This window comes from Salmonella sp. 741265050_HSA, assembly GCF_046569445.1.
GTDB lineage: Bacteria > Pseudomonadota > Gammaproteobacteria > Enterobacterales > Enterobacteriaceae > Salmonella > Salmonella enterica.
The window spans coordinates 1-45,127 of record NZ_JBKFSV010000022.1; the positions used below are offsets into that span (position 1 = coordinate 1).

General features: G+C 52.0%; 40 protein-coding genes and 1 pseudogene. 21 read left to right on the forward strand and 20 right to left on the reverse strand.

What is annotated here, in order from left to right:
• Window positions 1-849: 849 nt before the first annotated feature.
• From ACLD4F_RS21020 to ACLD4F_RS21030, 3 genes are all read right to left on the reverse strand, one after another.
• On the reverse strand, window positions 850-1,071 hold the full coding sequence (locus ACLD4F_RS21020; protein WP_000825645.1) for a membrane protein: 222 nt from the start codon (window positions 1,069-1,071) through the stop codon (window positions 850-852).
• 237 nt (window positions 1,072-1,308) lie between these two features.
• Window positions 1,309-4,422, reverse strand: a complete 3,114-nt coding sequence (locus ACLD4F_RS21025) for an efflux RND transporter permease subunit (protein WP_001273283.1) — start codon at window positions 4,420-4,422, stop codon at window positions 1,309-1,311.
• Between the two features lie 11 nt (window positions 4,423-4,433).
• Entirely contained in the window at window positions 4,434-5,591 is a 1,158-nt protein-coding gene (locus ACLD4F_RS21030; protein WP_000160383.1) for an efflux RND transporter periplasmic adaptor subunit, read from the reverse strand.
• Between the two features lie 412 nt (window positions 5,592-6,003).
• On the opposite strand from ACLD4F_RS21030, the gene envR reads away from it, so the two are divergent.
• On the forward strand, window positions 6,004-6,666 hold the full coding sequence (gene envR / locus ACLD4F_RS21035) for an acrEF/envCD operon transcriptional regulator (RefSeq protein ID WP_001085725.1): 663 nt from the start codon (window positions 6,004-6,006) through the stop codon (window positions 6,664-6,666).
• 26 nt (window positions 6,667-6,692) lie between these two features.
• Here envR and ACLD4F_RS21040 read toward each other — a convergent pair whose 3' ends face one another.
• From ACLD4F_RS21040 to ACLD4F_RS21100, 13 genes are all read right to left on the reverse strand, one after another.
• A complete protein-coding gene (locus tag ACLD4F_RS21040; RefSeq protein WP_411011016.1) occupies window positions 6,693-8,768 on the reverse strand; it encodes a putative bifunctional diguanylate cyclase/phosphodiesterase in 2,076 nt (691 codons plus the stop codon).
• 150 nt (window positions 8,769-8,918) lie between these two features.
• On the reverse strand, window positions 8,919-9,083 hold the full coding sequence (locus tag ACLD4F_RS21045) for a DUF2556 family protein (protein ID WP_000620015.1): 165 nt from the start codon (window positions 9,081-9,083) through the stop codon (window positions 8,919-8,921).
• Window positions 9,084-9,165: 82 nt separating this feature from the next.
• Window positions 9,166-10,050, reverse strand: coding sequence for an adenine-specific DNA-methyltransferase (gene yhdJ, locus ACLD4F_RS21050; protein WP_411011017.1), 885 nt, complete (start codon window positions 10,048-10,050; stop codon window positions 9,166-9,168).
• 85 nt (window positions 10,051-10,135) lie between these two features.
• Window positions 10,136-10,432 (reverse strand): DNA-binding transcriptional regulator Fis, encoded by a 297-nt coding sequence (fis, locus tag ACLD4F_RS21055; RefSeq protein WP_000462905.1) that lies wholly within the window; start codon window positions 10,430-10,432, stop codon window positions 10,136-10,138.
• A 25-nt stretch (window positions 10,433-10,457) separates the two neighbouring features.
• Window positions 10,458-11,423: a tRNA dihydrouridine synthase DusB gene (gene dusB, locus ACLD4F_RS21060; protein WP_001219664.1), complete on the reverse strand. Its 966-nt coding sequence runs from the start codon at window positions 11,421-11,423 to the stop codon at window positions 10,458-10,460.
• A 661-nt stretch (window positions 11,424-12,084) separates the two neighbouring features.
• Window positions 12,085-12,966, reverse strand: a complete 882-nt coding sequence (gene prmA / locus ACLD4F_RS21065) for a 50S ribosomal protein L11 methyltransferase (protein WP_001145849.1) — start codon at window positions 12,964-12,966, stop codon at window positions 12,085-12,087.
• An 11-nt stretch (window positions 12,967-12,977) separates the two neighbouring features.
• On the reverse strand, window positions 12,978-14,429 hold the full coding sequence (panF, locus tag ACLD4F_RS21070; RefSeq protein WP_001175686.1) for a sodium/pantothenate symporter: 1,452 nt from the start codon (window positions 14,427-14,429) through the stop codon (window positions 12,978-12,980).
• Window positions 14,419-14,661 carry a YhdT family protein gene (locus ACLD4F_RS21075; RefSeq protein WP_000340018.1) on the reverse strand — a complete coding sequence of 81 codons (243 nt, stop codon included), beginning with the start codon at window positions 14,659-14,661 and terminating at the stop codon, window positions 14,419-14,421. Before ACLD4F_RS21075 ends, panF begins: the two co-directional genes overlap by 11 nt.
• A gap of 108 nt (window positions 14,662-14,769) precedes the next feature.
• Window positions 14,770-16,119 (reverse strand): acetyl-CoA carboxylase biotin carboxylase subunit, encoded by a 1,350-nt coding sequence (accC, locus tag ACLD4F_RS21080; protein WP_000884627.1) that lies wholly within the window; start codon window positions 16,117-16,119, stop codon window positions 14,770-14,772.
• 10 nt (window positions 16,120-16,129) lie between these two features.
• Complete coding sequence (accB, locus tag ACLD4F_RS21085) at window positions 16,130-16,600, reverse strand: acetyl-CoA carboxylase biotin carboxyl carrier protein (protein ID WP_000354626.1); 471 nt, start codon at window positions 16,598-16,600, stop codon at window positions 16,130-16,132.
• A 392-nt stretch (window positions 16,601-16,992) separates the two neighbouring features.
• On the reverse strand, window positions 16,993-17,592 hold the full coding sequence (gene msrQ, locus ACLD4F_RS21090) for a protein-methionine-sulfoxide reductase heme-binding subunit MsrQ (RefSeq protein WP_001240053.1): 600 nt from the start codon (window positions 17,590-17,592) through the stop codon (window positions 16,993-16,995).
• Window positions 17,593-18,597 (reverse strand): protein-methionine-sulfoxide reductase catalytic subunit MsrP, encoded by a 1,005-nt coding sequence (msrP, locus tag ACLD4F_RS21095; RefSeq protein ID WP_000723876.1) that lies wholly within the window; start codon window positions 18,595-18,597, stop codon window positions 17,593-17,595. It abuts the gene before it with no gap.
• Between the two features lie 112 nt (window positions 18,598-18,709).
• On the reverse strand, window positions 18,710-19,684 hold the full coding sequence (locus tag ACLD4F_RS21100; protein ID WP_411011018.1) for an MDR family oxidoreductase: 975 nt from the start codon (window positions 19,682-19,684) through the stop codon (window positions 18,710-18,712).
• 203 nt (window positions 19,685-19,887) lie between these two features.
• On the opposite strand from ACLD4F_RS21100, the gene csrD reads away from it, so the two are divergent.
• The 8 genes from csrD (at window position 19,888) to tldD (ending at window position 32,345) form a co-directional block, all read left to right on the forward strand.
• Window positions 19,888-21,828: an RNase E specificity factor CsrD gene (csrD, locus tag ACLD4F_RS21105; protein WP_001241381.1), complete on the forward strand. Its 1,941-nt coding sequence runs from the start codon at window positions 19,888-19,890 to the stop codon at window positions 21,826-21,828.
• Window positions 21,829-22,135: 307 nt separating this feature from the next.
• Window positions 22,136-23,179 (forward strand): rod shape-determining protein MreB, encoded by a 1,044-nt coding sequence (gene mreB / locus ACLD4F_RS21110; protein ID WP_000913396.1) that lies wholly within the window; start codon window positions 22,136-22,138, stop codon window positions 23,177-23,179.
• A 64-nt stretch (window positions 23,180-23,243) separates the two neighbouring features.
• A complete protein-coding gene (gene mreC, locus ACLD4F_RS21115) occupies window positions 23,244-24,296 on the forward strand; it encodes a rod shape-determining protein MreC (RefSeq protein ID WP_000802538.1) in 1,053 nt (350 codons plus the stop codon).
• A gap of 2 nt (window positions 24,297-24,298) precedes the next feature.
• On the forward strand, window positions 24,299-24,787 hold the full coding sequence (gene mreD / locus ACLD4F_RS21120) for a rod shape-determining protein MreD (protein ID WP_000179403.1): 489 nt from the start codon (window positions 24,299-24,301) through the stop codon (window positions 24,785-24,787).
• Between the two features lie 8 nt (window positions 24,788-24,795).
• Entirely contained in the window at window positions 24,796-25,389 is a 594-nt protein-coding gene (locus ACLD4F_RS21125) for a Maf family protein (protein ID WP_000210306.1), read from the forward strand.
• On the forward strand, window positions 25,379-26,848 hold the full coding sequence (rng, locus tag ACLD4F_RS21130; protein WP_000123188.1) for a ribonuclease G: 1,470 nt from the start codon (window positions 25,379-25,381) through the stop codon (window positions 26,846-26,848). Before ACLD4F_RS21125 ends, rng begins: the two co-directional genes overlap by 11 nt.
• Window positions 26,849-26,954: 106 nt before the next feature.
• Window positions 26,955-30,755, forward strand: coding sequence for an AsmA2 domain-containing protein YhdP (gene yhdP, locus ACLD4F_RS21135; RefSeq protein WP_411011019.1), 3,801 nt, complete (start codon window positions 26,955-26,957; stop codon window positions 30,753-30,755).
• Window positions 30,756-30,899: 144 nt separating this feature from the next.
• Window positions 30,900-32,345 (forward strand): metalloprotease TldD, encoded by a 1,446-nt coding sequence (tldD, locus tag ACLD4F_RS21140; RefSeq protein ID WP_411011020.1) that lies wholly within the window; start codon window positions 30,900-30,902, stop codon window positions 32,343-32,345.
• A 122-nt stretch (window positions 32,346-32,467) separates the two neighbouring features.
• On the opposite strand, the gene aaeR is transcribed toward tldD, so the two are convergent.
• A complete protein-coding gene (aaeR, locus tag ACLD4F_RS21145; protein ID WP_080108948.1) occupies window positions 32,468-33,397 on the reverse strand; it encodes an HTH-type transcriptional activator AaeR in 930 nt (309 codons plus the stop codon).
• Window positions 33,398-33,578: 181 nt separating this feature from the next.
• On the opposite strand from aaeR, the gene aaeX reads away from it, so the two are divergent.
• The 4 genes from aaeX to ACLD4F_RS21165 all read left to right on the forward strand — a co-directional run bounded on the left by aaeX (window position 33,579) and on the right by ACLD4F_RS21165 (window position 37,139).
• Window positions 33,579-33,782, forward strand: a complete 204-nt coding sequence (gene aaeX, locus ACLD4F_RS21150; RefSeq protein WP_000051840.1) for a p-hydroxybenzoic acid efflux pump operon protein AaeX — start codon at window positions 33,579-33,581, stop codon at window positions 33,780-33,782.
• A 7-nt stretch (window positions 33,783-33,789) separates the two neighbouring features.
• On the forward strand, window positions 33,790-34,722 hold the full coding sequence (aaeA, locus tag ACLD4F_RS21155) for a p-hydroxybenzoic acid efflux pump subunit AaeA (protein ID WP_000855134.1): 933 nt from the start codon (window positions 33,790-33,792) through the stop codon (window positions 34,720-34,722).
• Window positions 34,723-34,727: 5 nt separating this feature from the next.
• On the forward strand, window positions 34,728-36,695 hold the full coding sequence (gene aaeB / locus ACLD4F_RS21160) for a p-hydroxybenzoic acid efflux pump subunit AaeB (protein WP_000510913.1): 1,968 nt from the start codon (window positions 34,728-34,730) through the stop codon (window positions 36,693-36,695).
• Between the two features lie 171 nt (window positions 36,696-36,866).
• A complete protein-coding gene (locus tag ACLD4F_RS21165; protein WP_001103887.1) occupies window positions 36,867-37,139 on the forward strand; it encodes a hypothetical protein in 273 nt (90 codons plus the stop codon).
• 59 nt (window positions 37,140-37,198) lie between these two features.
• Here ACLD4F_RS21165 and yhcN-B read toward each other — a convergent pair whose 3' ends face one another.
• From yhcN-B to argR, 3 genes are all read right to left on the reverse strand, one after another.
• Entirely contained in the window at window positions 37,199-37,465 is a 267-nt protein-coding gene (gene yhcN-B, locus ACLD4F_RS21170; RefSeq protein ID WP_023201753.1) for a DUF1471 family stress response protein YhcN-B, read from the reverse strand.
• Between the two features lie 103 nt (window positions 37,466-37,568).
• Window positions 37,569-37,832, reverse strand: a complete 264-nt coding sequence (gene yhcN / locus ACLD4F_RS21175) for a peroxide/acid stress response protein YhcN (RefSeq protein WP_000695695.1) — start codon at window positions 37,830-37,832, stop codon at window positions 37,569-37,571.
• Window positions 37,833-38,196: 364 nt separating this feature from the next.
• The gene (argR, locus tag ACLD4F_RS21180; protein ID WP_001257852.1) at window positions 38,197-38,667 is read right to left on the reverse strand and encodes a transcriptional regulator ArgR; all 471 of its coding nucleotides are present in this window, start codon (window positions 38,665-38,667) and stop codon (window positions 38,197-38,199) included.
• A gap of 414 nt (window positions 38,668-39,081) precedes the next feature.
• Here argR and mdh point away from each other — a divergent pair, with 414 nt between their 5' ends.
• The 8 genes and pseudogenes from mdh to ACLD4F_RS21220 form a co-directional block, all read left to right on the forward strand.
• Complete coding sequence (mdh, locus tag ACLD4F_RS21185; protein ID WP_000861586.1) at window positions 39,082-40,020, forward strand: malate dehydrogenase; 939 nt, start codon at window positions 39,082-39,084, stop codon at window positions 40,018-40,020.
• A 119-nt stretch (window positions 40,021-40,139) separates the two neighbouring features.
• Window positions 40,140-40,769: a GntR family transcriptional regulator gene (locus tag ACLD4F_RS21190; protein WP_000723776.1), complete on the forward strand. Its 630-nt coding sequence runs from the start codon at window positions 40,140-40,142 to the stop codon at window positions 40,767-40,769.
• Window positions 40,756-41,421: a GntR family transcriptional regulator gene (locus ACLD4F_RS21195; RefSeq protein WP_061377027.1), complete on the forward strand. Its 666-nt coding sequence runs from the start codon at window positions 40,756-40,758 to the stop codon at window positions 41,419-41,421. Before ACLD4F_RS21190 ends, ACLD4F_RS21195 begins: the two co-directional genes overlap by 14 nt.
• Window positions 41,422-41,631: 210 nt before the next feature.
• Window positions 41,632-42,900: an SLC13 family permease gene (locus tag ACLD4F_RS21200; RefSeq protein ID WP_411011021.1), complete on the forward strand. Its 1,269-nt coding sequence runs from the start codon at window positions 41,632-41,634 to the stop codon at window positions 42,898-42,900.
• A 32-nt stretch (window positions 42,901-42,932) separates the two neighbouring features.
• Window positions 42,933-43,832, forward strand: coding sequence for a L(+)-tartrate dehydratase subunit alpha (gene ttdA / locus ACLD4F_RS21205; protein ID WP_000045349.1), 900 nt, complete (start codon window positions 42,933-42,935; stop codon window positions 43,830-43,832).
• Window positions 43,832-44,449, forward strand: a complete 618-nt coding sequence (ttdB, locus tag ACLD4F_RS21210) for a L(+)-tartrate dehydratase subunit beta (RefSeq protein ID WP_000162406.1) — start codon at window positions 43,832-43,834, stop codon at window positions 44,447-44,449. The genes ttdA and ttdB overlap by 1 nt, the downstream gene beginning before the upstream one ends.
• A 156-nt stretch (window positions 44,450-44,605) precedes the next feature.
• On the forward strand, window positions 44,606-44,848 hold the full coding sequence (locus ACLD4F_RS21215; protein WP_000180119.1) for an oxaloacetate decarboxylase subunit gamma: 243 nt from the start codon (window positions 44,606-44,608) through the stop codon (window positions 44,846-44,848).
• Window positions 44,849-44,864: 16 nt separating this feature from the next.
• A pseudogene (locus ACLD4F_RS21220) lies at window positions 44,865-45,127 on the forward strand (oxaloacetate decarboxylase); the annotation flags it as partial.

Below are 45,127 nucleotides of genomic sequence, written 5' to 3' on the forward strand. Positions count from 1 at the left end.
GTGAAACGCCGTAGCGCCGATGGTAGTGTGGGGTCTCCCCATGCGAGAGTAGGGAACTGCCAGACATCAAATAAAACAAAAGGCTCAGTCGAAAGACTGGGCCTTTTGTTTTTGTCTGTAGTCTGTCGGTGAGCGCTCTCCTGAGGAGGAGAAATCCGCCGGGAGCGGATTTGAACGTTGCGCAGCAACGGCACGGAGGGTGGCGGGCAGGACGCCCGCCATAAACTGCCAGACATCAAATAAAGCAAAGGGCCCAATCGAAAGACTGGGCCTTTTTGCATTTATCTCTCTATGGAAAAAGTTATCGGATAATGACGCCGACGCGTTTTAAACATCTTCGTAGAGTGGATAAAAACCGTTTTAGTCAACGTGATTTCCCGCCATATATCCGCCTGAACCATCGAATGTGAACCGTGCTGAAGTAGATGTACAAACGGCTTTTACTTACGCCTCTAATAAGCAATAGAGATATTCGCTGAGGACTAAGAATCTGGCCCATTAGGCTATTTTATTTGCCAGTTTGGCCCTGGGACAGTGCTCAAAATCCTCATGTATTACGTGTATGCTCCGGTTTATATCCAGACTGTCTGTAATAATTACGCCTAATGATCACGCTCTAAGTCTTACTGTATAAAGCCTGTTTGTAATGCGGCTTACGATGCTATCAAGCTACAATTTTGTCTGCATCGGACAAGGAATAGAATAAATACCATCGGGATGGGCGAGTAAGAAAAGAGAGCGTTTTATCGTGTTAACTTTCGGGGGATAGGCTGAATAGATTACGTCGCTGAGTATCCTTACGACCTTTATATTATTACTGAAAGCGCGGCATTGCCGCGCCTGCATGTATCATTTAGAAAGCGCAATGATACCCATCGTCAACCCTGCTACCGCCGCAGCGCCGCCAGCGATAGCGCCTGCTGTCTCCCAGTTATCCTGCGTTGTACCTTTCATACATGTATTGGTATGAACCAGCCGCCCTTGATCGTCATAAACCGGTACGCAGGGAGAATCATGTGCACAACCTGCCAATAAGGTGGTAAGCAATGCAACTGGAATTAGTCTTTTCATGGTGTTACCTCATTAATCAGCGTTTCGCGAAGTACAGCAACGTAAATGCTGGCTCTAACCGCTGCGAAAACGAGAGTTATTTTACCACCACAGAAAAAATGGCCGACATGAGGAATCATCTCAATTCATGTGAATTGTAAAAACTATGGAGAATGCAAAAGTAAGCGGAGAGGGGGGAATAGCGGAGATAAAGACGTACCGTTTAAAAAGGCGTCCGAAGACGCCTCTGTTTACCGGTTAATCATGATGGCGATTAAATCGGCGTTTTACAACAACGAAGAATACTGGCACGAAGAAGATAGCTAATAAGGTTGCGGTTAACATTCCCCCCATAACCCCTGTGCCTACTGCGTTCTGTGCCCCACTACCTGCGCCACGACTGATAACTAACGGCATTACCCCGAGAATAAAGGCCAGCGAGGTCATTAGAATAGGACGTAAACGCATACGGGATGCTTCCAGCGTCGCTTCAATCAATCCACGTCCTTCTTTCTCCATGAGATCTTTGGCGAACTCGACAATCAGGATGGCGTTTTTAGCAGAAAGGCCAATAGTGGTTAACAAGCCAACCTGGAAGTAAACGTCATTGTTCAGACCGCGCAATGACGCTGCAAGCAGAGCGCCAACCACACCGAGCGGTACGACCAGCATTACCGAGAACGGAATTGACCAGCTTTCATACAGAGCGGCAAGGCAGAGGAAAACGACAATGAGTGAGATTGCGTACAGCGCCGGTGCCTGGTTACCTGACAACCGTTCCTGATACGACATACCTGTCCAGTCATAGCCAATACCGTTTGGCAGCTGTGAAGCCAGGTTTTCCATTAACGACATTGCTTCACCGGTACTTCGTCCGGGTGCTGCTTCGCCGAGCAGTTCCATTGACGGCATCCCGTTATAGCGTTCCAGGCGTGGCGAACCATAAATCCACCGTGCTGAGCTAAAGGTAGAGAAGGGCACCATCTCGCCATTGGCGCTGCGTACATAAAGATTGTTGATATCTCCCGGCAGCATACGGAACTGAGCGTCAGCCTGAACGTATACTTTTTTCACTCGTCCGCGATCGATAAAGTCGTTAACGTAATAGCCGCCCAACGCCGCGGAGATGGTTTCGTTGATATCAGACAGCGAAACACCGAGCGCCTGCGCTTTTTCTTGATCGACATCCAGCTTGAACTGTGGCGTGTCTTCCAGCCCGTTCGGGCGTACGCGCACTAATAGATCAGGATGCTTCGCGACCATACCCAGGAGTTGATTACGCGCTTTCGTTAACGCATCGTGACCGAGCCCTCCCTGATCAATCAGTTCAAAGTCGAAACCTGTCGCGGTACCTAACTCGACAATTGCCGGCATGTTGAAGGGGAACACCAACCCGTCGCGAATCTGGCTGAAGGCGCGTGTCGCTCTGGCGATAACGGCTTCGACGCTATTTTCTTCACCGTTACGCTCTTCCCAGGGTTTAAGGCTGACAAATGCCATCCCTGAGTTTTGTCCCTGACCGCTAAAGCTAAAGCCGTTTACGGTAAACACGCTTTCGACGTTCGCTTTTTCATTATTCAGGTAGTAATGAGTGACTTGATCCAGCACTTTCTGCGTACGTTCTTGCGTAGCGCCAGAGGGGAGCTGAATCATGGTCAGGAATACCCCCTGATCTTCTTCCGGCAGGAAGGAGGTCGGGAGGCGTAAAAACAGAACCGCCATTCCGACTACAATAAGCAGATAGATAATGAGATAGCGACCCGTATTACGCACGATGCCGCTTACGCTGTTAGTATAGTGGTTAACGCTGTGGTCAAACCTGGTATTGAACCAGCCAAAGAAGCCGCTTTTTTTCTCGTGATGTTCAGCAGATACGGGTTTAAGCAGCGTAGCGCACAGTGCTGGCGTCAGAATCAACGCAACCAGAACGGATAGCGCCATTGCTGAAACAATAGTAATAGAGAACTGGCGATAAATTGCCCCGGTCGAACCGCCAAAAAAGGCCATCGGGATAAATACCGCAGACAGTACCATCGCGATACCAACCAGCGCTCCCTGAATCTGCGACATGGATTTTTCCGTCGCCTCTCGGGGAGAAAGGTTATCCTCCATCATTACACGTTCAACGTTTTCTACGACCACTATCGCATCGTCAACCAACAGTCCTATCGCCAGTACCATGCCGAACATCGTCAGGGTATTGATGGAATAGCCAAAGGCGGCGAGTACCGCAAAAGTGCCTAGCAACACGACAGGAACAGCGATGGTAGGAATCAGGGTTGCCCGGATATTCTGTAAGAACAGATACATTACCAGGAACACCAGAATAATCGCTTCAAACAGCGTTTTTACCACTTCGTGGATAGATATTTTTACGAAGGGCGTTGTGTCATAAGGATAAACCACCTTCATTCCCTGAGGGAAGAAAGGCTGCAGTTCCGCCAGTTTCGCTTTGATTGCGGTTGCGGTATCCAGCGCGTTAGCGCCGGTCGCCAGTTTAATACCGAGACCGGAGGCCGGTTTACCGTTAATGCGCGCTACAACGTTATAGTTTTCACCGCCAAGCTCAATACGCGCGACATCTTTGAGATGGACGACAGAACCGTCGGTATTGACACGCAACGTAACTTTGCCGAACTCTTCCGGATCTTTCAGACGCGTTTGGGCGATGATTGAGGCGTTAAGCTGCTGGCCCGGTAATGCTGGCGTGCCGCCCAGTTGGCCTGCCGCAATCTGGTCGTTCTGTACTTTTAACTGGTTGATGACGTCAACTGGCGTGAGCTGGTATTTATTTAGCAGATTCGCATCCAGCCAGATACGCATGGCGTACTGTGCGCCAAATAGCTGAACGTCGCCCACACCATTAAGACGGCTGATAGAATCCTTAATGTTAGAGGCGACATAGTCAGAGATGTCGTCCTGGGTAGTGTTCGGATTATCCGAGACGAACCCGGCGACCATCAAAAAGCTGCTGCTGGACTTTTCAACGCTAATCCCCTGCTGCTGGACTTCTTGCGGCAGTAAAGGCGTGGCGAGCTGCAATTTATTTTGCACCTGAACCTGCGCGATATCCGGATCGGTTCCGGACTGGAAGGTCAGGGTGATGGTCACGCTACCAGCAGAGTCGCTGGTAGAGGACATATACATCAGGTTATCGATACCGTTCATATTTTGTTCGATAACCTGAGTAACCGTATCCTGTACCGTCTGCGCATCCGCGCCAGGATAGGTTGCAGAAATAGAAACCGCTGGCGGCGCAATGGTTGGATACTGCGCAACGGGAAGTTGCATTATTGCCAGTGCGCCAGCCATCATCAGGATAATGGCCAGAACCCAGGCGAAAATAGGACGTCTAATAAAAAAGTTTGCCATGTACGGTTACCTTATTGCGCCGTTTTCGCTGCAGGAGCATCGGTAGTGGCTTTCACCTGGACGCCCGGTCGCGCTTTTTGTAAGCCGCTGACGATGACCTTATCGCCCGGTTTTAACCCTTCGCTGATGAGCCATTTATCGCCAATAGCCTGCGCCGCCACGACATTGCGGGCTTCGACCTGGCTTTTATCGTTAACCACCATCACCATTGCGTCGCCGCGCGGCGTGCGGGTTACGCCCTGCTGGGGGACAAGGATGGCATTGGGCTGGACGCCTTCATCAATGCGGGCGCGAACAAACATACCGGGAAGCAGACTGTGTTGCGGGTTAGGGAACACCGCCCTGAGCGTGATAGAGCCGGTGCTTTCATCTACGGTAACGTCGGAAAATTGCAGCGTGCCTTTAATCGGGTAGACCTGACCATTTTCCATTACCAGTTGAACCGTGCTACTGGCGCTGTCTTTATGCAGGTTACCTTGTTCGACGGATTGCTTGAGTCGCATAAAGTCGTTGCTTGATTGCGTCACGTCGACATAAATCGGATCGAGTTGTTGCACGGTAGCCAGTTCAGTTGACTGACCATTAGTCACCAGCGCGCCTTCAGTCACATTAGATTTTCCTATACGCCCGCTGATGGGTGAGGTTACTTTGGTATACGCAAGGTTAATACGCGCGCTTTCAACAGCGGCTTTTGCCGCCACAACGGCGGCATCGGCCTGGCGGGCGTCGGCAATCGCCTGATCATATTCCTGTTGGCTGATATATTTTGTGCCGACCAGTGGAACATAGCGTTTGACCGTCAGGTGCGCGATAGCCGCAGCCGCTTCGCTTTTAGCAAGTTCGCCTTTAGCGCTGTCATAATCGGCCTGATAAGTGGCAGGATCGATCTGATAAAGCGACTGCCCGGCCTCTACATCGCTACCTTCGGTGAAGTTTCTTTTAAGCACGATCCCGCTCACCTGGGGGCGAACCTCTGCAATGCGAAATGCGGACGTACGTCCGGGAAGTTCGGTCGTTACGGCTAGCGGCGCTGTTTCGACCACATGGACGGTGACTTGCGGCTCGCCGGCATGAGCCTGGGTATCTCCCTGGTCATTACAACCGGCCAGCAGCGCAGCAGAGAATATGATGAATGAGGGCAGGAGTGAAAACCTGGCATGTTTCGTCATTACTGTTCCTTAAAAAACCGAAAGCTCGTTATTCACCGGATAACGGTAAGGCGTTAACGCGCGAAAAATAGAATAGCAGTGGGGTATCCTACAAATTATTAGCTTGTGATGTAAGCAATACTTATTTTGGGATGGGGTTCACGGCACATAAAAGCAAAAAAAAGAACTATTCCCTGTCGTTTCATAATGTCCCGATTAGTAAAATCATGATGTTGAATAACATAATTAGAAATATATATTTTATATGAATATGTTTTATTAATTTATTTGTTTTTATTATTGATTTGGCGATATTGTGCGAAATAAAAATGGCTGTCTCTCGTCTGACTAAAAAGGACATGGTAAAGTTGTTTTTTGTGCTGAGTATTTTATCAGCGTATTTATCGTTTTTATGGTCCAGGATATCTTAATTATGGCGAAGAAAACGAAGGCGGATGCGCTTAAAACGCGGCAACACTTGATTGAAACCGCTATTGCACAGTTCGCTTTGCGCGGCGTTGCCAACACGACGCTGAATGATATCGCTGATGCCGCTGATGTCACGCGGGGCGCCATCTACTGGCACTTTGAGAATAAAACGCAGTTGTTTAATGAGGTTTGGTTACAGCAACCACCTTTACGCGAACTTATTCAGGATAGGCTTACGGGATGCTGGAATGATAATCCTTTACAGGATCTACGAGAGAAATTTATTGCAGCCTTACAATATATTGCGGCAGTGCCTCGTCAGCAGGCATTAATGCAGATTTTATATCATAAATGTGAATTCCATAATGGTATGATATCGGAACAGGCCATTCGGGAGAAGATGGGTTTCCATCATCAGTCTCTGCTTGAAGTATTACAGCGATGTATGGATAAAAAGCTGATCTCAGGCAGTCTTGATCTGGATGTCATATTAATTATTCTGCATGGTAGTTTTAGCGGAATAGTAAAGAACTGGTTAATGAATCCCACAAGTTATGATCTTTATAAGCAGGCGCCTGCATTAGTCGATAATGTATTAAAAATGCTAAGCCCGGATGGCAGTGTGAGGCAATTAATGCCAAATGAACAACAGGCGGAAGAAGCCTGAGATTATTTTGAGTTGATATTATATATTTACCTTGTGAATATATTGGCAGGGTCCCGAATATCGCGAGCAATTTCCTCTGCCGTACGCGGCTTGCCAAGCAGGAACCCCTGAAGCGTATGGCATCCTAACTGGGTCAAAAATTGTTGCTGCGTTTCATTTTCTACCCCTTCTGCCACAATTTGCAGATTTAACGCTTTCGCCAGCGCGACAATAGCCGCAACAATGGTCGCGCCGTCGCCTGCCTCGCTGAGTTCATGTACGAAAGCGCGATCAATTTTTAGTTCGCACGCCGGAAGACGTTTCAGATAGAGAAGGCTGGAATAGCCGGTGCCAAAGTCGTCAATAGAGGCCTTAACCCCCATTTCCGTTAATCTGGTGAGTATAGCGACGCTTTGCTCTGGCTTGTTCATCGCCGTGGTTTCGGTGATTTCCAGAATCAATAAATCGGGACGGATATTGTGTCGGGCCAGGCTCCGCGTAATGGTGTCCACAAGCCCGGGCTGCTCAAATTGTAAGGCGGACAGATTTACCGCCACTGACCATAAGGCGTATCCCTGTAAGTGCCACTCGCGGAGCTGTCGACACGCCTCGTCTATCACCCAGCTACCGATAGTGACGATAAGACCCGTTTTTTCCGCCAGCGGTAAAAACTGGTCAGGATTCAGTACGCCTTGTTTTGGATGATACCAGCGCAACAGGGCCTCAAATCCTACAATGGGGCCGGCAGGAGCCTGAAATTTAGGCTGATACACCAGCCTGAGCTCTTGTCTTTCCAGCGCCAGCCACAGGTCATTCATTAGCTGAAGTTGGGTTTGCGCCAGCATATTCATTGATGGCTGAAAGAAATGGTATCCGTTACGCCCCGTATGCTTCGTGTGGTACATTGCGGCATCGGCGTTGAACATCAGTTCCCGTTCGTTTTTTCCGTCCAGCGGATAGAGCGCTATTCCCACGCTAAGGGTGACGACCAGTTCATACAGATCTATCGTAAAGGGCGCATCTATCGAATGTACCAGCGCGCTGGCAAGGGAAGCCGCTTCGTCAGGCGCGCTGACTTCTGCAAGCAGCACAAATTCGTCGCCGCCAATCCGCGCCAGGGTAAACTGACCGCTCAGCGGTTGGTTCAGACGATGCGTGACCGCCACCAGTAGCTTATCGCCAATATCATGACCATAGGCGTCATTAACGGTTTTAAAGCCATCCAGATCCATAAACAGTAGCGCGAAAGACGTGTTTTCCCGATTCGCTTTGCTGATGGCCTGTTCCAGACGATCCTCAAGGAGTACCCGGTTTGGTAAACGGGTGAGCGTATCATGCAGCGCCAGCTGCGCCAGTTCCTGGTTCGCCTGCGCCAGTGAAGAGGCAAGTAGTGCGGTACGGGCCTGAAGCCGGGCGTCAAATAAAGAAACCAGCAGAGTAATGCCCAGGATAGTCAGCGCGACCACGCTGACAAGAACAGCCAGCCAGTTGCTATCGACGCCACGATGCTCCATCGGCCAGTTTTGGGGAAAGTGTGCGGCCTTCATACCGGCGTAATGCATGCCGGCGATAGCTATTCCCATTAATACCGCGGCGCCTGCTCGCCTCAGGGCGACATCTGTTCCCTCATTACGCAGGCGGAACGTGAGCCACAGCGCGCCGCAGGACGCCAGTAGCGCGATAATGATAGAGAGGGCAACCCACGCGCTATTCCAGACGATAATGGAAGCAAATTGCAGCGCCGCCATCCCGGTATAATGCATTGCGCTGATGCCCAGTCCCATCACCAGCGCGCCCGGTAGTAAACGGCGCAGGCGCAGTTTTTCAGCGCTAACCAGCCATAGCGCAAACAGGGAGGAGCCGATCGCGATCAGCATGGAGAGGCCGGTGAGGAACGGATCGAAGCGCATGTTCATCGCGTGATCCATCGCCAGCATCCCGACAAAATGCATCGCCCAAATACCGACGCCCAGCGCGAAGCCGCCGCCCATTAGCCATATTCTGGCGTTTGATCGGGCGCTTCCGGCTACGCGTCCGGCCATATTTAATGCGGTATAGGACGCAAAAATAGCGACAGCAAATGAAACCGCCACAAGGATGTGGTTGTACTCACTAACCGGCATGTATCATTAGCTCATTGGTTATGCAGGAAAAGAACAGGACGAGACAGTATCACCCCTTCTTTTATCCTCAACGTGTTTTAATTCCCTGTTTTTATAAGGGATAAAAGAAATCCGGGCGATAAATAATCATAGGTTAAATCGCCCGATTCGCTACTCCAGATCGGTACAATTGATCAATTTAAGAGGGTTAACCGAATCCATGTTTCGGCACTTATCCTGTTCAGTCGCCATCAATTCGATCCATTGCATCAAAAGCGCATCAAAAAGAAAAACGGAGACGGCAAAAACAACCAGCCACCAATACTTACGTATCATCGTCAAATCCTGTGTATTCATGCCCATGCGTGCTGGGAATATACATGAAATTTTGACGCTGAAAAGCGGACTTACAATGCTTTTACTTCTCTGAAGATAGCGCGTTTATCCCGACATTTCGCTGCTTTTTGGACAGGTTTTGTGTTTTTCTCTTTTTGACTTTTGCAAGTTCATTTTCTGAATAATGCGAAGTGACGCTCAATCTTCTGAGCCCCATTTTTACGTACTCATTATTGAGTTCAATACCGATAAACTTACGACCTGACGCCGCTGCGACAGCGCCTGTGGTGAAACTGCCCGCGAAAGGGTCCAATACGGTATCGCTCGGGTTAGAAGAGGCCAGTATGATCCGTTTTAACAGCGCGCTGGGTTTTTGCGTAGGATGGTTTTCATATTCATCCATCAGATAACGTACGCGAGGAAATGACCAGACGTTGCCCGGCACTTTTTTCTGATTGTATGGTTGGGGCGGGTTTTTTCGATAATCGATTAGCGCGCGCTTAGCGCCCGTCGTGGTTTCGACCAGAATCGCGTCACGGTTAAAGGTATAGCTTTTCGGGTTTTTTACCATCATCAGGATCGGTTCATACATAGAACCAAAGTATTTTTTCGCCTGCACCCCGGAACTATCATAGGACCAGACGATACGGCTTTTGATGGTAAAAAGCGTTCGGCATTTGAGATCGATATACGGCATATTTTCTGTGCTATTCATGATGTACATGGTGCCGTGTTTCTTCAGTACGCGGTGGCATTCATTAATGCATTCATACAGCCAGGCCAGAAAAGACGCTTCGTCCCAGGATTCCACCATACCGTCGAAATCTTTTCCGATATTGTAAGGCGGATCGGCAAAAATTAAGTCAATGCTTTCAGAAGGCAGTTTTTTAAGTTCTGTTAGCGCGTCACCGTGAATAATCTTCTTCGATTCATCGCCAAAGTACTGAGGTTCACATTCCGCTTTCATGACCAAATTCCATGTGATGCGTATAAAAAAGGCGCTTCCCCATGCCGAGTAGCGCCTTTTTAAACAAGCAGTTAGCTAATCGAAATTAGTTCATGCCGTATTTTTTTAATTTTTTACGCAGCGTACCACGGTTGATGCCCATCATCAGAGCAGCACGGGTCTGGTTACCACGGGTGTATTGCATCACCATGTCCAACAGGGGCTGTTCTACTTCAGCCAGTACCAGCTCATACAGGTCATTAACGTCCTGACCATTCAGTTGAGCAAAATAGTTCTTCAGTGCCTGTTTAACCGAGTCACGCAGGGGTTTTTGGGTTACCTGATCCTGAGAGTTAACGGTAGAAACGGTCAGTACGTCAGAATTTACGCGTTGTTCGAACATAGTTCTGTCAGCTCTTTATTTCTGTTTACGCAAAATTTTCGAAGTATGCCTCCAACGCCTCCAGCTGTTCGCTGGCGTCCTCAATAGCGTTGAATGTGCGCCGAAACTGGTCGTCTGGAGCGTGCTCCTGGAGATACCAGGAGACGTGTTTACGCGCGATTCGGTACCCTTTTGCCTGACCGTAAAAGTCATGCAGTTCCCGAACATGCGTGCAAAGCAAGCGCTTTACCTCTGCCAGCGGCAGCGGCGGAAGCAGCTCCCCAGTGTCCAGATAATGCTGGATTTCCCGAAAGATCCAGGGTCTTCCCTGAGCTGCGCGGCCTATCATCAGGGCATCCGCCCCTGTATAGTCGAGAACAGCTCTGGCTTTATGCGGGTTAGTAATGTCGCCATTCGCGATAATCGGAATGGAAACTTTCTGCTTAACTGCCCGAATACTGTCGTATTCAGCTTCTCCGTTGAACAAACAGGCGCGGGTGCGGCCATGGATGGTCAGAGCCTGAATACCACAATCTTCAGCCAGTTGGGCAATCTCTACGCAGTTACGGTGTTCCGGCGCCCAGCCGGTGCGAATCTTGAGAGTCACAGGAACGTCCACTGCGTTTACGACCCCGATGAGTATAGACTTCACTAAATCCGGGTACTGCAAGAGGGCTGAACCTGCCAGCTTACGATTCACTTTCTTCGCCGGGCACCCCATATTGATATCAATAATCTGGGCGCCGCTTTCCACGTTAATACGTGCGGCATCGGCCATCTCAACAGGGTCGCTACCGGCAATTTGCACCGTGCGAATACCTGGCTCATCAACGTGCACCATCCGTAAACGAGATTTATCGCTTTCCCACACTTGCGGGTTAGAAGACATCATCTCGGATACTGTCAATCCTGCTCCCATCTCATAGCACAGCGTCCGGAAAGGTCTGTCAGTAATGCCAGCCATGGGCGCTGCGATCAGGCGATTTCTGAGCTGATATTGTCCGATGCGCATGAGTTAAGAAATGACCATACTGTGACTGCAAGGCGGCGTATATTACGCATTTTTTGCACGAGATGAAAGGCCAAACTTTGAACAATCCACTGTTGTAGATCAATGAATCGTGCTTAAAAACAGCAAAATAAATTTATAATTCAGTAAAATCATAGGGTTATTTGTTGTCGGCGGTTTTGTACGCGCTTACAAATTCCCGTAACTTCTCTCTATTTCTTCGACCAGAAACAAGATAAGCGGAATAATCTGCTTTTTTTATAAGCTAATTACCCCAAATGAATGGGATCGCCGTCTCGTTTCAGGACAAGATCACTTCCCGCTGCGCGTGACTTTTCTCCGTTGCCAGTCGGAAGGGGGCGCACAGATGCGCTTTTGTGTTCATGAATGGCACGGATAAATTTTTCCAGCTGCGTTGAAGAGAGGGTTAGCGGATGCTGCAGAACAACCCGGACAGCATTTACTAAGCACGAGGACGATGGCTGCCACCCGTTAAAACGCCAGTACCTTTTGTCCGCTGGTAGCAGCTGTTTATCCAGACGGATAGTGACAAAGAAGTTATTTCAGGCATTCATTTGATGAATTTAATGATGTCTCGGTGACAGAAAGGTGTTAAGGCAGTTGTGTGGAGAAAAGCGTGGCCGGGCGACCACGCTGACAAGAATTATTTTTTACGGCCAGTAATGCGGCACCATTCTTCTTTTTCGACGACCGGGTCGAGAGTGAAAAGCTCGGCGTAAGCATCGCAGACGCTTTCCGCCTGGCTGGCGAGAATACCTGAAAGCCCCAGCAGACCGCCCTCAACGGGCAGTACGCTGATTAACGGGGCCAGTTCGCGTAATGGGCCTGCCAGGATGTTAGCGACGACCACGTCGGCTTTCATGGCTTCTGGCTGGTCTTTCGGCAGGTACAGCTCCAGCCGGTCAGACACGCCGTTGCGTTCGGCATTATCGCGACTGGCCTGAATAGCTTGCGGATCGATATCAATACCAATCGCCTTTGCCGCTCCCAGCTTCAGCGCGGCAATCGCCAGAATGCCTGAACCGCAGCCAAAGTCGATCACGGTTTTGCCGTTGAGATCGAGCCCGTCCAGCCATTGCAGACATAAAGAGGTGGTGGGGTGCGTACCCGTACCGAACGCCAGTCCCGGGTCGAGCATCACGTTGACGGCATTCTCGTCCGGAATGTCACGCCAGCTGGGACAAATCCACAGACGCTCGCCAAAACGCATCGGATGGAAATTATCCATCCATTCGCGTTCCCAGTCTTTATCTTCCAGTTGTTCGATTTTATGGGCAAATCCGGCACCCAGCAGCGGATGTTGCTCCAGAATCGCGACAACGTCTTTCATGTCGGTTTCGGCGTCGAACAGACCGATCACATCGGTATCGCCCCACAGACGGGTTTCGCCCGGCAACGGCTCAAAAACCGGCGTATCGTGCGTATCCTGAAAGGTAATGGAAACGGCACCCGCTTCCATCAGCGCATCACTCAGCTCTTCAGCATTCGCGCCGGTGGTATTCAGTTTCAATTGGATCCATGGCATGGCAAAACTCTTTATTTATCAGTAGACAATACGGTGGCTTGCGAAGCGGAAGAGCCGAATCGGTTTCCGATCAGAAAAGCCAATAAACTTAACAGTAACGCGGGCACAATCGGATGAAAGCCCAGGTACTGAATATTAAATGTGGCAAGCAGGGCATATAGCACGCCGCCCACGATCATGGCGCTTAACGCGCCTGCCGCGTTTGCCCGCTCCCAGTAAAGGCCCAATACCAGCGGCCATAAGAACACCGCTTCCAGGCCGCCAAACGCCAGCAGGTTGAGCCAAATGATCATCTCTGGCGGTTTCCATGCGGCCAGCAGCAACAGCGCGCCTAGCAGTAATGTAATCACTGCCGACATACGCTTCAGCCGGATCTCATTTTGCATCTGATCGGGGCGCAGGTTGAGATAGAGATCTTTAATGATCGTCGCGGAACTTTGCAGCAGTTGGGCGTTAATTGTCGACATGATCGCCGCCATTGGCGCAGCGAGGAAGATCCCGGCGGCAAACGGCGGCAAAACTTTCACCATTAGCGTTGGGATCACCAGATCCGGCACCGTCAGATCCGGAAGCACCGCGCGACCCAGCGCGCCGGCAAGGTGCATCCCGAACATTAAAATCGCCACGACAATCGTACCGATAATAATGCCCCGGTGTACCGCTTTACTGTCTTTATAGGAGATGCAGCGCACCGCCGTATGCGGCAGACCAATCACGCCAAAACAGACCAGTACCCAAAAAGAGGTCATAAAGGCGGGAGAAAGTATGTCATCGGCGCCCTGCGGCGTTACCAGTTTGGGGTCGAGAGCGTGCAGCGTGTCAACGGCCTGACTTAGACCGCCCGCCGCATGCACCACGCCCACCAGCAGCACTATCGTGCCGACCAGCATCACCAGGCCCTGTAGCGTATCGTTAAGTACGCTGGCGCGAAAGCCGCCAAACGCCGTATAGAGTGCGATACTGACGCCAAATATTAGCAGGCCGGTTTCGTAGGGAATTCCCGCCGCGGTTTCCAGCAGTCGCGCGCCGCCGATAAATTGTACGGTCATTGCGCCAATAAACGCGACCAATAAACTCAGGCTTGCCAACCACACCAGCAGGCGGCTTTGGTAACGCGCGAATAGCATATCGTTAAGCGTGACGGCATTATAGCGACGCGCCAGGATAGCGAATTTTTTACCCAGAATACCCAGTGAAAGCCAGACGGCGGGAAGCTGGATCATCGCCAGCAAGACCCAGCCCAGACCGTATTTATAAGCCGCGCCGGGACCGCCGATAAATGAACTGGCGCTAATATAGGTGGCGGTAAGCGTCATCGCGAGCACGATCCCGCCCATCGAACGGCTGCCAAGAAAATATTCGTTTAAAAAGGTGCCGGCGGTACGCTTGCGCATAGCGTAAATCGAGACCCCGAAGACCACGATCAGATAGGCTACCAGCGGTAGAATGACCTCAAGCTGCATCGTCATCCTCCAGCGAAATATCGCGATAAATGAATTTCACCATCGCCCAGCACAGCAAAATAAAGACCAGCGGCGTCAATAAGCAGGCCATCTCGAACCAGTGCGGCAGACCGGTAATTCCCGGCGAGTCTCCAGGTAAGTAAGCAGCCACTAACCATGCCGCCAGATAGCAAAGGGTCAGCCACAGCGCCCAGCGCGCCTCTTTATGGGCCTGAACAAAACGAGCGTCCATTTTTTGTCCCTTATGGGTGAAGAAAGCGGGAATTGTACATGATGGGGCATCGCTATCCCCAGAAATAAAAAAGGCCGGATTCACCGGCCTTTTGAGATTAACGTGCGATTACTTTTCCTGAAGACCGAGTTTTTTCTCCAGATAGTGGATGTTGGTTCCACCGTGCTGGAAGTGCTCGTCATTCATGATGCGGGTCTGCAGATCGATATTGGTTTTGATACCATCGATAATCAGTTCCTGCAGGGCATTTTTCATACGGGCAATCGCCACGTCGCGGTTTTCACCGTAGCAGATGAGTTTGCCGATCATGGAATCATAGTACGGCGGCACCGTGTAGCCCGCGTAGATATGAGATTCCCAGCGAACGCCAAAGCCGCCAGGCGCATGGAAGCGCGTGATTTTGCCAGGGCTTGGCAGGAAGGTGTTCGGATCTTCAGCATTGATACGGCATTCTACCGCATGGCCTCGAACGACAACTTCGTCCTGTGTGATCGACAGCGGCTGACCCGCCGCGATGCGCAACTGCTCTTTGATCAAATCGACGCCGGTAATCATTTCAGTCACCGGGTGTTCAACCTGAATACGGGTGTTCATTTCGATGAAATAGAACTCGCCGTTTTCGAACAGGAATTCGAACGTCCCTGCGCCGCGATAGCCGATGTCTACGCACGCTTTCGCGCAGCGTTCGCCGATATAGCGACGCAGTTCCGGCGTAATGCCTGGCGCCGGGGCTTCTTCAACCACTTTCTGGTGGCGACGCTGCATGGAACAGTCGCGTTCCGCCAGATAGATAGCGTTGCCCTGGCCGTCCGCCAGCACCTGAATTTCGATGTGGCGTGGATTTTCCAGGTATTTTTCCATGTATACCATGTCGTTGCTGAAAGCCGCTTTCGCTTCCGCTTTGGTCATGGAGATGGACTGCGCCAGTTCAGCATCGCTACGAACCACGCGCATACCGCGGCCGCCGCCGCCGCCAGACGCTTTGATGATCACCGGATAGCCAATACGTTTGGCATGAGCGCGGTTCGCATTCATATCGTCGCCCAGCGGGCCGTCAGATCCTGGTACGGTCGGCACGCCCGCTTTTTTCATCGCGGTAATCGCGGACACTTTATCACCCATCAGGCGGATGGTGTCCGCTTTCGGGCCGATAAAGATAAAGCCGGAGCGTTCAACCTGCTCGGCAAAATTGGCGTTCTCAGAAAGGAAGCCGTAACCCGGGTGGATTGCCACCGCGCCGGTGATTTCAGCGGCGCTAATGATAGCCGGGATGTTCAGATAACTTTTTACGGACGGTGCCGGGCCAATACAGACCGTCTCATCCGCCAGCAATACGTGTTTTAAATCGCGATCCGCGCTTGAGTGCACAGCGACGGTCTTGATGCCGAGTTCTTTACAGGCTCGAAGAATACGTAGTGCGATCTCGCCGCGGTTGGCGATGACAATTTTATCCAACATGTTCGCCTCGTTACTCGATGACGACCAGTGGCTCGTCAAATTCTACCGGTTGACCACTTTCGACCAGAATCGCTTTCACAGTACCTGCTTTGTCTGCTTCGATCTGGTTCATCATTTTCATGGCTTCAACGATGCACAGGGTATCGCCCACGTTCACTTTCTGGCCCACTTCGATGAACGCTTTCGCGTCCGGGCTTGGGGTGCGGTAGAAAGTACCAACCATTGGGGAGCGTACGATGTGACCACTGATTTCCGCTGCGGCAGGCGCTTCCATTGCTGGAGTAGCCGCTGGCGCGACAGCGTTAGACAGAGCGGGTTGCTGCATCATCGGCGCCGCATAAGCCTGCTGCATCACCGGAAAACCGGCGTTTGCCGTTGTGCGGCTGATGCGAACAGATTCTTCGCCTTCAGAAATTTCCAGTTCGGAGATACCTGATTCTTCAACCAGCTCGATCAGTTTTTTAATCTTACGAATATCCATGAGTGGGTTCCGTACTCTTTGTTTAGTGTGATTGTGACAGGCGTTTTAGCGCCGTCTGTAAAGCATGTGAATGACTGCCGCGGGTAAAATACCGCGCATCTTTGATTTGCCTGTTATGCCGTAGCACCCGAAGGTGAAATTCATGATTTGCCAGTCATTGTGTGGCTATCTTCTGCCATTTTCGGGCAAAAAACAAAATATACCTTCATTGCTCGATTGTCACCCTTTCTGCGAACGAAAATCGCCGTTGGGCAATGTAAAGTCGCACATTATAACTATTTCGTCGCAATTGGCAGCTAAATACTGGTCTTATCAGGGAAGATAATCAACCCGAAACATAAAAAGGACATTACCTGTTTTGCGTTTTGCAATCGACCGCACAGTTCACCGAACTAGCGCCACCACTGGCGAAACTTCCGGTAACGCAACGCTAAAAGGGCTAACGCTAATGCCGCGTAGATGACCGGTTGCGGTGATAAAATCTTTACCGACCACAGGTAATGTATGGGAGCCAGGATCGCGACAAGATAGACGACGTTATGCAGTGTTTGCCAGCGTTTGCCCAATTTACGCTGCGCAAATTGCGTTGAGGTCAACGTCAGCGCCAATAACACCAGCCAGCTAATGATCCCAAGCGTCAAATAAGGGCGTGAAATCAACTCGCTTCCTAACAACGCCAGGTTATGTATCCCCAGTTCCAGTAAGGCATAGCTGGTTAAATGCAGCGTAGCCCAAACGAAACACCATAATCCTAACAGGCGGCGTGTGCGTATCAATAATGGCTGTTTAGCGTAGCGCGCCAGCGGTGAAACCAGCAAGGTGGCGAGCAAAAATTTGAGCGCGGTTCTGCCGGTAAAGTGTTGGATATCCTTTACCGGGTCTGCGCTGAGTCCACCGTGATTTATCGCCCAAAAGAGCCACAGAAGCGGCAAAAAACCGGCAAGATGCAGACAAACTTTTAGCCAGGTTATCTGTTTTGCTGTCAGACGCACTTAAAAATTCTCCCGCAAATTGAGACCGCGATACAGCGAAGCGACTTCATTGGCGTAGCCGTTAAACAGCAGCGTCGGCTGTCTTTGCACATCGAGGATACCGCCTGAACCAATAAAGCGTTCGGTAGCCTGAGACCAGCGTGGATGATCCACATGCGGGTTCACATTGGCATAAAAACCATATTCGTTGGGAGCCGACAAATTCCAGGTGGTTGGCGGACGTTCGCGGGTGAGTTTAATGCTGACAATAGATTTAATACCTTTAAAACCATACTTCCATGGAACGATGAGTCGAATAGGCGCGCCGTTTTGCGGGGGTAACGCCTTACCATAGACGCCAACGGTCATCAGAGTCAGCGGATGCATGGCTTCGTCCAGACGTAGCCCTTCGACATAAGGGTATTTCAGTCCGCCGCCAATAAAGCGATCTTTCTGTCCTGGCATATCATCCGGCGCGTATAGCGTTTCGAATGCCACATATTTAGCGTGGCTGGTGGGCTGTGCCTGCGCGAGTAGCTTATATAAAGGGAAACCAATCCACGGCACGACCATGGACCACGCTTCGACGCAGCGCATTCGATAGATACGCTCTTCTAATGGGAAACGATGTGTTAAATCGTCGTAATCCAGCGTAAATGGCTTCGCGACTTCCCCGCTGATTTTCAACGTCCACGGTTCGGTTTTCAGACTTCCGGCATTGGCCGCCGGGTCGGCTTTATCAAGGCCAAACTCATAGAAATTGTTGTAGCCCGTCACCTTATCTTCCGGCGTTAACGCTAAATCGCTTCGCCAGGCGGCAGGCTGACTAAACTCAAGCGGTTTACCGGCAGGCGCTTTCGGACGATCGTTGCCTTTAAACCAACTGAAGAGATCGGCCTGCGCCGTTGAGGGTAAGGATAAGGCGGCCGCGCTGATGCCTAATGCTTTTAGCACCTGTCGGCGCTGCATAAAAAAAGCCGATTCCGCAGTCACATCGGCTTCTGTTAATGGACGTATCTTTTTCATCACAGACTCCCGGTCTACCCACCACAACATGGCGTGTAGTGAATATGACAGGGAGTGTGTCAATGTGTAAAAATAAATAGTTAATTAAGTGTAAATTTTTTTATACGTGACGTTATTTTATCTTCACCAGCGTACGGCCCTGAACCTGATTATTGATGATGGCATCGGCGAACTTCGGCGCATCCGCCAGCGTAATCTCTGTGGCGGCCTGAGCATAGAACGATTCCGGCAGATCCTTAACCAAACGCGCCCAGGCTTCTGCGCGACGTGCCGGTGGGGTCATCACCGAGTCCACCCCTTGCAAACGCACATTACGCAGAATGAATGGCATAACGGTGGTCGGCAGCGCGAAGCCGCCCGCCAGGCCGCAGGCGGCCACGCAACCGCCATAGTTCATCTGTGCCAGCACTTTCGCCAGCACTTTATCGCCAACGGTATCAATTGAACCGGCCCACAGCTGTTTTTCCAACGGGCGAGATTCAGCAAACTCATCGCGGCTGAGAATACGGTTAGCTCCCAGGCTCTTAAGATAGCCGTGGGTGCTTTCACGTCCTGATACTGCTGCAACCTGATAGCCCAGCTTATGCAGTAATGCAACGGCAGTGCTGCCCACGCCGCCGCTGGCGCCGGTGACGACAACCTCACCGTCTTGCGGGCGAATACCTGCATCTTCAAGCGCCATGACGCACAGCATGGCGGTAAAACCGGCGGTGCCGATGATCATGGCGTTACGGCTGCTCAGTCCCGCAGGCAGCGCGACCAGCCAGTCGCCTTTAACGCGTGCGCGTTCGGCCAGGCCGCCCCAGTGGTTTTCGCCCACGCCCCAGCCAGTCAGTAGTACTTCCTGGCCTGCATGAAAGCGAGGATCTTCGCTTGCGTGAACGATGCCGGCGAAATCAATACCAGGAATCATCGGAAAATGACGGATAATTTTCCCTGTTCCGGTGATAGCCAGAGCATCTTTATAATTCAGGCTGGACCAGTGGACATCCACCGTCACATCACCTGCCGGCAGTTGACTCTCTTCGAGATGTTGCACGGATGCGAGGGTTTTACCGTCCTGCTGTTCTAAGATCAACGCCTGCATAACCTGTCCTCACTTTACATGGTAGATTGGAAAAATAGCTACGAAGACTATACTCGCTAATTAAAACGTGATGCCGATGCAACGCAATAAATTGCCAGATAGATCCATTTTGGTAGTATGCCTGCTTCATTGCGCGCCGTGGCGAATTCCGCCTTCAGATTCGCTTTTTCATACTGTTTATAACCGTCGGAGTTAACTCAAGGATGCGATTAACGACGAAATTCTCAGCTTTTATCACGCTGCTCACGGGGTTAACGATCTTCGTGACTCTGATAGGTTGCTCGCTAAGCTTTTATAACGCCGTACAGTATAAGTATGTCAGCCGTGTGCAGGCGACGGCGACAGCCATTGATACGCACCTGGTGACCCATGATATTGTCTCGCTGACGCCGCAAATCGACGAACTCATGATCGCTTCCGATATTGTGCGTGTCGATCTGTTGCAGGGGGAGCGCAGCGTCTACAGCCATTCTCGCGCCAGAGGTTATCGGCCAGCCGGCACCAGCGACATGTATCGCGAGCTGGTCGTACCGCTGATAAAACATCCAGGAATGTCGCTACGTCTGGTTTATCAGGACCCGATGGGTAATTATTTTCACTCACTGATCACCACGGCGCCGCTGACGCTGGCGATCGGTTTTATCGTTCTGATTTTGTTTTTATCGGTGCGCTGGCTGCAGCGGCAGCTTTCCGGGCAGGAGCTTCTGGAAATTCGCTCAACGCGTATTCTGAACGGTGAACGCGGGGCGAATGTCCGCGGTTCTGTTTACGAATGGCCAGCGCGCACCAGTAGCGCGCTTGATGTATTGCTTTCCGAAATTCAGTTTGCTCACGAACAGCGTAGTCGCCTGGACACTCTCATTCGTTCCTACGCCGCGCAGGACACCAAAACCGGACTCGGTAACCGTCTGTTCTTTGATAACCAGCTGGCGACGCTGCTGGAAGATCAGGAAAAAGTGGGAGTGCATGGCGTGGTGATGATGATCCGCTTGCCAGATTTCAATCTTCTGCGCGACAGCCTGGGAGGCAATCAGGCGGAAGAGCAGATGTTTATGCTTATCAATCTGCTATCGACATTTATTATGCGTTACCCAGGCTCGCTGCTGGCGCGTTATCACCGCAGCGACTTTGCCGTGCTGCTACCACATCGAACGCTGAAAGAAGCGGAAAGTATTGCCGGACAGCTTTTAAAAGCTGTCGATGCGCTACCGGCTAACAAAATGCTCGATCGTGACGATATGGTACATATCGGCATTTGCGCCTGGCGCAGCGGACAGTCCACCGAGCAGGTGATGGAACATGCTGAAGCCGCGGCGCGGAACGCCGCCCTGCAGGGGGGAAATAGCTGGGCTATCTACGACGACACTCTGCCGGAAAAAGGGCGCGGCAATGTGCGCTGGCGCACATTGATTGAGCAGATGCTGAACCGGGGCGGACCGCGACTTTATCAAAAACCGGCGGTCACGCGAGAAGGTCGTGTGCATCATCGGGAATTGATGTGTCGCATCTATGACGGTAAAGAAGAGGTGAGCTCGGCGGAGTATATGCCGATGGTGTTGCAATTTGGTTTATCGGAAGAGTATGACAGATTACAAATTAGCCGCCTGATTACGTTGCTGGGCTACTGGCCGGATGAAAATCTGGCAATGCAGTTGACGGTTGAGTCGCTGATTCGTCCGCGTTTTCAGCGCTGGTTGCGCGATACGTTAATGCAGTGTGAAAAATCACAGCGAAATCGCATAATTATTGAACTTGCGGAGGCAGATGTTTGTCAACACATCAGTCGGTTACAACCCATCCTTCGCTTAGTCAATGCGCTTGGCGTTCGGGTGGCGGTGACACAGGCGGGTTTGACGCTGGTTAGCACGAGCTGGATTAAAGCGCTCAATGTGGAATTACTCAAGCTGCATCCGAGTCTGGTCAGAAACATTGAGAAGCGAACGGAAAACCAGCTTCTGGTTCAAAGTCTGGTAGAGGCCTGCGCGGGTACGCCTACGCAGGTTTACGCGACGGGCGTCCGTTCGCGCGGCGAGTGGCAGACGCTGACAAAACGCGGCGTGGCTGGCGGGCAGGGTGATTTTTTTGCCTCCTCCCAACTACTTGACACAAACGTGAAAAAATATTCGCAAAGATACTCGGTTTAACCTGCCGTTTAATTTGTTTTCACGTAGAATAACGCGCGCTGCGCCTCATGGGGGTGTGCTTGTCTGCTCGCCAGATTGTTGCAGCAAATATGCAGGTGAATGACCTTTGACAGGTTGCAAACGAAGGCGAGGATTGCTGCTGATTTTTTCAGCCCTGAGGGACTCAGGCCGAGATTTGTAACAAAGGAAACGAACTGCACTAATTTTCACCGTAGCAGATGATTTTTGCGCCTTGTCGCTGCTGCGTGTGGTTGGTAAAGTAAGCGGATTTTGTTTTCCGCCCCAGCTTTCAGGATTATCCCTTAGTATGTTGAAAAAATTTCGTGGCATGTTTTCCAATGACCTGTCCATTGACCTGGGTACCGCGAATACCCTCATTTATGTAAAAGGACAAGGCATCGTATTGAATGAGCCTTCCGTTGTGGCCATTCGTCAGGATCGTGCCGGTTCGCCGAAAAGCGTGGCTGCAGTCGGTCATGATGCGAAGCAGATGCTGGGCCGTACGCCGGGCAATATCGCTGCGATCCGTCCGATGAAAGACGGCGTTATCGCTGACTTCTTTGTGACCGAAAAAATGCTCCAGCACTTTATTAAACAAGTGCATAGCAACAGCTTTATGCGCCCAAGCCCGCGCGTACTGGTATGCGTGCCGGTCGGCGCGACGCAGGTAGAACGCCGCGCGATTCGTGAATCCGCTCAGGGCGCAGGCGCCCGTGAAGTCTTTTTGATCGAAGAGCCGATGGCGGCCGCGATCGGCGCAGGTCTGCCAGTTTCTGAAGCAACCGGTTCAATGGTTGTGGATATCGGTGGTGGTACCACTGAAGTTGCCGTGATCTCCCTGAACGGCGTGGTTTACTCTTCTTCTGTCCGTATTGGTGGTGACCGCTTCGACGAAGCCATCATTAATTACGTTCGTCGTAACTACGGTTCTCTGATCGGTGAAGCTACCGCAGAACGTATTAAACACGAAATCGGTTCCGCTTATCCGGGCGACGAAGTCCGCGAGATCGAAGTGCGTGGCCGTAACCTGGCGGAAGGCGTTCCACGCGGCTTTACTCTGAACTCAAACGAGATTCTGGAAGCGTTGCAGGAACCGTTGACCGGTATCGTCAGCGCGGTAATGGTGGCGCTGGAACAGTGTCCGCCGGAGCTGGCGTCAGACATCTCCGAGCGCGGTATGGTGCTCACCGGCGGCGGCGCGCTGCTGCGTAACCTTGACCGTCTGTTAATGGAAGAGACGGGCATTCCTGTCGTGGTTGCTGAAGATCCGCTGACCTGTGTGGCGCGCGGCGGCGGCAAGGCGCTGGAAATGATCGATATGCACGGCGGCGACCTGTTCAGCGAAGAGTAGTTGGATACGGGCAGGATTATCCCTGGATTATCCTGCCTCTCCGACGCGAGAATACGCATAGCCTATGAAGCCAATTTTTAGCCGTGGCCCGTCGCTACAGATTCGCCTTATTCTGGCGGTGCTGGTGGCGCTCGGCGTTATCATTGCCGACAGCCGCCTGGGGACGTTCAGTCAAATCCGAACGTACATGGACACTGCCGTCAGTCCTTTCTATTTTATTTCAAACGGCCCTCGTGAACTGCTCGACAGCGTGTCGCAAACGCTGGCTTCTCGCGACCAGCTTGAGCTGGAAAACCGGGCGCTGCGCCAGGAATTACTGCTAAAAAACAGCGACCTGCTGATGCTGGGGCAGTACAAACAGGAGAACGCGCGGTTGCGCGAGCTGCTGGGGTCTCCGCTGCGTCAGGACGAGCAGAAAATGGTGACGCAGGTTATTTCAACGGTTAACGATCCTTACAGCGATCAGGTCGTTATCGATAAAGGCAGCGTTAATGGCGTATATGAAGGTCAACCGGTCATTAGCGACAAAGGCGTCGTAGGGCAGGTTGTCGCCGTGGCGAAACTGACCAGCCGCGTACTGCTGATTTGCGATGCGACTCATGCGCTGCCGATTCAGGTACTACGCAATGACATCCGCGTGATTGCCGCCGGTAACGGCTGCACTGACGATCTTCAGCTTGAACATCTGCCCGCCAATACCGATATTCGCGTTGGCGATGTGCTGGTAACGTCCGGACTTGGTGGGCGTTTCCCGGAAGGGTATCCGGTGGCGGTGGTCTCCTCCGTCAAGCTGGACACTCAGCGCGCCTATACCGTCATTCAGGCTCGTCCAACCGCGGGTTTGCAGCGTTTACGCTATCTGCTGCTGTTGTGGGGAGCCGATCGTAACGGCGCCAATCCGATGACGCCGGAAGAGGTTCACCGCGTCGCCAATGAGCGCCTGATGCAGATGATGCCGCAGGTGTTGCCTTCTCCGGATGCGATGGGGCCGCCGGCGCCAGTGCCGGACCCGGCGACGGGGATTACTCAGCCATCTGCGGGCCAGACTGCGCCGGTATCAACGCAACCATCGCCTTCGGGCGCGACCACGCCGCCTGCGCGTGCGCCGGGAGGGTAATGGTGGCGAGCTATCGTAGCCAGGGGCGCTGGGTTATCTGGCTCTCTTTTCTTATTGCGCTGTTGCTGCAAATCATGCCCTGGCCGGACGACATCATTGTTTTCCGGCCAAACTGGGTTTTGCTCATCTTACTGTACTGGATTCTGGCCCTGCCGCACCGCGTAAATGTGGGGACGGGATTTGTGATGGGTGCCATACTTGATCTCATCAGCGGTTCCACACTTGGCGTGCGCGCTCTGTCGATGAGCATTGTCGCCTATCTGGTCGCTCTGAAATTCCAGCTCTTCCGTAACCTGGCGCTCTGGCAGCAGGCGCTGGTGGTAATGTTGCTTTCACTGGCCGTGGACATTATTGTTTTCTGGGCCGAGTTTTTAGTGATCAACGTCTCTTTCAGACCGGAAGTGTTCTGGAGTAGTGTAGTCAATGGCGTGCTGTGGCCCTGGCTCTTTTTGCTGATGCGTAAAGTACGCCAGCAGTTTGCTGTGCAATAAAGGTCGATATGACAACTTTGTATCTTGCTTCCGGTTCCCCGCGTCGCCAGGAATTATTGACTCAACTTGGATTTTCATTCGAGCAGGTCGTGCCTGGTATTGAAGAGCAACGGCGTGCTCAGGAAAGCGCGCAGCAGTATGTTGTTCGGCTGGCGCGCGAAAAGGCGCAGGCTGGCGTGGCGCTGGTTCCCCGTGATCTGCCGGTGTTGGGCGCGGATACGATAGTCGTGTTAAACGGCGAGGTGCTGGAAAAGCCGCGCGACGCCGCTCATGCCGCAGAAATGCTGCGTTTGCTTTCCGGAAATACGCATCAGGTGATGACTGCTGTTGCGCTTGCGGACTCGCAGCAGACGCTGGATTGTCTGGTGGTAACGGAGGTGACTTTCCGCACGCTTTCTGCGCAGGATATTACTGGCTATGTCGCCAGCGGCGAGCCTTTAGATAAAGCAGGTGCATACGGTATTCAGGGGCGGGGTGGCTGTTTTGTCAGGAAGATAAATGGCAGCTATCACGCCGTGGTCGGCTTACCGCTGGTTGAAACGTATGAGTTGTTGAGTCATTTTAACGCACTGCGTGATAAAAGGGATAAACATGACGGCTGAATTGTTGGTAAACGTAACGCCATCGGAAACGCGCGTGGCGTACATTGATGGCGGTATTCTTCAGGAAATCCATATTGAGCGCGAAGCGCGACGCGGAATCGTAGGCAATATCTACAAAGGTCGTGTAAGTCGTGTACTTCCAGGTATGCAGGCGGCTTTTGTAGATATTGGGCTGGATAAAGCCGCATTTCTTCATGCTTCCGATATTATGCCGCATACCGAATGCGTGGCGGGCGACGAGCAAAAACAGTTTACCGTGCGCGATATCTCCGAACTGGTGCGTCAGGGACAGGATCTGATGGTGCAGGTAGTGAAAGATCCGCTCGGCACGAAAGGCGCGCGTTTGACCACGGACATCACGTTGCCCTCCCGTTACCTTGTTTTTATGCCCGGCGCGTCACACGTTGGCGTTTCCCAGCGTATCGAAAGCGAAAGTGAACGCGAGCGCCTGAAAAAGGTGGTGGCGGAATACTGCGACGAACAGGGCGGGTTTATTATCCGTACCGCGGCGGAAGGCGTGTGTGAAGAGGATCTCGCGTCTGACGCCGCCTATCTCAAGCGCGTCTGGACGAAAGTCATGGAGCGCAAAAAGCGTCCGCAAACGCGCTACCAGATGTATGGCGAACTGGCGCTGGCGCAGCGCGTGCTGCGCGATTTCGCCGATGCGCAGTTGGACCGAATTCGCGTCGACTCACGTCTGACCTATGAGTCGCTGCTGGAGTTTACCGCAGAATACATCCCGGAAATGACCAGTAAGCTGGAGCATTACAGTGGCCATCAGCCGATCTTCGATCTTTATGACGTGGAAAATGAGATCCAGCGCGCGCTGGAGCGTAAGGTTGAACTCAAGTCCGGCGGTTATCTGATTATCGACCAAACCGAAGCGATGACGACGGTAGATATCAATACCGGTGCGTTTGTTGGACACCGTAATCTCGACGACACCATTTTTAATACCAATATTGAAGCGACTCAGGCTATTGCCCGCCAGCTACGCCTGCGTAATCTGGGCGGCATTATCATTATCGATTTTATCGACATGAATAATGAAGATCATCGCCGCCGGGTGCTGCATTCGCTGGAACAGGCGTTAAGTAAGGATCGCGTGAAAACCAGTATTAACGGTTTTTCGCCGCTGGGACTGGTGGAAATGACCCGTAAACGGACTCGTGAAAGCGTGGAACATGTGCTTTGTAACGAGTGTCCAACCTGTCATGGCCGCGGGACGGTAAAAACGGTGGAAACCGTCTGCTATGAGATCATGCGTGAAATTGTACGTGTTCATCACGCTTATGACTCTGATCGCTTCCTGGTTTATGCTTCTCCTGCGGTGGCGGAAGCGCTGAAAGGCGAAGAATCACACGCGCTGGCGGAAGTCGAAATCTTTGTCGGCAAGCAGGTTAAAGTTCAGGTCGAACCGCTTTATAACCAGGAGCAGTTTGACGTCGTAATGATGTAAAAGACCACGACCCGTACGAGCATTTGCAGGCCGGATAAGGCGTTCACGCCGCCGTCCGGCAAAGCAAGGTTGTGAGTCGTATTTTTTGGCAGACAAGGAGAGACGCGTGAGGCGATTGCCGGGGATTTTATTGCTCACTGGAGCCGCGCTCATCGTCATTGCAGCGCTGCTGGTTAGCGGGCTGCGCCTGGCGTTGCCTCATCTTGACGCCTGGCGTCCGGCTATCCTGAATAAAATTGAGTCTGTGACCGGCGTGCCGGTGGCCGCCAGCCAACTCTCCGCAAGCTGGCAAAATTTTGGCCCTACGCTGGAAGCGCATAATATTCATGCCGCCCTGAAAGATGGCGGCGAACTGTCGATAAAACGCGTTACGCTGGCGCTGGACGTCTGGCAAAGCCTGTTGCATATGCGCTGGCAGTTTCGCGACCTGACCTTCTGGCAACTCAATTTCCGCACCAACACGCCTCTTCAAAGCAGCGACGGCGAAGGCATCGAAACCAGCCGTTTAAGCGATCTTTTCCTGCGGCAGTTCGATCATTTCGATCTGCGCGATAGCCAAATCAGTTTTCTGACGCTTTCCGGACAACGCGCGGAACTGGCGATCCCACAGCTTACCTGGCTAAACGGCAAAGAGCGTCACCGCGCCGAAGGCGAGGTCAGCCTCTCCAGCCTGACCGGGCAGCACGGCGTGATGCAGGTGCGGATGGATTTACGCGATGACGACGGTTTGCTGAATAATGGCAGAGTCTGGTTACAGGCCGACGATATTGACGTCAAGCCGTGGCTGGGCAAATGGATGCAGGATAATGTGGCGCTCCAGACGGCGCGTTTCAGTCTGGAAGGCTGGATGATGCTCAGTAAAGGCGAAATAGCCGGAGGAGACGTCTGGCTGAAACAGGGTGGCGCAAGCTGGCTGGGCGATAACACGACGCACACGCTGTCTGTCGATAACCTGACGGCGCAGATTAGCCGCGAGCAGCCGGGCTGGCAGTTTTATATTCCGGACACACGGATTACGCTTGATGGTAAACCCTGGCCGAGCGGAGCCTTAACCGTGGCCTGGCTCCCGCAGCAGGGTGTCGGCGGCGAGAATCACACACGTAGCGATGAGCTACGCATTCGCGCCAGTAATCTTGAACTGGCGGGGCTGGAAGCATTACGTCCGCTGGCGGCTAAACTGTCGCCTGTGCTGGGCGAAATATGGCAGGCTACGCAGCCGAGCGGAAAGATCGCCACTCTGGCGCTGGATATTCCGCTACAGGCGACCGAAAAAACGCGTTTTCAGGCATCGTGGGAAAATCTTGCCTGGAAACAGTGGAAGCTGTTGCCCGGCGCGGAACATTTTTCCGGTACGCTGGCGGGAAGCGTAGAAGACGGGCAGATGAAGGTTGCGATGCAGCAGGCTAAGATGCCCTATGAAACCGTTTTTCGCGCGCCGCTGGAAATTGAAAACGGCGTCGCGACGCTTAGCTGGTTGAAGAATGAGAACGGCTTTCAGCTTGATGGCCGCGACATTGACGTCAAAGCAAAGGCGGTACATGCGCGCGGCGGGTTCCGCTATCTGCAACCGACGGGCGACGAACCGTGGCTGGGGATTCTGGCCGGAATCAGTACCGACGATGGATCTCAGGCGTGGCGCTATTTTCCGGAAAACCTGATGGGCAAAGCGCTGGTCGATTACCTTAGCGGCGCGATTCAGGGCGGCGAGGCGGATAACGCCACATTGGTTTACGGTGGTAACCCGCACCTCTTTCCCTATAAGCATAACGAAGGTCAGTTTGAAGTGCTGGTGCCGCTGCGCAATGCGACGTTTGCCTTTCAACCCGACTGGCCGGCGCTAAAAAATCTCAACATTGAACTGGATTTCCTGAACGACGGCCTGTGGATGCGTTCGGATAGCGTCGATTTGGGCGGGGTGAAGGCCAGTAAACTCGCGGCGGCGATTCCGGATTATTCCAAAGAGAAACTGCTCATTGATGCCGATATTAACGGGCCGGGAAAAGCCGTTGGGCCTTATTTCGACGAGACGCCACTAAAAGACTCGCTTGGCTCGACGCTGGCGGAGCTCCAATTAGATGGCGATGTGAATGCTCGCTTACATCTTGATATTCCGCTGGACGGAGAACAGGTTACCGCTGAGGGCGATGTCTCGTTGCGTAATAACAGTCTGTTTATTAAGCCGCTAAACAGCACGCTCAAAAATCTGAACGGTAAATTCAGCTTTGTGAATGGCGCGCTAAAAAGCGGGCCGCTGACGGCAAACTGGTTTAATCAGCCGCTTAACCTGGATTTCAGTACGACGGAAGGGGCAAAAGCCTATCAGGTCGCCGTCAACCTGAACGGTAACTGGCAACCAACGCGTATGGGCGTCTTACCGCCGCAACTGAATGACGCCCTGAGCGGCAGCGTGACGTGGAATGGTAAAGTCGGCATCGATCTTCCATATCACGCTGACACCACTTATCGCATCGAGCTGAACGGCGATCTGAGAAATGTGAGCAGTCACTTACCTTCTCCGCTAAATAAACCCGCAGGCGAAGCCATTCCGGTGAACATTCAGGCTGACGGCAACCTGAAAAGTTTTGCGCTAACGGGGAGCGCAGGGAGTAAAAATCACTTTAACAGCCGCTGGTTATTAAATCAGAAGCTGACGTTGGATCGGGCTATCTGGACGACGGACAGCCGGACGATTCCGCCATTACCTGCTCAACAAGGCGTTGAGCTCAATCTGCCGGCGCTGGATGGCGCGCAATGGCTGGCGTTATTCCAGAAAGGCGCGGCGGATAACGTGAGCAGTTCGGCCGAGTTTCCTCAACGCGTCACGTTGCGTACTCCCGCGCTATCGCTGGGCGGCCAGCAGTGGAACAATTTGAGCGTCGTTTCAGCACCCTCGCTGAACGGAACAAAAATTGAAGCGCAGGGCCGTGAGGTGAACGCCACGCTGCTCATGCGCAACCATGCGCCGTGGCTGGCGAACATTAAGTACCTGTACTACAACCCTGGCGTCGCAAAAACGCACGCCTCGTCACCCACGCCGACATCGCCGTTGGCTTCGGCGAACACGATTAGCTTCCGCGGCTGGCCGGACTTACAGCTTCGCTGCGAAGAGTGCTGGCTGTGGGGGCAAAAATATGGGCGTATTGATGGCGATTTCGCCATCAAAGGCAATACGCTGACTCTGGCGAATGGCCTGATCGATACCGGATTCGCCCGTTTGAAAGCGAACGGCGAGTGGGTGAATGCGCCGGGTAATGAACGAACCTCGCTGAAAGGTAGTCTGCATGGTAGTAACCTCGACACGGCTGCCGGGTTCTTCGGTATCTCGACGCCAATCCAGAACGCGTCTTTTAACGTAGATTACGATCTGCACTGGCGAAACCCGCCCTGGCAACCTGAGGAAGCCACGCTCAACGGGATTTTACGCACGCGTCTGGGTAAAGGCGAGTTTACTGATCTCAGTAGCGGTCATGCCGGACAGCTACTGCGGTTGCTCAGTTTTGACGCGTTGCTGCGTAAGCTGCGGTTTGACTTCAGAGATACCTTTAGCGAGGGCTTCTATTTCGACTCTATTCATAGTACCGCGTGGATTAAAGATGGCGTCCTGCATACTGACGATACGCTGGTGGATGGGCTGGAAGCGGATATTGCAATGAAAGGTTCTGTTGATCTGGTGCGTCGTCGTCTTGATATGGAGGCCGTTGTCGCGCCGGAAATTTCCGCCACAGTGGGCGTCGCCGCCGCGTTTGCCGTTAACCCGATTGTCGGCGCGGCGGTATTTGCCGCCAGTAAAGTGTTGGGGCCGCTATGGAGCAAGGTCTCCATTCTGCGTTATCGCATTACCGGTCCGGTCGATGCGCCGCAGATCAACGAAGTTCTGCGCCAACCGAGAAAAGAAAGCCAGCAATGATTTGACGGGGGCGAGGAATTGCCCCACTCTCAGTAAATAGTCATGCCGGACGGCGCTGCGTTTATCCGGTTTGTACAATCTAACAACGTAGTCCGGATAAGGCGTGAACCGCCACCCGGCAGAAATCAACGAGTAGCAAAAACGATGAGTCTGAACCTGGTAAGTGAACAATTGCTAGCGGCGAATGGCCTGAACCATCAGGATCTGTTCGCTATTTTGGGCCAACTGGCCGAACGCCGTCTTGATTATGGCGACCTCTATTTTCAGTCGAGCTATCACGAATCCTGGGTTTTAGAAGACCGCATCATTAAAGATGGTTCATATAATATCGACCAGGGCGTTGGCGTTCGCGCCATTAGCGGCGAAAAAACCGGTTTTGCTTATGCTGACCAGATAAGCCTCCTGGCGCTGGAGCAGAGTGCGCAGGCAGCGCGAACCATTGTACGCGAGAACGGCGAAGGCAAGGTAAAAACGCTCGCCGCCGTAGCGCATCAGCCGCTCTACACCACCCTTGATCCGTTGCAAAGTATGAGCCGCGAAGAGAAGCTGGATATCCTCAGACGCGTTGATAAAGCGGCGCGAGAAGCCGATAAACGCGTGCAGGAAGTTAACGCCAGCCTGACCGGCGTATATGAATTAATCCTCGTGGCGGCGACCGACGGGACGCTGGCGGCGGATGTCCGTCCACTGGTGCGGTTGTCCGTTAGCGTGCAGGTGGAAGAAGACGGTAAACGCGAGCGCGGCGCCAGCGGCGGCGGCGGTCGCTTTGGTTATGAGTATTTTCTTGTCGATCTCGACGGCGAGGTGCGCGCCGACGCGTGGGCGAAAGAAGCGGTACGCATGGCGCTGGTTAATCTCTCCGCGGTCGCTGCGCCAGCGGGGACGTTACCGGTGGTTCTGGGCGCCGGGTGGCCGGGCGTATTGCTGCACGAAGCGGTCGGTCACGGGCTGGAAGGTGATTTTAACCGTCGTGGGACATCTGTGTTTAGCGGTCAGATCGGCGAGCAGGTTGCCTCCGCGCTTTGCACCGTAGTGGATGACGGCACAATGATGAACCGTCGCGGCTCCGTTGCTATTGATGATGAAGGTACGCCAGGCCAGTACAACGTATTGATTGAAAATGGCGTACTGAAAGGATACATGCAGGACAAGCTGAACGCGCGCCTGATGGGCGCTGCGCCGACCGGTAACGGGCGTCGCGAATCTTATGCGCATCTGCCGATGCCGCGTATGACGAATACCTATATGTTGGCGGGGCAGTCAACGCCGCAGGAAATTATCGAATCCGTTGAGTACGGCATCTATGCGCCTAACTTTGGCGGTGGTCAGGTGGATATCACCTCCGGCAAGTTTGTGTTCTCTACCTCGGAAGCGTATCTGATTGAAAACGGCAAAGTCACGACGCCGGTGAAGGGTGCGACGTTGATTGGATCAGGCATTGAAACGATGCAACAGATCTCCATGGTCGGCAACGACCTTAAGCTGGATAACGGGGTGGGGGTCTGCGGTAAAGAGGGTCAAAGTCTGCCGGTAGGCGTAGGCCAGCCGACGCTGAAAGTCGATAACCTGACGGTTGGCGGCACCGCATAACTGTCCGCCTTATCAGGCCTGTGGTGTGTGCCGCCCAGGCCTGATAAGCGCAGCGCCATCAGGCAATGTCTGCGTCGGGTGGCATCTGGCCTACAATCGTCTTCAGCAATTACCCGGTGTTTTTATTTTTCTTTCCCTCGCCCGTGCATCCCCTGAAACAGGTGTGCGACATCGACAAAATAGTCAGTTAACGCGTTAATCACTACCTGCACTTTAAGCGGCAGCTTATCTTTTTCGGTGTACAGCGCGTACACCGGACGAGGATCGGACTGATAGCGAGGCAGCAGGATCTCCAGATCGCCACGATTGATCTCATCGATCACCCACATCAGCGGCACATAGGCGATTCCGGTTCCGGCGGTCAGCCAGCGTACCAGCGTCATCGGATCGTTAGTGACGAACCGCCCCTGTGGAATCAGTCGGGTAGAAATTCCTTCCGGCGCGATAAGTTCAAACTCATTATCCGGGCGCACGCTATATTCCAGCCAGGAATGGCTACTGAGATCGGCGGGTTTTTCCGGGATGCCGTACTGAGCGAGGTAGGGCTTGGCGGCGCACACAACCATCGGCATCGCGCCGAGTCGACGGGAAAACAGGCTGGAGTCTTGCAGCGCGCCCACGCGGATCACCACGTCCAGCCCGTCGGCAATTAAATCCGGGGCCGGAATTCCTGTCACCAGATTGACCGCCAGACCGGGATACTCTTTTAATAATTTTGCGGTAAGCCCGGCCAGCACATTTTGCGCCATGGTTGAAGAACAGCCGATACGTAATGTACCGATAGGCGTGTTATTAAAAGCGTAAAGCTGCTCATGAACATCCTGCACTTCATGCAGCATACGACGACAGCCCTGATAATAGATTTTTCCAGCTTCGGTGAGCCCAATGCTGCGTGTGCTGCGGTTGAGCAATTTAACCTGAAGCTCATCTTCCAGTTTCGCCACAGTCTGGCTGATGGACGATACGCTCATTTGCAGCTGTCTGGCTGCGGCGGTAAAAGAGCCAAACTCGACAACTTTGGCGAATACCGACATTCGTTTTAATCGTTCCATTATTCACTCTGGCTTAAAAGTGATTTAGATCACATAATATAGATAACAGCATAACAATTACGTTAATATACTATTATTCGAATAAGAGCTATGTCGCTCTCGCCTGGCGTCTCTTGCCCTTCTCTGCGGCGATGTAGCTTAACAATCTATCGCCTGCTCTCTCTCAGAAATCAAGGTCAACATGAGTCTGTTTCCCGTTATCGTGGTGTTTGGTCTTTCCTTCCCACCGATATTTTTCGAATTGCTTTTGTCACTGGCTATTTTTTGGCTGGTGCGTCGGATGCTTGTGCCGACGGGCATCTATGATTTTGTCTGGCATCCGGCTCTGTTCAATACCGCGCTGTATTGTTGTCTGTTTTATTTAATATCGCGCCTGTTCGTTTGAGGTTGAAGTGAAAACACTAACAAGAAAACTCTCCCGTACGGCCATTACCCTCGTACTGGTTATTCTGGCCTTTATCGCCATTTTCCGCGCCTGGGTGTATTACACCGAATCTCCCTGGACGCGCGACGCGCGTTTTAGCGCCGATGTCGTCGCTATTGCCCCGGATGTCGCGGGCCTGATTACCCATGTAAACGTGCATGATAACCAACTGGTGAAAAAGGATCAGGTCCTGTTTACCATCGATCAGCCACGCTATCAAAAAGCGCTGGCGGAAGCGGAAGCTGATGTAGCCTATTATCAGGTCCTGGCGCAGGAAAAACGCCAGGAAGCCGGTCGCCGTAATCGCCTCGGCGTACAGGCGATGTCCCGGGAAGAGATCGATCAGGCGAACAATGTCTTGCAGACTGTACTGCATCAACTGGCTAAAGCCCAGGCGACGCGCGATCTGGCTAAACTCGATCTGGAGCGCACCGTCATTCGCGCGCCTGCCGACGGCTGGGTGACTAACCTCAATGTTTATGCCGGTGAATTTATTACCCGCGGTTCCACGGCCGTCGCCTTGGTGAAAAAGAACTCTTTTTACGTGCAGGCCTATATGGAAGAGACCAAGCTGGAAGGCGTGCGTCCGGGATATCGTGCCGAAATCACGCCGCTTGGCAGCAACCGGGTATTAAAAGGTACCGTCGATAGCGTGGCGGCAGGGGTAACGAATGCCAGCAGTACCAGCGATGCGAAAGGGATGGCGACGATAGACTCTAACCTCGAATGGGTGCGTCTGGCCCAGCGTGTCCCGGTGCGCATCCGGCTTGACGAGCAGCAGGGGAATTTGTGGCCTGCCGGTACGACGGCAACCGTCGTGATCACCGGTAAGCAGGATCGTGACGCAAGCCAGGACTCCTTCTTCCGTAAACTGGCGCACCGGCTGCGCGAATTCGGTTAATCGTCATGGGCATTTTCTCCATTGCCAACCAGCACATTCGCTTTGCGGTAAAGCTGGCGTGCGCCATTGTGCTGGCATTATTTATCGGCTTCCATTTTCAACTGGAGACGCCGCGTTGGGCGGTGCTGACCGCCGCGATCGTGGCGGCAGGCCCGGCATTTGCCGCCGGCGGGGAACCCTATTCCGGCGCTATCCGTTATCGCGGAATGTTGCGTATTATCGGGACGTTTATTGGCTGTATCGCCGCGCTTATCATTATTATCTCTATGATCCGCGCGCCGCTATTAATGATTCTGGTGTGCTGTGTCTGGGCCGGTTTTTGTACCTGGATCTCCTCTTTAGTACGGATCGAAAACTCTTATGCGTGGGGACTGTCAGGTTATACTGCGCTGATCATTGTGATTACCATTCAGACGGAGCCGCTGCTCACGCCGCAATTTGCGCTTGAGCGCTGTAGCGAAATCGTCATCGGCATTGGCTGCGCTATTTTAGCGGATCTGCTTTTCTCGCCGCGATCGATAAAGCAGGAGGTTGATCGCGAACTGGACAGTTTACTGGTAGCGCAATATCAGCTAATGCAACTTTGTATTAAGCATGGCGACAGCGAAGAAGTCGACAACGCCTGGGGCGATCTGGTGCGACGCACGGCGGCGCTGGAGGGGATGCGAAGTAATCTGAATATGGAATCTTCGCGCTGGGTACGCGCTAACCGCCGCCTGAAAGCGTTGAATACGCTTTCGCTCACGTTGATTACGCAATCCTGTGAAACTTATCTTATTCAAAACACGCGGCCGGAACTGATTACCGATACATTCCGGGAACTGTTCGAGACGCCGGTTGAAACGGTACAGGACGTCCACAGGCAGTTAAAACGGATGCGGCGTGTCATTGTCTGGACCGGTGAGCGCGAAACGCCCGTCACGCTTTATAGCTGGGTAGGCGCTGCGACGCGCTATCTGCTGCTTAAACGCGGCGTGATCAGCAACACCAAAATCAGCGCGACGGAAGAAGAGATCCTGCAAGGCGAACCCGTGGTTAAAGTGGAATCCGCTGAACGCCACCATGCGATGGTGAACTTCTGGCGCACCACGCTTTCCTGCATTCTGGGGACATTATTCTGGCTATGGACCGGCTGGACATCGGGTAATGGCGCGATGGTGATGATTGCCGTGGTGACCTCGCTGGCGATGCGTTTACCCAATCCGCGCATGGTCTGCATTGATTTTATTTATGGCACTCTGGCGGCGTTGCCGCTGGGATTGCTCTATTTCCTGGTGATTATTCCCAATACGCAGCAAAGTATGCTGTTGTTATGTTTGAGCCTGGCGGTATTGGGGTTCTTTATCGGCATTGAGGTCCAGAAACGGCGTCTGGGGTCGATGGGGGCGCTGGCCAGTACGATTAACATTATTGTGTTGGATAATCCGATGACGTTCCATTTCAGCCAGTTCCTCGACAGCGCGTTGGGGCAAATTGTCGGCTGTATGCTGGCGTTTATCGTCATCCTGCTGGTGCGTGATAAATCCAAAGATCGAACCGGTCGCGTGCTGCTTAATCAGTTTGTTTCCGCTGCGGTCTCGGCAATGACGACCAACGTGGTACGTCGTAAAGAAAACCGTCTGCCTGCGTTATATCAGCAACTCTTTTTGCTGATGAATAAATTCCCTGGCGATTTGCCGAAGTTTCGCCTGGCGCTAACGATGATCATTGCTCATCAACGTCTGCGCGACGCGCCGATACCGGTTAATGAAGATCTGTCAGTGTTCCACCGCCAGCTTCGTCGTACCGCAGACCATGTTATTTCCGCCGGAAGCGATGATAAACGGCGACGCTACTTTGGTCAGTTGCTGGATGAGCTGGATATCTATCAGGAGAAATTACGTATCTGGGAGGCGCCGCCGCAGGTGACGGAACCGGTTAAACGCCTGACGGGCATGTTACATAAATACCAGAACGCGCTTACCGATAGCTAACCCACAAGAACCGATGCCAAAAGCGTCGGTTTTTTTATGACTATACTTATTTGAGATACAAAAACAGCGCAAGAGTGCTCCGGGGCTAAAAGCGTTTCTGGAAGTGAAACCTCTGCATAATGATGCTTAGTAGTAAAACAGACAATTGTCTGTCGGGGATGGTGGCTGGCTATGAATGTCTATACTTTTGATTTTAATGATATTAAAAACCAAAGCGATTTTTATCGCGAGTTTACGCAGACGTTTGGTCTTGCCAGTGAGAAAGTAAGCGATCTTGATACATTATGGGATGCGGTAATGAGCGATATCTTACCCCTACCGCTAGAGATTGAGTTCGTTCACCTGCCTGATAAACTGCGCAGGCGCTACGGGGCGCTGATTTTACTCTTTGATGAAGCGGAAGAAGAGCTGGAGGGGCGGCTACGATTTAATGTCCGGCATTGAAAAAGTATAAAAAAGCCCCCGACAGGCGGGGGCAAGTCGTCGGGTTAGACGACGAGGGTTTACTTATACAACTCGGCGGTGGCGTGCCAGTTATCACCTTCTTTTAATTCGATGATGCGATAGCTATTAGCGCCTGCTTTTTCAGCTTTAGCGACGATCTCCTGGCGCATATCCATTGGCGTACTGCCAATCTGCGAGACGGAAATGGTGCCCATCGGTTGCAGATTCTGCGCCTGTTCCGTGTTGACCTGGTGTACTGCGGCATTTGCGCCGAAAGAGAGCAGAGTGGCCAGGCCGAGTGATGCGATAATGTATTTCGTTTTCATGGTCTTTTATTCCTTTATAGGGTCAACCTCGCGGATTAATGGGCTTTTCTTATGCGATATCTCCGCGAAGTAACGACACGTTATATGCGATGGCAGGTGAATTTTATTTGTACAGTTCGGCAGTGGCATGCCAGTTGCTGCCGCTACGCGCTTCGGTAATGTGGTAGGCCGTAGCGCCTTGTTCATCCGCTTTTTTGCTCAGCATGGCATTCATATCCATAGGCGATGAACCGATAGCGCTGACTGAAACCGATCCGATTGCTTCACGATTTTGCGCTTGCTCTGCGCTGATAGGTTCTGCGGCGAAAGCGCCAAAAGAGAGAACGGACAGAACACTTAATGTTGCAACAGTGGTTTTGATTTTCATGATTTTTACCTCGTCGAATTCCTTTACTGGGGTCTTTGTTTCGTGACCCTCATCACAAAATTAAGTATACACTAATCACGCGATTAATTAATACCACGCTAATTGTTTCTGCTTTTTAAAGACATTAAAAATTTTATTTTTTATAACGTTATGGAATTAAAATTGCTGTTTTTCGCCGCTGTCATTTAAAAAATAAAAGAAAATCAATCTGTTAAAAAATTTGACATTTTGTGCGTTTTTTTGATTTGTCATTCATATAGTGAATGTTTAAGGGCATGATTTGCCAAATGATAGCCGTACAGGAAAGCGGCGAGGGGAGAGGACAAAAAGGTGCCTCCGCCGTACGACGACGGAGGAAGTGGGACTAAAGCTCTTGTTCAAAAAGTTCCAGAATGGCTTCGTACAGATCTCTTACGGAAAATCCGCTGGCAGGCGTAGTGAAGATAGTATCGTCGCCGGCAATCGTGCCGAGAATACCTTCTGCTTTCCCCAGTGAATCCAGCAGGCGCGCAATGAGTTGTGCCGCGCCGGGGCTGGTATGAATCACCACGACAGCGTCGTTATAGTCGATATCCAGCACCAGATTTTTCAACGGACTGGATGTTGTTGGGACGCCCAGTTCAGCCGGAAGACAGTACACCATTTCCATTTTTGCGTTACGTGTACGCACTGCGCCGAACTTAGTCAACATGCGCGAGACCTTGGACTGATTGATATTTTCAAAGCCCTGATCCTGCAACGCGAGGACGATTTCGCCCTGTGAGCTGAATTTTTCTTCTTTGAGGAGCGCTTTAAACGCTCTTACTAGTTCTTCTTGTTTAGCCGAGCTTCGCATAAGTCACCCGTAATATGGCAGTAGAAACAACATTATTGTGCATACAGATGAATTTTTATGCAAACAGTCTGCCTTGTTTAAGGCTGAAATAATGTTATGAAAGAGCGGAATTTTATCAAATTTCGTTATCAAGAAACATGCCTGTGTCACGCCTCGCAAATAAGATTAAAAGTAAATTAATTGTTATCAAAATGATGTTGTTTTGAGAGGGTAGTAGGGTATATTGTCACCACCTGTAGGAACGTTGCTCTCTGGTTGCAGTCGATCCGGATTACGCAAATTAAATGCATAAAAGCCAAAATTGCGCGACTCCGCATTCTTGATGAGTGAGGATTGTAATCATTGAATTTGTGAATTAAGGTCGCCGCCGCGGAGCAATAGACACTTAGCTAATCATATAATAAGGAGTTTAGGATGAAAGTCGCAGTCCTCGGCGCTGCTGGTGGTATCGGTCAGGCGCTGGCATTACTTTTAAAAAACCAACTGCCTTCAGGTTCAGAACTCTCCCTGTACGACATCGCTCCAGTGACTCCCGGTGTGGCCGTTGATTTGAGCCACATCCCCACCGCTGTAAAAATCAAAGGTTTCTCCGGTGAAGACGCAACCCCGGCGCTTGAAGGCGCTGACGTAGTACTGATTTCTGCGGGTGTGGCGCGTAAGCCGGGTATGGACCGTTCCGACCTGTTTAACGTTAACGCCGGCATCGTGAAAAACCTGGTGCAGCAGATCGCTAAAACCTGCCCGAAAGCGTGCGTGGGCATTATCACCAACCCGGTGAACACCACCGTTGCGATTGCGGCGGAAGTGCTGAAAAAAGCAGGCGTATACGACAAAAACAAACTGTTTGGCGTCACCACGCTGGATATCATCCGCTCTAATACCTTTGTTGCAGAGCTGAAAGGTAAGCTGCCAACGGAAGTTGAAGTTCCGGTGATTGGCGGACACTCCGGCGTGACGATTCTGCCGCTGCTGTCGCAGATTCCAGGCGTAAGTTTTACCGAACAAGAAGCGGCCGAGCTGACTAAACGTATTCAGAACGCCGGTACTGAAGTCGTCGAGGCGAAAGCCGGCGGCGGATCGGCAACCCTCTCTATGGGTCAGGCTGCCGCTCGTTTCGGTCTTTCACTGGTTCGCGCTCTGCAGGGCGAAAAAGGCGTGGTGGAATGCGCCTATGTGGAAGGCGACGGTCAGTATGCCCGTTTCTTCTCTCAGCCGCTGCTGCTGGGTAAAAACGGTGTAGAAGAGCGTAAATCCATCGGCACACTGAGCGCTTTCGAGCAACATTCGCTGGACGCTATGCTGGATACGCTGAAAAAAGATATTCAGTTGGGTGAAGATTTTATTAATAAATAAGCTGTTCCTGCCCGATGCCGGGGCTTTTGCTCCGGCTTCTTTGACTGTAAACAAGCCACGAAATCAAGCACTAAATCTGCTAAACTCCTCACGTCTTATCGGTTATTAACGAGAACGTCGTGAAAAAGATCCAAAGAACGCAAACCCGCGATCACATTACGCAAATGCTTCGCTATGAAATTCTTTCCGGCAATATAAAAGCGGGAGAAGAACTCGCGCAGGAAAGTATTGCGGAGCAGCTCGGTCTTTCACGAATGCCGGTTCGAGAAGCGCTACAGTCACTCGAACAGGAAGGTTTTTTAATCCGACTGCCCAACAGGCACATGCAGGTCGCGCATCTTGAGGCCGATCGCGTGAGTCATATTTTTCGCGTGATTGCCGCGATGGCCGCCGAAATGTTTTCGCTGATACCCAGCGAAGTAGGCGATGCCCTCCTGATACGTGCGCAAGCGCTGGCTGTCGCAGAAGACAAATCCTGCGAACTGGAGTGTCATGCGATGCTGATTTCTTATGTGAATAACCGCTATCTGGAAAAGGTGTATCAGCAGTTCCTGGACGGTTATGTCTCTTATGTTATTTTGCATCTGAAAAAAGATAATCAGGAGTCGGCGCAGCTTTTCGCTGAACTGGCTGACGTCATACGCCAGGGGCGGCGTGATGAGATTGGGCAAGTTATGCAGCGTTATTTCCTCTCTTTAGCAGAAATAATGCGTCAACATATGAAGGATTGGGAAAGTGCAGAAGCCTAAGTTAGGGAAGATTAAGCTTCTTTCAGCGAAAGAACAGGTCGCGGCAGTGCTGCGTAAAGCGATTCTTTCGAGGGAGTTAGTGGAAGGGCAGGAGATTACGTTAGAAGGCATTGCCGGAATGGTCGGCGTGTCCAGTATGCCAGTGCGCGAGGCGTTTCAGATTCTGGCGGCGGATGGGCTGATAAAAGTGCGCCCTAATAAAGGGGCGGTGGTGTTGGGCATCAATGAACAAACGATCCGTGAACACTATGAAATTCGCGCGCTGTTAGAAAGTGAGGCGGTGGCTAAAGCTTCTCGTCCTGGCACCGATATCTCGCGGATAGCCCAGGTGCATTATGCCGCTGAAAAGGCTCTCGCGGAAAATAACTCGGCGGAATACTCCGACCTGAATCAGGCATTTCATATGGAAATATGGAATGTTGCTGGCAACGAAAAAATGAAAATGTTGCTCTGTAATATGTGGAACGGCCTGTCGATGGGCCATAAGGTCACCGAAGAAGAGTATGCCGTGATTTCCATTCAGGAACATAAAAGTATTCTGCAAGCTCTTGAACTTCATGATGAAAAATTGGCACGCCAGCGCATGCGCGAACACATTATTCGCTCGATGGAGAATATGCTGACCCGCTATGTTGGTGACCCTTCTGCCTGATCTTTTCGCCTGCGTGAGCATCGCAGGCGCTTCAACCAATTCTTCAATTCTATTAATCACGTCCAGTAACGATCCAACTACGATCTTGATGTAGATCCCACTCCTGCATTTTTCCTGAGAAACGATTTGACTTAGTTTTTGTATGGGAATAATTTCTCCTCGTCAACATTGGATACAATATCATATATCATTGATTGGATAATTATAAATATGGAACCCATTACCCTTACCTTATGTTTATTGGTGTTCGCTATCGTCATGTTTGTATGGGAAAAAGTGCCACTGGCCGTCACTTCCATGATTGTCTGCGTGGCCTTAGTTATCACCGGCGTTCTGAATATCAAACAGGCCTTTGCTGGCTTTATCGACACTAACGTCATCCTCTTTGTCGCGATGTTCATCGTGGGCGGTGCGTTGTTCGAGACCGGTATGGCAAACAAAGTGGGCGGCGTCATCACGCGCTTCGCGAAAACAGAAAAACAGCTGATCTTCACCATTATGGTGGTGGTGGGTTTGATGTCTGGCGTCCTCTCTAACACCGGTACCGCTGCGGTTTTGATTCCGGTGGTGATCGGCGTGGCGGCAAAATCGGGCTTCTCGTGTTCTCGTCTACTGATGCCGCTGGTTTTCGCCGCTGCGTTGGGCGGTAACCTGTCGTTAATTGGCGCGCCGGGAAATCTTATCGCGCAGTCTGCGCTACAGAATATTGGCGGCGGCTTTGGCTTTTTTGAATACGCAAAAATCGGTCTCCCGATGCTCATCTGCGGCATTCTCTACTTCCTGACTATTGGCTATCGCTTTCTGCCGAATAATGCGACCGGCGGTGAGGTGGGGAGCGTCGGGGAGCAACGTGACTACAGCCATGTTCCACAGTGGAAACAACGGCTCTCACTCGTGGTGTTGATCGCAACGATCCTCGGCATGATCTTTGAGAAGAAGATCGGTGTCAGCCTGGCCGTGACCGGTTGTATTGGCGCTCTTGTGCTGGTCGTAAGCGGCGTACTCACGGAAAAACAGGCCTATAAAGCCATTGATTCACAGACTATTTTTATCTTTGGCGGCACCCTGGCGCTGGCAAAAGCGCTGGAAATGACCGGGGCAGGCAAGCTGGTTGCGGACTATGTAATCGGCATGCTGGGGCAAAACTCCTCACCGTTCATGTTGCTGATCGCCGTTTTCGCCTTATCCGTTGTGATGACCAACTTTATGTCCAATACCGCAACGACAGCGCTGTTGGTGCCGGTGAGTTTGTCCATTGCCGCAGGTATGGGGGCCGACCCACGTGCGGTTCTGATGGCGACGGTCATTGGCGGTTCCTGCGCCTACGCAACCCCTATCGGTATGCCTGCCAACATGATGGTGCTCTCCGCGGGTGGCTATAAATTTGTCGACTACGCTAAGGCCGGTATCCCCCTGATTATCGTTTCAACCATTGTCAGCTTGATCCTGCTGCCAATCCTTTTCCCTTTTCATCCGTAATTAACGGAAGCTGTTCTGACTAAGGAGCATTTATGAGCAAAAGTGAACAGATATCCCATATGACCGACGTTATGGCCAAGTTTGTGGGATATACCGGCAAAGTTTTGCCTGATGATGTCACTGCAAAACTGGAAGATTTGCATAAGAAAGAGACCAGTAAACTGGCCGACGTCATCTTTACTACCATGATTGAGAACCAGCGTCTGGCGAAAGAGCTGGATCGACCTTCCTGCCAGGACACCGGTGTCATTCAGTTTCTGGTGGAGTGCGGGACGAACTTTCCGCTGATTGGCGAGCTGGAAGCGTTGTTGCGTGAGGCGGTGATCAAAGCAACTGTAGATTCTCCGCTGCGCCACAACAGCGTAGAAACTTTTGATGAATACAACACCGGTAAAAACGTGGGTAAAGGTACGCCGACGGTCTTCTGGGAAATCGTTCCCAATTCCGATCAGTGCAGCATTTATACCTATATGGCGGGCGGTGGTTGTTCTCTGCCGGGGAAAGCGATGGTGCTGATGCCGGGTGCAGGCTATGAAGGTGTGACCCGCTTTGTACTGGATGTGATGACCAGCTACGGCCTCAACGCGTGTCCGCCGCTGCTGGTTGGCGTGGGCGTAGCGACCTCTGTTGAAACGGCGGCACTGCTATCGAAAAAAGCGCTGATGCGTCCGATCGGTTCGCATAACGAGAATGAGCGTGCAGCCTCGCTGGAAAAAATGCTGGAAGACGGCATTAACAAAATTGGCCTGGGGCCGCAGGGGATGTCCGGTAATACCTCCGTTATGGGCGTGAACATTGAAAACACCGCGCGTCATCCTTCTACCATCGGCGTGGCGGTAAACGTCGGCTGCTGGTCGCACCGTAAAGGGCATATCGTTTTCGATAAAGATTTGAATTACACCATTACGTCTCACAGCGGAGTGAATTTCTGATGACTAAAAAAATCCTGACTACGCCAATTAAAGATGAAGATTTAGCGGATATTAAGGCTGGCGATATTATTTATCTCAACGGTCATATTGTTACCTGCCGTGACGTAGCCCATCGCCGTTTAATTGAAGGTGGTCGCGAACTTCCGGTAGATGTTCGCGGCGGCGCTATTTTACACGCTGGCCCAATTGTCCGCCCAATTAAAGGCGAAGACGATAAGTTTGAAATGGTCTCCGTGGGACCAACCACCAGCATGCGTATGGAAAAATTCGAAAAAGAATTTATTGCGCAGACCGGCGTGAAATTAATTGTGGGTAAAGGCGGTATGGGTAAAGGTACCGAAGAGGGCTGTGCTGAACACAAAGCGCTGCACTGCGTATTCCCTGCCGGTTGTGCGGTTGTAGCCGCCGTGTGCGTGGAAGAAATTGAAGATGCCCAATGGCGCGATCTGGGGATGCCGGAAACGCTGTGGGTCTGTCGGGTTAAAGAGTTTGGCCCGCTGATTGTTTCTATTGATACCCATGGGAATAATCTGTTTGAACAGAACAAAATTATTTTTAATCAGCGTAAAGAGCTCATCGCTGATGAAATATGCCAGAACGTAAGTTTCATCAAATAAACCTGATTACGTAAATTGCACGATAATGGCGGTAATACGTTATGACGATAATAATAACCAAGGGCTCTGGCCGGGGGCGGCTCAGGGAAATCCACCCTTATTATTTCATCGTCATAAATAGCCCCATTATCGTGCCTCCTGCCTGAAGGCTATTTTATGACTAATGCAGCTCTGCTATTAGGTGAAGGCTTCACCCTGATGTTTCTCGGCATGGGGTTCGTGCTGGCGTTTCTGTTCCTGCTGATTTTCGCCATCCGCGGCATGTCCGCCGTGATTACTCGCTTCTTCCCGGAACCTGTCGCCGCGCCCGCACCGCGCGCCGTTCCCGCCGTGGACGACTTCACCCGCTTAAAGCCGGTGATTGCCGCCGCCATTCACCATCACCGCCACCACGTTTAATTTCCCGGAGGGATCCATGACCATTGCCATTACCGACGTCGTCCTGCGTGACGCCCACCAGTCCCTTTTCGCTACCCGCCTGCGTCTTGACGATATGCTGCCGATTGCCGCTCAGCTCGACGACGTGGGCTACGGGTCGCTGGAGTGCTGGGGCGGCGCCACCTTTGACGCCTGCATCCGCTTCCTCGGCGAAGACCCGTGGGTTCGCCTGCGTGAACTCAAAAAAGCCATGCCCAAAACCCCGCTGCAGATGCTGCTGCGCGGCCAGAACCTGCTCGG

What these genes read in the sequence shown, in the direction of transcription:
- ACLD4F_RS21020 (WP_000825645.1), bottom strand. Translation starts at nt 1,071, where the DNA reads ATGAAAAGACTAATTCCAGTTGCATTGCTTACCACCTTATTGGCAGGT.
- ACLD4F_RS21025 (WP_001273283.1), bottom strand. Translation starts at nt 4,422, where the DNA reads ATGGCAAACTTTTTTATTAGACGTCCTATTTTCGCCTGGGTTCTGGCC.
- ACLD4F_RS21030 (WP_000160383.1), bottom strand. Translation starts at nt 5,591, where the DNA reads ATGACGAAACATGCCAGGTTTTCACTCCTGCCCTCATTCATCATATTC.
- envR (WP_001085725.1), top strand. Translation starts at nt 6,004, where the DNA reads ATGGCGAAGAAAACGAAGGCGGATGCGCTTAAAACGCGGCAACACTTG.
- ACLD4F_RS21040 (WP_411011016.1), bottom strand. Translation starts at nt 8,768, where the DNA reads ATGCCGGTTAGTGAGTACAACCACATCCTTGTGGCGGTTTCATTTGCT.
- ACLD4F_RS21045 (WP_000620015.1), bottom strand. Translation starts at nt 9,083, where the DNA reads ATGATACGTAAGTATTGGTGGCTGGTTGTTTTTGCCGTCTCCGTTTTT.
- yhdJ (WP_411011017.1), bottom strand. Translation starts at nt 10,050, where the DNA reads ATGAAAGCGGAATGTGAACCTCAGTACTTTGGCGATGAATCGAAGAAG.
- fis (WP_000462905.1), bottom strand. Translation starts at nt 10,432, where the DNA reads ATGTTCGAACAACGCGTAAATTCTGACGTACTGACCGTTTCTACCGTT.
- dusB (WP_001219664.1), bottom strand. Translation starts at nt 11,423, where the DNA reads ATGCGCATCGGACAATATCAGCTCAGAAATCGCCTGATCGCAGCGCCC.
- prmA (WP_001145849.1), bottom strand. Translation starts at nt 12,966, where the DNA reads ATGCCATGGATCCAATTGAAACTGAATACCACCGGCGCGAATGCTGAA.
- panF (WP_001175686.1), bottom strand. Translation starts at nt 14,429, where the DNA reads ATGCAGCTTGAGGTCATTCTACCGCTGGTAGCCTATCTGATCGTGGTC.
- ACLD4F_RS21075 (WP_000340018.1), bottom strand. Translation starts at nt 14,661, where the DNA reads ATGGACGCTCGTTTTGTTCAGGCCCATAAAGAGGCGCGCTGGGCGCTG.
- accC (WP_000884627.1), bottom strand. Translation starts at nt 16,119, where the DNA reads ATGTTGGATAAAATTGTCATCGCCAACCGCGGCGAGATCGCACTACGT.
- accB (WP_000354626.1), bottom strand. Translation starts at nt 16,600, where the DNA reads ATGGATATTCGTAAGATTAAAAAACTGATCGAGCTGGTTGAAGAATCA.
- msrP (WP_000723876.1), bottom strand. Translation starts at nt 18,597, where the DNA reads ATGAAAAAGATACGTCCATTAACAGAAGCCGATGTGACTGCGGAATCG.
- ACLD4F_RS21100 (WP_411011018.1), bottom strand. Translation starts at nt 19,684, where the DNA reads ATGCAGGCGTTGATCTTAGAACAGCAGGACGGTAAAACCCTCGCATCC.
- csrD (WP_001241381.1), top strand. Translation starts at nt 19,888, where the DNA reads ATGCGATTAACGACGAAATTCTCAGCTTTTATCACGCTGCTCACGGGG.
- mreB (WP_000913396.1), top strand. Translation starts at nt 22,136, where the DNA reads ATGTTGAAAAAATTTCGTGGCATGTTTTCCAATGACCTGTCCATTGAC.
- mreC (WP_000802538.1), top strand. Translation starts at nt 23,244, where the DNA reads ATGAAGCCAATTTTTAGCCGTGGCCCGTCGCTACAGATTCGCCTTATT.
- ACLD4F_RS21125 (WP_000210306.1), top strand. Translation starts at nt 24,796, where the DNA reads ATGACAACTTTGTATCTTGCTTCCGGTTCCCCGCGTCGCCAGGAATTA.
- rng (WP_000123188.1), top strand. Translation starts at nt 25,379, where the DNA reads ATGACGGCTGAATTGTTGGTAAACGTAACGCCATCGGAAACGCGCGTG.
- tldD (WP_411011020.1), top strand. Translation starts at nt 30,900, where the DNA reads ATGAGTCTGAACCTGGTAAGTGAACAATTGCTAGCGGCGAATGGCCTG.
- aaeR (WP_080108948.1), bottom strand. Translation starts at nt 33,397, where the DNA reads ATGGAACGATTAAAACGAATGTCGGTATTCGCCAAAGTTGTCGAGTTT.
- aaeX (WP_000051840.1), top strand. Translation starts at nt 33,579, where the DNA reads ATGAGTCTGTTTCCCGTTATCGTGGTGTTTGGTCTTTCCTTCCCACCG.
- aaeB (WP_000510913.1), top strand. Translation starts at nt 34,728, where the DNA reads ATGGGCATTTTCTCCATTGCCAACCAGCACATTCGCTTTGCGGTAAAG.
- ACLD4F_RS21165 (WP_001103887.1), top strand. Translation starts at nt 36,867, where the DNA reads ATGAATGTCTATACTTTTGATTTTAATGATATTAAAAACCAAAGCGAT.
- yhcN-B (WP_023201753.1), bottom strand. Translation starts at nt 37,465, where the DNA reads ATGAAAACGAAATACATTATCGCATCACTCGGCCTGGCCACTCTGCTC.
- yhcN (WP_000695695.1), bottom strand. Translation starts at nt 37,832, where the DNA reads ATGAAAATCAAAACCACTGTTGCAACATTAAGTGTTCTGTCCGTTCTC.
- argR (WP_001257852.1), bottom strand. Translation starts at nt 38,667, where the DNA reads ATGCGAAGCTCGGCTAAACAAGAAGAACTAGTAAGAGCGTTTAAAGCG.
- mdh (WP_000861586.1), top strand. Translation starts at nt 39,082, where the DNA reads ATGAAAGTCGCAGTCCTCGGCGCTGCTGGTGGTATCGGTCAGGCGCTG.
- ACLD4F_RS21200 (WP_411011021.1), top strand. Translation starts at nt 41,632, where the DNA reads ATGGAACCCATTACCCTTACCTTATGTTTATTGGTGTTCGCTATCGTC.
- ttdA (WP_000045349.1), top strand. Translation starts at nt 42,933, where the DNA reads ATGAGCAAAAGTGAACAGATATCCCATATGACCGACGTTATGGCCAAG.
- ttdB (WP_000162406.1), top strand. Translation starts at nt 43,832, where the DNA reads ATGACTAAAAAAATCCTGACTACGCCAATTAAAGATGAAGATTTAGCG.
- ACLD4F_RS21215 (WP_000180119.1), top strand. Translation starts at nt 44,606, where the DNA reads ATGACTAATGCAGCTCTGCTATTAGGTGAAGGCTTCACCCTGATGTTT.